The 57,151-nt window shown below is 69.1% G+C and carries 48 protein-coding genes and 1 pseudogene (2 of these 49 cut by a window edge); 28 read left to right on the forward strand and 21 right to left on the reverse strand.

The genetic code is table 11. From position 1 onward, the window contains the following. The 9 genes from ACNI65_RS25945 to ACNI65_RS25985 form a co-directional block, all read left to right on the forward strand. Nucleotides 1–1,138 carry the 3' portion of an alkaline phosphatase D family protein gene (locus ACNI65_RS25945; protein ID WP_416760450.1) on the forward strand. It extends 650 nt beyond the left edge of the window, so only the last 1,138 of its 1,788 coding nucleotides appear in the window; the start codon falls outside the window, past its left edge; its stop codon occupies nt 1,136–1,138. 51 nt (nt 1,139–1,189) lie between these two features. After that, nucleotides 1,190–2,470: an FAD-dependent monooxygenase gene (locus ACNI65_RS25950; RefSeq protein WP_416760451.1), complete on the forward strand. Its 1,281-nt coding sequence runs from the start codon at nt 1,190–1,192 to the stop codon at nt 2,468–2,470. Nucleotides 2,471–2,489: 19 nt separating this feature from the next. Then, the gene (locus tag ACNI65_RS25955) at nt 2,490–3,737 is read left to right on the forward strand and encodes an MFS transporter (protein ID WP_416760452.1); all 1,248 of its coding nucleotides are present in this window, start codon (nt 2,490–2,492) and stop codon (nt 3,735–3,737) included. Nucleotides 3,738–3,818: 81 nt separating this feature from the next. Continuing rightward, complete coding sequence (locus tag ACNI65_RS25960; RefSeq protein ID WP_416760453.1) at nt 3,819–4,841, forward strand: Fic family protein; 1,023 nt, start codon at nt 3,819–3,821, stop codon at nt 4,839–4,841. Nucleotides 4,842–5,065: 224 nt separating this feature from the next. Beyond that, entirely contained in the window at nt 5,066–6,298 is a 1,233-nt protein-coding gene (locus ACNI65_RS25965; RefSeq protein ID WP_416760454.1) for an ABC transporter substrate-binding protein, read from the forward strand. Nucleotides 6,299–6,415: 117 nt separating this feature from the next. Beyond that, the gene (locus ACNI65_RS25970) at nt 6,416–7,291 is read left to right on the forward strand and encodes a branched-chain amino acid ABC transporter permease (RefSeq protein ID WP_416760455.1); all 876 of its coding nucleotides are present in this window, start codon (nt 6,416–6,418) and stop codon (nt 7,289–7,291) included. Between the two features lie 6 nt (nt 7,292–7,297). Further along, a complete protein-coding gene (locus tag ACNI65_RS25975) occupies nt 7,298–9,238 on the forward strand; it encodes an ABC transporter permease subunit (RefSeq protein WP_416760456.1) in 1,941 nt (646 codons plus the stop codon). 18 nt (nt 9,239–9,256) lie between these two features. Continuing rightward, nucleotides 9,257–9,979 carry an ABC transporter ATP-binding protein gene (locus ACNI65_RS25980; protein ID WP_416760457.1) on the forward strand — a complete coding sequence of 241 codons (723 nt, stop codon included), beginning with the start codon at nt 9,257–9,259 and terminating at the stop codon, nt 9,977–9,979. Between the two features lie 148 nt (nt 9,980–10,127). Then, nucleotides 10,128–11,249, forward strand: coding sequence for a histidine kinase (locus ACNI65_RS25985; RefSeq protein ID WP_416760458.1), 1,122 nt, complete (start codon nt 10,128–10,130; stop codon nt 11,247–11,249). A 3-nt stretch (nt 11,250–11,252) separates the two neighbouring features. On the opposite strand, the gene ACNI65_RS25990 is transcribed toward ACNI65_RS25985, so the two are convergent. Next, nucleotides 11,253–12,029 carry an SDR family NAD(P)-dependent oxidoreductase gene (locus ACNI65_RS25990; protein ID WP_416760459.1) on the reverse strand — a complete coding sequence of 259 codons (777 nt, stop codon included), beginning with the start codon at nt 12,027–12,029 and terminating at the stop codon, nt 11,253–11,255. A 109-nt stretch (nt 12,030–12,138) separates the two neighbouring features. On the opposite strand from ACNI65_RS25990, the gene ACNI65_RS25995 reads away from it, so the two are divergent. From ACNI65_RS25995 to ACNI65_RS26010, 4 genes are all read left to right on the forward strand, one after another. After that, nucleotides 12,139–13,110: a LysR family transcriptional regulator gene (locus ACNI65_RS25995; protein WP_416760460.1), complete on the forward strand. Its 972-nt coding sequence runs from the start codon at nt 12,139–12,141 to the stop codon at nt 13,108–13,110. A 24-nt stretch (nt 13,111–13,134) separates the two neighbouring features. Next, a complete protein-coding gene (locus ACNI65_RS26000) occupies nt 13,135–14,748 on the forward strand; it encodes a GGDEF domain-containing protein (RefSeq protein ID WP_416760461.1) in 1,614 nt (537 codons plus the stop codon). 156 nt (nt 14,749–14,904) lie between these two features. Next, nucleotides 14,905–15,105, forward strand: coding sequence for a hypothetical protein (locus tag ACNI65_RS26005; RefSeq protein WP_416760462.1), 201 nt, complete (start codon nt 14,905–14,907; stop codon nt 15,103–15,105). Continuing rightward, complete coding sequence (locus tag ACNI65_RS26010) at nt 15,092–15,502, forward strand: type II toxin-antitoxin system VapC family toxin (protein ID WP_416760463.1); 411 nt, start codon at nt 15,092–15,094, stop codon at nt 15,500–15,502. The genes ACNI65_RS26005 and ACNI65_RS26010 overlap by 14 nt, the downstream gene beginning before the upstream one ends. A gap of 13 nt (nt 15,503–15,515) precedes the next feature. Here ACNI65_RS26010 and ACNI65_RS26015 read toward each other — a convergent pair whose 3' ends face one another. From ACNI65_RS26015 to ACNI65_RS26025, 3 genes are all read right to left on the reverse strand, one after another. Then, nucleotides 15,516–16,844, reverse strand: a complete 1,329-nt coding sequence (locus ACNI65_RS26015; protein WP_416760464.1) for an RNA polymerase sigma factor — start codon at nt 16,842–16,844, stop codon at nt 15,516–15,518. Nucleotides 16,845–16,937: 93 nt separating this feature from the next. Continuing rightward, nucleotides 16,938–17,348, reverse strand: a complete 411-nt coding sequence (locus tag ACNI65_RS26020; protein ID WP_416760465.1) for a VOC family protein — start codon at nt 17,346–17,348, stop codon at nt 16,938–16,940. Nucleotides 17,349–17,421: 73 nt separating this feature from the next. Then, entirely contained in the window at nt 17,422–17,787 is a 366-nt protein-coding gene (locus ACNI65_RS26025; protein WP_416760466.1) for a YciI family protein, read from the reverse strand. A gap of 179 nt (nt 17,788–17,966) precedes the next feature. Here ACNI65_RS26025 and ACNI65_RS26030 point away from each other — a divergent pair, with 179 nt between their 5' ends. The 3 genes from ACNI65_RS26030 to ACNI65_RS26040 all read left to right on the forward strand — a co-directional run bounded on the left by ACNI65_RS26030 (nt 17,967) and on the right by ACNI65_RS26040 (nt 21,148). Continuing rightward, complete coding sequence (locus ACNI65_RS26030; protein ID WP_416760467.1) at nt 17,967–19,106, forward strand: sensor histidine kinase; 1,140 nt, start codon at nt 17,967–17,969, stop codon at nt 19,104–19,106. Between the two features lie 62 nt (nt 19,107–19,168). Then, nucleotides 19,169–19,975, forward strand: a complete 807-nt coding sequence (locus ACNI65_RS26035; RefSeq protein ID WP_416760468.1) for a LytR/AlgR family response regulator transcription factor — start codon at nt 19,169–19,171, stop codon at nt 19,973–19,975. Between the two features lie 39 nt (nt 19,976–20,014). Further along, nucleotides 20,015–21,148, forward strand: coding sequence for a GGDEF domain-containing protein (locus tag ACNI65_RS26040; protein ID WP_416760469.1), 1,134 nt, complete (start codon nt 20,015–20,017; stop codon nt 21,146–21,148). A 22-nt stretch (nt 21,149–21,170) separates the two neighbouring features. Here the strand turns inward: ACNI65_RS26040 and ACNI65_RS26045 are convergent, their stop codons facing one another. Then, the gene (locus tag ACNI65_RS26045; protein WP_416760470.1) at nt 21,171–22,418 is read right to left on the reverse strand and encodes a nucleoside recognition domain-containing protein; all 1,248 of its coding nucleotides are present in this window, start codon (nt 22,416–22,418) and stop codon (nt 21,171–21,173) included. Nucleotides 22,419–22,686: 268 nt separating this feature from the next. Between ACNI65_RS26045 and ACNI65_RS26050 the strand changes: the two genes are divergently transcribed. Continuing rightward, on the forward strand, nt 22,687–24,303 hold the full coding sequence (locus tag ACNI65_RS26050; protein WP_416760471.1) for a hypothetical protein: 1,617 nt from the start codon (nt 22,687–22,689) through the stop codon (nt 24,301–24,303). Here ACNI65_RS26050 and ACNI65_RS26055 read toward each other — a convergent pair. From ACNI65_RS26055 to ACNI65_RS26085, 7 genes are all read right to left on the reverse strand, one after another. Further along, nucleotides 24,245–25,243: an HD domain-containing phosphohydrolase gene (locus ACNI65_RS26055; RefSeq protein ID WP_416760472.1), complete on the reverse strand. Its 999-nt coding sequence runs from the start codon at nt 25,241–25,243 to the stop codon at nt 24,245–24,247. The genes ACNI65_RS26050 and ACNI65_RS26055 overlap by 59 nt on opposite strands. 2 nt (nt 25,244–25,245) lie before the next feature. Next, a complete protein-coding gene (locus ACNI65_RS26060) occupies nt 25,246–28,320 on the reverse strand; it encodes an MHYT domain-containing protein (RefSeq protein WP_416760473.1) in 3,075 nt (1,024 codons plus the stop codon). Between the two features lie 268 nt (nt 28,321–28,588). Then, entirely contained in the window at nt 28,589–29,371 is a 783-nt protein-coding gene (locus ACNI65_RS26065; RefSeq protein WP_416760474.1) for a MetQ/NlpA family ABC transporter substrate-binding protein, read from the reverse strand. A gap of 116 nt (nt 29,372–29,487) precedes the next feature. Beyond that, complete coding sequence (locus ACNI65_RS26070; RefSeq protein ID WP_416760475.1) at nt 29,488–30,183, reverse strand: methionine ABC transporter permease; 696 nt, start codon at nt 30,181–30,183, stop codon at nt 29,488–29,490. Continuing rightward, nucleotides 30,180–31,187: a methionine ABC transporter ATP-binding protein gene (locus tag ACNI65_RS26075; protein ID WP_416760476.1), complete on the reverse strand. Its 1,008-nt coding sequence runs from the start codon at nt 31,185–31,187 to the stop codon at nt 30,180–30,182. The genes ACNI65_RS26070 and ACNI65_RS26075 overlap by 4 nt, the downstream gene beginning before the upstream one ends. 223 nt (nt 31,188–31,410) lie before the next feature. Beyond that, a complete protein-coding gene (locus ACNI65_RS26080) occupies nt 31,411–33,432 on the reverse strand; it encodes a M13 family metallopeptidase (RefSeq protein WP_416760477.1) in 2,022 nt (673 codons plus the stop codon). A 146-nt stretch (nt 33,433–33,578) separates the two neighbouring features. Continuing rightward, entirely contained in the window at nt 33,579–34,568 is a 990-nt protein-coding gene (locus ACNI65_RS26085) for a DMT family transporter (RefSeq protein WP_416760478.1), read from the reverse strand. A 150-nt stretch (nt 34,569–34,718) separates the two neighbouring features. Here ACNI65_RS26085 and ACNI65_RS26090 point away from each other — a divergent pair, with 150 nt between their 5' ends. The 3 genes from ACNI65_RS26090 (at nt 34,719) to ACNI65_RS26100 (ending at nt 38,130) form a co-directional block, all read left to right on the forward strand. Continuing rightward, on the forward strand, nt 34,719–35,609 hold the full coding sequence (locus ACNI65_RS26090; RefSeq protein ID WP_416760479.1) for a LysR family transcriptional regulator: 891 nt from the start codon (nt 34,719–34,721) through the stop codon (nt 35,607–35,609). Nucleotides 35,610–35,704: 95 nt separating this feature from the next. Continuing rightward, complete coding sequence (locus ACNI65_RS26095; RefSeq protein ID WP_416760480.1) at nt 35,705–36,511, forward strand: enoyl-CoA hydratase-related protein; 807 nt, start codon at nt 35,705–35,707, stop codon at nt 36,509–36,511. A gap of 59 nt (nt 36,512–36,570) precedes the next feature. Further along, entirely contained in the window at nt 36,571–38,130 is a 1,560-nt protein-coding gene (locus ACNI65_RS26100) for a 3-hydroxyacyl-CoA dehydrogenase (protein ID WP_416760481.1), read from the forward strand. A 124-nt stretch (nt 38,131–38,254) separates the two neighbouring features. Here the strand turns inward: ACNI65_RS26100 and ACNI65_RS26105 are convergent, their stop codons facing one another. Together ACNI65_RS26105 and pcaF are read right to left on the reverse strand one after the other, a co-directional pair. Continuing rightward, complete coding sequence (locus ACNI65_RS26105) at nt 38,255–39,061, reverse strand: IclR family transcriptional regulator domain-containing protein (RefSeq protein WP_416760482.1); 807 nt, start codon at nt 39,059–39,061, stop codon at nt 38,255–38,257. A gap of 551 nt (nt 39,062–39,612) precedes the next feature. Further along, nucleotides 39,613–40,812 carry a 3-oxoadipyl-CoA thiolase gene (gene pcaF, locus ACNI65_RS26110; RefSeq protein WP_416760483.1) on the reverse strand — a complete coding sequence of 400 codons (1,200 nt, stop codon included), beginning with the start codon at nt 40,810–40,812 and terminating at the stop codon, nt 39,613–39,615. 200 nt (nt 40,813–41,012) lie between these two features. Here pcaF and ACNI65_RS26115 point away from each other — a divergent pair, with 200 nt between their 5' ends. The 6 genes from ACNI65_RS26115 (at nt 41,013) to ACNI65_RS26140 (ending at nt 47,770) form a co-directional block, all read left to right on the forward strand. Continuing rightward, a complete protein-coding gene (locus ACNI65_RS26115) occupies nt 41,013–42,305 on the forward strand; it encodes an HD-GYP domain-containing protein (protein WP_416760484.1) in 1,293 nt (430 codons plus the stop codon). Next, complete coding sequence (locus tag ACNI65_RS26120; RefSeq protein ID WP_416760485.1) at nt 42,302–44,464, forward strand: putative bifunctional diguanylate cyclase/phosphodiesterase; 2,163 nt, start codon at nt 42,302–42,304, stop codon at nt 44,462–44,464. The genes ACNI65_RS26115 and ACNI65_RS26120 overlap by 4 nt, the downstream gene beginning before the upstream one ends. Nucleotides 44,465–44,539: 75 nt before the next feature. Then, the gene (locus ACNI65_RS26125) at nt 44,540–44,893 is read left to right on the forward strand and encodes a DUF1840 domain-containing protein (RefSeq protein WP_416760486.1); all 354 of its coding nucleotides are present in this window, start codon (nt 44,540–44,542) and stop codon (nt 44,891–44,893) included. Then, nucleotides 44,894–45,571 (forward strand): histidine phosphatase family protein, encoded by a 678-nt coding sequence (locus tag ACNI65_RS26130; RefSeq protein ID WP_416760487.1) that lies wholly within the window; start codon nt 44,894–44,896, stop codon nt 45,569–45,571. It abuts the gene before it with no gap. A 45-nt stretch (nt 45,572–45,616) separates the two neighbouring features. Then, nucleotides 45,617–46,693: a sterol desaturase family protein gene (locus ACNI65_RS26135; RefSeq protein WP_416760488.1), complete on the forward strand. Its 1,077-nt coding sequence runs from the start codon at nt 45,617–45,619 to the stop codon at nt 46,691–46,693. Between the two features lie 126 nt (nt 46,694–46,819). After that, a complete protein-coding gene (locus ACNI65_RS26140; protein WP_416760489.1) occupies nt 46,820–47,770 on the forward strand; it encodes a porin in 951 nt (316 codons plus the stop codon). 63 nt (nt 47,771–47,833) lie between these two features. Here ACNI65_RS26140 and ACNI65_RS26145 read toward each other — a convergent pair. The 5 genes from ACNI65_RS26145 to ACNI65_RS26165 all read right to left on the reverse strand — a co-directional run bounded on the left by ACNI65_RS26145 (nt 47,834) and on the right by ACNI65_RS26165 (nt 53,333). Next, nucleotides 47,834–49,059 (reverse strand): IS3 family transposase gene (locus tag ACNI65_RS26145; protein WP_416760490.1). Its coding sequence is split into 2 segments (ribosomal slippage): nt 47,834–48,717 and nt 48,717–49,059, totalling 1,227 coding nucleotides; the frame shifts between segments, so codons are not numbered across the junction. Between the two features lie 184 nt (nt 49,060–49,243). Next, nucleotides 49,244–50,308 (reverse strand): Holliday junction branch migration DNA helicase RuvB, encoded by a 1,065-nt coding sequence (ruvB, locus tag ACNI65_RS26150; RefSeq protein WP_416760491.1) that lies wholly within the window; start codon nt 50,306–50,308, stop codon nt 49,244–49,246. Nucleotides 50,309–50,348: 40 nt separating this feature from the next. Continuing rightward, nucleotides 50,349–50,918 (reverse strand): Holliday junction branch migration protein RuvA, encoded by a 570-nt coding sequence (gene ruvA / locus ACNI65_RS26155; protein WP_416760492.1) that lies wholly within the window; start codon nt 50,916–50,918, stop codon nt 50,349–50,351. Between the two features lie 99 nt (nt 50,919–51,017). After that, a complete protein-coding gene (locus tag ACNI65_RS26160) occupies nt 51,018–51,671 on the reverse strand; it encodes a response regulator (RefSeq protein WP_067069232.1) in 654 nt (217 codons plus the stop codon). A 174-nt stretch (nt 51,672–51,845) separates the two neighbouring features. Beyond that, nucleotides 51,846–53,333 (reverse strand): sensor histidine kinase, encoded by a 1,488-nt coding sequence (locus ACNI65_RS26165; protein WP_416760493.1) that lies wholly within the window; start codon nt 53,331–53,333, stop codon nt 51,846–51,848. 92 nt (nt 53,334–53,425) lie between these two features. On the opposite strand from ACNI65_RS26165, the pseudogene ACNI65_RS26170 reads away from it, so the two are divergent. Next, nucleotides 53,426–54,400: pseudogene (locus tag ACNI65_RS26170) on the forward strand (PhoH family protein); the annotation flags it as partial. A 296-nt stretch (nt 54,401–54,696) separates the two neighbouring features. Further along, nucleotides 54,697–55,143 (forward strand): rRNA maturation RNase YbeY, encoded by a 447-nt coding sequence (gene ybeY, locus ACNI65_RS26175; protein WP_416760494.1) that lies wholly within the window; start codon nt 54,697–54,699, stop codon nt 55,141–55,143. Between the two features lie 3 nt (nt 55,144–55,146). Here ybeY and ACNI65_RS26180 read toward each other — a convergent pair whose 3' ends face one another. Together ACNI65_RS26180 and hemB are read right to left on the reverse strand one after the other, a co-directional pair. Then, nucleotides 55,147–56,235, reverse strand: a complete 1,089-nt coding sequence (locus ACNI65_RS26180) for a magnesium transporter CorA family protein (protein ID WP_416763707.1) — start codon at nt 56,233–56,235, stop codon at nt 55,147–55,149. 55 nt (nt 56,236–56,290) lie between these two features. Then, nucleotides 56,291–57,151, reverse strand: partial view of a porphobilinogen synthase gene (hemB, locus tag ACNI65_RS26185; RefSeq protein WP_416760495.1) — the 3' portion only. Its footprint extends 147 nt past the window's final position; 861 of the gene's 1,008 nt are visible here — the last part of the coding sequence; its start codon lies off the right edge, out of view — the gene reads right to left on this strand; its stop codon occupies nt 56,291–56,293.

Genomic DNA, 57,151 nt, shown 5'->3' on the forward strand with positions numbered 1-57,151 from the left:
CACGAACGCGCAGGCCCTGGGCCGCGTGGTCGAGCCGCAGAAGGAGATCATCGCGCTGGCCGACTATCGCCGCCGCTACGCGCAGTACCGGTCCGATGCCGACCTGCAGCGGCTGCATGCCGCGCTGCCGATGATCGCCGTGTGGGACGACCACGAGGTCGCCAACGACGCGTGGAAGGACGGCGCACAGAACCACCAGCCCAGCACCGAAGGCGAATACGCCGCGCGCCGCGCCGCGGCCGTGCAGGCGTGGCACGAATGGCTGCCGGTGCGCGACGGCAGCGACCCGCTGACGATCTACCGCGGCTTCGACTTCGGATCGCTGCTGTCGCTGCACATGCTCGACACCCGCGTCATCGCGCGCGACAAGCAGCTGGACTACGCCGACTACCAGTCCGCATCCGGCCTGGATAGCGCGAAGTTCCAGGCGGACATGGCGCGCACCGATCGCACCTTGCTCGGCGCGACGCAGTCGCAGTGGCTGCAGTCGCGGATGCAGGCCTCGAGCGCGACCTGGCAGTTGCTGGGCCAGCAGGTACTGATGGGCCGCATGAACATTCCCGCGCCGATCCTGCTGGAGGTCAACGTGCCGGGCAGCGGCGTGACGGTGTCGCAGTACGCGGCGATCGTGGCGAAGGCGCAGAGCAATCCGGCGTCGCTGACCGCGCAGGAGCTGGCCATCCTCAACGCGCCCAGCATTCCCTACAACCTCGACGCGTGGGACGGCTACGCGGTGGCGCGCGAAACGCTGCTCGGCACTGCGCGGCAGCACGACAAGAACCTCGTCGTGCTGGCCGGCGACACGCACAACGCCTGGGCCAGCGACCTGCTGGACGCGTCCGGCCGGCAGATCGGTGTGGAGTTCGCGACCTCCTCGGTGAGCTCGCCCGGCTTCGAGGCGGTGCTGACGGATCAGGATCCGGCCCAGCTCGCCGCGAACCTGACGCAGTTGATCGGGCCGCTGGTCTACGCGGACACCTCGCGGCGCGGCTTCATGGTCGTGACCGCGACGGCGGCCGAGTGCCGCTGCGACTGGGTCTTCGTCAGCACCATCCTGGACAGGACGTACACGGCCGGCGTCGGACAGTCGCTGCGCACGCTGCCGGGCGCGGGGCAGCGCCGGGTGCTGGCGCTATAGTCCTTCGCCATCGGCCGCCTGACGCGGCCGCAGCAGTTTCGGGTCGACGCCATGTCCCAGCCAACAGACTCTTCCGCGCACGCGGCCTCCCCGACGGACGCCGACGCGTTCGATGCCTCCTTCGACGGTCATGCTCCGCCGCTGCGGCTGGCCGTGATCGGCGCGGGCCCGGCCGGCCTGGCGCTGGCACTGCTCGCCGCCCGATACCTGCCCCAGGCGCAGATCAGCCTCTTCGACGCCCGCCCGCTGGAGCGCGACGTCTCCGGCGATCCCCGCACGATCGCGTTGTCGCTGGGCAGCGTGCAACTGCTGCAGCGGTTGCGCGTGTGGCCCGCGTCGCAGGCGCAGGCGATCCGCGAGGTCCACGTGAGCCAGGCGCCGCCCACGCTCTCGAGTCCCTTCTTCGGGCCGGCGGGCGAGCCGGAGGTGCGCATCTCCGCCGCCGAGCAGTCGGTGCCGCAGCTCGGCGCGGTGTTGCCCTATGGACACCTGGTCGCGCCGCTGCAGGCCGCGTGGCAGCAGGCGAGCGCGCTGGAACCCCATCGCCTGATCAGCCGCTTCGGTCAGCCGGTCGATGCGATCAAGCAGGATCGCCCCGATGAGGTCGAGATCGACGCGGGCATCGCCGAGCGTTTCGACCTCGCGGTGGTCGCCGAGGGCGGCGTGTTCTCCGACCAGGCGCGCAAGTCGCTCACGCACGATTACCGGCAGAACGCCTGGGTGGGCACGGTGACGCTGTCGCCGGACAGCCCCGTGGGCGTGGCCTACGAGCGCTTCACGCGGCGCGGCCCGCTCGCCCTGCTGCCGCTGCCCGATCGTGACGGCCAGCGCCGCGCCGCGCTGGTGTGGTGCCAGGGCCAGGATGAGGACGAGGTCGCCGGCCTGACCGACGCGCAGCGGCTGACCGTGATCCAGCATCAACTGCCCGAGCGTGTCGGCCGCCTGCAGGCGATCAGTCCGCTGAAGTGTTTCCCGCTGGGCCTGAACGCCGAGCGCACGCTGGTCGAGGGGCGCCGCATCCGCATCGGCAACGCGGCGCAGACCTTGCATCCGGTGGCCGGCCAGGGCCTGAACCTGGGCCTGCGCGATGCGTTCGCGCTGGTCGAGGCCTTGCGTCGCGATCCGCAAGTGGACACCGCGTTGCGGCGCGTGGAATGGCAGCGCGCGCCCGATCGCTGGGCGACGATCCTGACGACGGATTTCCTCGCACGCACGTTTGCCTGGCGATGGCCGGGCCTGCCGGCGGCGCGGGGGCTGGGGCTCGCGGCGCTGCAGGCGCTGCCGCCGCTCAAGCGCGCGCTGGCCGGCCAGATGATGTTCGGCCGGCGCTGAGCGCGGGCTGTTCCGCTCGATGAGCAGTCCCTCCGAGCAGGCCGCGGACGCCGGCCCGTCGACCCTCCACGACCTCGACCACACGCACGCGCGGCCCGGCACGACGGCCTACCGCCGCATCGCGCTCGCGCTCTTCCTGGCGGGATTCACGACCTTCTCGCTGCTGTACAGCGTGCAGCCGCTGCTGCCGCTGTTCGCGGCGGAGTTCCATGTGGGTGCGGCGGCCAGCGCGTTGTCGCTGTCGCTGGCGACCGGGGCGCTGGCCTTCGCGATCCTGTGCGCCGGGGCGCTGTCCGAGAGCATGGACCGCAAGCGGCTGATGTTCGCGTCGATGGCGATGGCGGCGGTGCTCAACCTGATCGCGTCGGTGGTGCCGAGCTGGCACGCGATGCTGCTCGCGCGGGCGATCGAGGGGCTGGTGCTGGGCGGGGTGCCCGCGGTGGCGATGGCCTATCTGGCCGAGGAGATCCATCCGAACGGCCTGGGCCGCGCGATGGGGCAGTACGTGGGCGGCACGGCCTTCGGCGGAATGATGGGACGCGTGGGCGTCAGCGTGTTGAGCGACGCCTTCGGATGGCGGCCCGCGCTGTTCGTGGTCAGTGTGCTGGGGCTGCTGGCGGCGATCGGCTTCTGGTGGCTGCTGCCGCCGTCGCGGCACTTCGTGCGACGGCGCGGCGTGACGCTGTCGGAGCACGTGGCCGCGTGGCGCGGACACCTGACGCATCGGAGCTTGCCGCTGCTGTTCGCGATGGGCTTCCTGATGATGGGCATGTTCGTCGCGGTCTACAACTACGCCGGCTTTCGGCTGATGAAGCCGCCGTTCTCGCTGAGCCAGAGCGCGATCGGGCTGATCTTCTGCGCGTATCTGTTCGGCATCGCGGCGTCGGCGACGGCGGGCAGCCTGTCGGACCGTTTCGGCCGTGCGCCGGCGCTGTTGTCGGGGATCGCGCTGGCGACGGCGGGCGTGGTGTTGACGCTGGCGACGTGGCTGCCGGCGGTGATCGCGGGGATCGTGCTGCTGACGATCGGGTTCTTCGTCGCGCATTCGGTGAGCAGCGCGTGGGTGGGCGCGCTGGGCGGGCGCAGCAAGGGGCATGCGGCGTCGCTGTACCTGCTGGCGTACTACATCGGGTCGAGCACGCTGGGCGCGATGGGCGGCTGGTTCTGGGACCACAGCGGATGGACCGCGCTCTCGGGCTACGCGCTGGTGGTGCTGGCGGTGGCCGCGGGGGCGGCGTGGGGGCTGAGGGCGAGGCAGCAGGCTTGAGGCGAAGCACACTGCTTTAGGCCATTTCGCTGGGCGCGAGGATTCGAAGAATGCGTCCTCTCACGACCCGCGAGATGACCCATGCCCCTTCATCCGATCATTGGCGAGCCATCGCCATTCGCCGTCTTGCCACCGACCGAGGAGGATCGCTACTTCGCGCAGCCCGCGCAGGCGCGGCCAGCCGTCCCCTTCAACGACGACCTCCTCGATCCCGAGCCAGGGCTCGACCCGATGCGAGCCGCGCGTTGCGCCTGCATCCAGTCCGGCGCCTGTCCGCCCGATCGACGCTTTCTCTCCGACTTCCTGGTGGACTTCACCTGGGCGTCATCCCTCCTGGAGGGGAGCAGTTACTCCTCGCTGGATACCGCGGCCCTGCTCGCCTGCGGCGAGCGCAATCTCGCCAAGCCCCTGGATGACGCGGTGCTCGCGCTGAACCATCAACGGGCTGCGGAACATCTGTGGGAACACCGGGCCTTGTCGATGGAGAACGTCTGTCGGATGCATGCGCTCCTGACCGATGACCATGGGCTGGCGGAGGTCTGTGACTGCGATCATTTCCTCCCGATCGAGCAGCGAGGCAAACCCCGCGAGTTCGAGGACGTCCGCTTGCACCAGTCGGCCTACCTGCCGCCGTTTCGTCCGGGCACCGGCCATGCGACCTCGCTGCTGGAGCGGGTGATCGTCATCGCGAGGACCCTGCACCCGGTGCAGGCGGCGTTTTATCTGTTGACCCGGATGGCCTACATCCAGTCCTTCGCGAACGGCAACAAGCGCACGGCGCGCATCGCCGCCAATCTGCCCCTGCTGGGCAGCGGACTGCTGCCGCTGTCATACGTCGACGTCGACAAGGCGGAGTACCTCCGCGGCATGGTGGCCTTCTATGAACTCGGCAGCGTGCACCTGATCGAGCGCGTCTTCCTGCGGGCCTATGCCAAGTCCGTGGTGCGAGCCTGCCTGCTGCCGCAATCGGCGCCGGAGAAGGGCATCGACATCGGTGCCCAGATCGACGCCATCAGCGAGGAGTTGGTCGCCTACGTCCACACCGGAAACCGACCCGCCTCGCCTCGTGCCGACGCTTTCCTGTCGTGGCGGGCAGCCGCCTGATCACGCACCTCCCTGGCGCACCTGTGCGGGATGTCCATCACCCTGACACGAGGCTGAACGCGGCGCTCGGGGTTTGCGAGTACGTAATCGCATGCGTGCAATTCGACACGCTTCATGCACCATGCACCGAGAAGGCTGACGCCGTGCGTCCGGCTGTTTGTTGTACCGGCGCTCGAGGGTTGGCATTCCGACCCCTCATGGACCCAGATCATTCGGAGACAAACATGAAGTTCAGCGCGCGTTGGATCACCGCTACCGCCCTGGCCGCCGCCAGCTTCGCCGCCACCGCGGCCGACCCCATCAAGATCGGCGTCTCAGGCCCGTTCACCGGCGGTTCGTCGTCGATGGGCGTCAGCATGCGCGACGGTGTGCGATTGGCAGCCCAGGAAATCAACAAGAACGGCGGCGTCCTCGGCCGTCAGATCCTGCTCGTCGAACGCGACGACGAGGCCAAGAACGAACGCGGCGTCCAGATCGCCCAGGAACTCATCAACCGCGAGAAGGTCGTCGCCACCGTCGGCTTCATCAACACCGGCGTCGCCCTGGCCGCCCAGCGCTTCTACCAGGACGCCAAGATCCCGGTGATGAACAACGTGGCCACCGGCTCCGTCATCACCCAGCAGTTCAAGGACGCGCCGGAAAACTACGTCTTCCGCAACGCCGCCCACGACTCCATCCAGGCGCCGATGATCGTCGAGGAAGCCATTACCCGCCGCGGCTTCAAGAAGGTCGCCATCCTCGCGGACTCCACCAACTACGGCCAGCTCGGCCGCGCCGACCTCGAGAAGGCCCTCGAGCTCAAGGGCATCAAGCCCGTGGCCGTCGAGAAGTTCAACATCAAGGACGTCGACATGACGGCCCAGCTGCTCAAGGCCAAGGAAGCCGGCGCCGAGGCCGTGCTCACCTATGGCATCGGGCCCGAGCTCGCGCAGATCGCCAACGGCATGACCAAGCTCGGCTGGAAGGTGCCGATGGTGGGCAGCTGGACGCTGTCCATGGCCAACTACATCGACAACGCCGGCCCCGGCGGCGAGGGCGCGCGAATGCCGCAGACCTTCATCCAGGAACCGACCACGCCCAAGCGCCAATCCTTCATCGTCTCCTACCTCAAGACGTTCAACCCGAAGAACAGCCGCATCGACTCGCCGGTCTCCGCCGCGCAGGGTTATGACTCGATCTACCTGCTGGCCGCCGCGATCAAGCAGGCCAACAGCATCGAGGGGCCCAAGGTCAAGGCCGCGCTCGAGGACCTGAAAACCCCCGTCGAGGGCGTCGTCACGACCTACAACAAGCCCTTCACCAAGACCGACCACGAGGCCATCACCGCCAACATCCCGGTGTTCGGCGAGGTCAAGGGCCAGCGCGTGGTCTACGCCTACGAGGCCGACTTCAAGGCGGCCTCCGAGGTCAAGGTCAAGGACGTCAACGCCAAGGGCGCCCTCACCCAGAAGAAGTAAACCCGATGACGGCCGCCTCGCGCGGCCGTTCCTCTTTCGGCCGCAGTCCCGGGCCGAGCCTGCCGGAGCGCCGTCCCGCGACGACGCTCCGCTCCCTCCAGCAGTTCCGGACGCCGTATGCAGATCCTGACTCAACTGGTGTTCAGCGGCATCGCCCTGGGAATGATCTACGCGGTCATCGCCTTCGGCTACCAGCTCACCTTCTCGACCTCCGATACCCTCAACTTCGGCCAGGGCGACGCGCTGATGCTCGGCGCGCTGGTCGGCCTGACCCTCGTCGGGCACGGCGTGAACTACTGGGTCATGATTCCGATCGTGTGCCTGTTCGGCGCGCTGCAGGGCGCCTTCGTCGAACGCATCGGCGTGCGACCCGCCATCAAGATCAAGTCCGAGTTCGGCTGGATCATGTCCACCATCGCGCTGGGCATCATCTTCAAGAACGTGGCCGAGAACGTCTGGGGCCGTGACGACCTGAAGTTCCCCTCGCCGCTGCCCGAGGCGCCGATCAAGTTCCTCGGCGCCAACGTGCTGCCGATGGAGATCCTGGTCGTCGGTGGCGCGCTGGCGATGATGCTGACCGTCGAGCTCTTCAACCGGCGCTCCATCTACGGCCGCGCCGTCGTGGCGACCTTCAACGACCGCGATGCCGCCAAGCTCATGGGCATCAACACCGGGCTGGTGATCACCTTCTCGTATGCGCTGTCCTCGCTGACGGCGGCCTTCGCCGGCGTGCTGATCGCCCCGCTCACGCTGACGGGCGCGACGATGGGCGCGGTGCTCGGCCTGAAGGCCTTCGCCGTGGCCATCATCGGCGGGCTGACCTCGGGCATGGGCATCATCGTCGGCGGGATCATCCTGGGCATCGCCGAGACCACCACGGGCTTCTACCTGTCCACCGGCTACAAGGACGTGCCGGGCCTCGTGCTGCTGCTGATCGTCCTGGCGGTCAAGCCGGCCGGGCTGTTCGGCAAGACCGCGATCAAGAAGGTCTGATCCCCCATGACGACGAAGATCTCTCCGCAGAAATTCATCGCCGCCGTCATCGGGATCGTCGCGCTGTTCGCGTTCCCGCTGGTGTCCGGCAATCCGTATTACATCCACCTGGTCGAGACGATCCTGATCTACGCGATCGTGCTGTTCGGCCTGGACATCGTCGTGGGCTACACCGGCCAGGTGTCGCTGGGCCACGCGGGCCTGTTCGGCGTGGGCGCCTACACGGTCGGCGTGCTTGTGATGAAGCTGGGCCTGCCGGTCTACGTCACGCTGCCGGCCGCGGTGGCGGTCACTGCCGCGTTCGGCGCGCTGCTGGCGCTGCCCGCGCTGCGCGTGACCGGTCCGTACCTGGCGATGGTGACGCTGGCCTTCGGGACCATCATCCAGATCCTGATCAACGAGATGGATTTCCTGACGCACGGGCCCATGGGCATCACGCTCACCAAGCCCCAGCTGATGGGCCACACGATGACCGAGGACGAGTACTACTGGCTGGTCGCCGTGCTGCTGCTGGCGTCGCTGGTCTTCGTGCATCGCGTGCTGCGCTCGCACCTCGGGCGCGCGTTCGAGGCGCTGCGCGGCAGTCCGGTCGCGTCGGACTGCATGGGCGTGTCGGTCTACCGCTACAAGGTGTACGCCTTCGTGATCAGCGCCGGACTCGCGGGCCTGGCCGGCGGTCTGTACGCCTACTCCGAGCAGTACATCTCGCCCAACACCTACAACTTCGAGCTGACGGTCTTCTTCCTGCTGGCCATCATCATGGGCGGCCGCAAGACCCGCACCGGCGCGCTGCTGGGCGCGGCGATCGTGGTGGTGCTGCCCAAGCTGCTCGATGACCTGGAGCTGTTCCGCTACGTGTCGGTGATCTTCGCGATCGTCGTGACCGCGGTGACGATGGTGGCGTATCGCCGCGGCAAGGTCGACCTGAAACAGGCGGCCATCCCGGTCGTCGGCAGCGTCGCGCTGGCGGGCCTGTCCTTCGTGCTGCAGTCGATGACCGACTGGCGGCTGTCGATCTTCGGCCTGATCACGCTGTTCGTCGTCTACTACCTGCAGGACGGCATCGTCGGCTTCGTGCGCGGCGCGCTGCACATCAAGGCCAAGCCGGTGGGCGAGGGCGGTCCGGTGGCGGAGAAACCCGCCGACGCGATCGCCGCGGCCGGCTCGGCCGGCGGCGGCGAGGAGCTCCTGATCGACGCGCGCGGCGTGCTGATGCAGTTCGGCGGCCTGAAGGCGCTGAACAACGTCGACCTGCAGGTGCGCCGCGGCACGATCCACGGCCTGATCGGCCCGAACGGCTCGGGCAAGAGCACGATGATGAACGTGCTGACCGGCATCTACGTGCCGACGGCGGGCGAGCTGAAATTCGTCGATCGCTCGCTGGTGGGGCGGACCTCGGCGGACATCGCGTTGTCGGGCATCGCGCGGACCTTCCAGAACGTGCAGCTCTTCGGCGAGATGAGCGCGCTGCACAACGTGATGGTGGCGCTGCATCACAGCTTCGGCAGCAACCTGCTGCAGGTGGCGCTGCACTCGCCGCGCTACAACGACGAGGACGCGAAGGCGCGCGCGCGGGCGCTGAGCCTGCTGGAGTTCGTCGGCCTGGCGGACCTGGCCTTCGAGGAGGCGCGCAACCTGCCCTACGGCAAGCAGCGCCTGCTGGAGATCGCCCGGGCGCTGGCGCTGGATCCGCGGCTGCTGCTGCTGGACGAGCCCGCCGCGGGCCTGACCGCGCCCGACATCAAGGAGCTGATGCGCATCATCGGCAAGATCCGCGATCACGGCATCACGGTGATCCTGATCGAGCACCACATGGACGTCGTGATGGGCATCTGCGACGTGGTGTCGGTGCTGGACTTCGGCCAGAAGATCGCCGAGGGCCGACCGGCCCAGGTGCAGGCCGATCCGAAGGTGATCGAGGCCTATCTCGGCGGCCAGGCGGCCTGAGCGCGGAGCGGGACAGACATGCTCAAGATCGATCAACTGCATGCCGGTTACGGCAAGGTCGAAGTGCTGCACGGCATCTCGGTGGAAGTGCCCAAGGGCAAGGTGGTCACGCTGATCGGCTCCAACGGGGCCGGCAAGACGACGACGATGCGCGCGGTGTCCGGGATGATCGCGCCGAGCGCCGGCCAGATCACGCTCAACGGCAAGCGCATCGACGGCCTGGAGTCGTATCACATCGCCCGGCTGGGGCTGGCGCACTCGCCCGAGGGACGGCGCGTCTTCGCCACGATGAGCGTCACCGACAACCTGCGCCTGGGGGCGTTCCCGCGCTACACCGGCGCGCGGCCCAAGGGCGATGTCGAGGCTGACCTGGAGAAGGCGATGGAGCTGTTCCCTCGCCTGAAGGAGCGGCGCCAGCAATTGGCGGGCACGCTCTCGGGCGGCGAGCAGCAGATGCTGGCGATGGCGCGCGCGACCATGCTCAACCCGGAGGTCGTGCTGCTGGACGAGCCCTCGATGGGCCTGGCGCCGATCCTGGTGGATGAGGTGTTCCGCATCATCGAGCGGCTGAAGTCGCAGGGCGTGACGATGCTGCTGGTGGAGCAGTTCGCCGCGGCCGCGCTGGCGGTGGCGGACTACGGGTACGTGCTGGAGAACGGCCGCATCTCGCTGCACGGCGCGGCGGAGAAGCTCCGGACCGATCCCGCGGTGAAGGCGGCCTACCTGGGCGGCGGGCACTGAGCGCCTGACCGGAATCTGGGAGAACTTCACTCGAAGCAGTCGGCATTCGCGGCGCGTTGACCGCGAATGGGCCGGTGTGGCGGCACGACGCCTTCCCTAGAGTCAGCGTTCCGCTCCCTCCGAGGGGCATGCCGATCCAGGTGGAACGATGACGACTGACCACTCGACTGCCGCGCCGACCGACGCGCCACGAGCCCCTGACCGCCCGCCCGTCGAGGCGTGGCAGGCGCAGGGGCTCTATCCGTTCTCCGGGGATCCGGAGACCTCCGTCGAGGTGCTGGAGCGCCAGCTGTTCGACCAGGTGGCGTGGCATCTGTCGCGATTCCATCCGGTGTTCCAGACGCTGTCGCCCGAGGCCGTGGCCCTGCAGTTCCGGCTGCTCCGGCAAGCGGTCGAATGCGGCCCGGAAGAGCTTCAACTCCTGCTGACGGAGGTGCTGAACCTTCCGGCCGAGGAGCGGCAGATGATGGCCGAGCTGCTCAAGGATGTCTCCCTGGCCTCGGTGATCCGCGAGACGCATGTGGTGACGCAGCGGCTGCAGTTGCTGGATGGGCTGGAGACCTTGCTCTTCGACGATTCGATCCAGCCGCATGTCCGCGAACGCGGCGAGCTCCATCGCATCGTCTCGCGCAATCCCTGGCTGTTCGGGGACGAGTTCGCGCTGTCCGTGGACAACCGCTCCCTGACGGAGGTGCTGCGCAAGCACCGGGCGTTGCTGGGCAGCGAGGTGGAGATCGACGAGCCGATCGGCGGGGGAGAGGCGCGTGACGCGTCCGACGACAAGGTGGGTGGCAAGCGGGCCATCATCGATCTGATGTTCTCCCGCGCGACAAGGCGTCACCAGCCGGCGACGCTGGAACACCTGGTGGTCGAACTCAAGGCGCCCCGCGTGGCCATCGGGCGCAAGGAGATCAACCAGATCACCGGTTATGCGCTGGATGTCACCGGGGATGAGCGCTTCCGGTCGGTGAACGTCAGGTGGTCGTTCTGGCTGGTGGGCCGGGAGATCGAGGAGGGCTCACGCAGTCATGCGAGGCTTCAGGAGGAGCTGCATTCGCGCATGCCGTTCGACTACGCCGTGCACATCGTGACCTGGGCGCAGTTGATCGACGAGAACCGCGCCCGCCTCCAGTTCCTGCAGGAAACCCTGGACTACAAGGCCAGCCGGCAGGCGGGGTTGAAGCACCTGCAGCGCCGCTATCCCGACTGCCTGGGCGAGGTCGTCATGCGCGCGCGTGAGCCGCAAGCGGCCTACGCGCGCGGCCGTTGACGGTCAGACGAACATGCCGCCCGAGGCCTCCACGCGTTGCGCGGTGATCCAGCGGTTGTCGTCCGAGAGCAGCGAGGCCACGACCGGCCCGATGTCGTCGGGCAGACCCACGCGGCCCAACGCGGTGACCGACGCGACGAAGCGGTTGACCTCCGCGTTGTCGCGCACGGTGCCGCCGCCGAAGTCGGTCTCGATGGCGCCGGGTGCGAGCGTGTTCACGCGGATGCCCCGCGCGCCGAATTCCTTGGCCATGTAGCGGGTCATCACCTCGACGCCGCCCTTCATCGTCGCGTAGGCGCCGTAGCCGGGCAGCGCGAAGCGTGCCAGCCCGCTGGACACGTTCAGCACGCTGCCGCCGTCGTTGATCAGCGGCAGCAGCGTCTGCGTCAGGAAGAACGGACCCTTCAGGTGGACGCGCATCAGCTCGTCGAACTGCGCCTCGGTGGTGTCCGCCAGCGGCGCATGCACACCGATACCGGCGTTGTTGACCAGGTGGTCGATGCGCTCGCGCTGCCAGTGGGTCTGCAGCGTCTGGCGCAGCGCGGCGGCGAAGGCCGGGAAGCTGCCGCTGTCGCCGACGTCCAGCGCCAGCGCCGCGGCGCGGCCGCCCAGTGCCTGGATCTCGTCGACCACCGCCTGCGCCTCGGCCTGCTGGCTGCGGTAGGTGATCACGGTGTCGATGCCCTTGCGCGCCAGGTGCAGCGCCGCGTTGCGGCCCAGGCCGCGGCTGCCGCCGGTGATCAGCGCGAGAGGACCTTGGGTAGGGGAAGTCGTCGTCATGGAGAGCTCCTGTGGAACACGGGGTGGATCGGATGACTGAACTCTATTGATCGGCAGGATTTGCATAAACTGGCTGATAATGATTTGACCGTTCGTTCAGGATGAACAAATGAGCGCTTTGCCGGAGACCTTGCCCGCCTCACCGCCCCCGTCGATCGAGACGCTGCTGGTGTTCGTCCGCGTCGCGGAGCTGGCGAGCTTCACGCAGGCCGCGCAGAGCCTGGGCCTGCCCAAGGCGAGCGCCTCCACCGCGGTGCAGCGCCTGGAGGCCAGCCTGGGCACGCGGCTGTTCCACCGCACGACGCGGCGGGTCCAGCTGACGCAGGACGGGCAGTCCTGCTACGAGCGCTGCAAGGACCTGCTGGCCGACCTCGACGACATGCAGACGATGTTCCAGCCGGCCGCCAGCGGGCTGCGCGGCCGCTTGCGCGTGGACATGCCGATGCGCCTGGCGCAGGACCTGGTCGTGCCGCGCCTGCCGGAGTTCCTGGCGGCGCACCCGGGGCTGGAGGTCGAGCTCAGCAGCACCGACCGCCGCGTGGACCTGGTGCGCGAAGGTTTCGATTGCGTGCTGCGCGTGGGGCCGCTCAGCGACTCCACGCTGGTCGCGCGGCCGCTGGGGGCGCTGGCGATGGCCAACCTGGCCAGCGCGGCCTACCTCGAGCGCTTCGGCGTGCCGCGCACGCTGGAGGATCTTGCCGGGCATCGGCTGGTGCAGTACGTGACGACGCTGGGCCAGCGCTGCCCGGGATTCGAGTGGTGCGACGACACCGGTGCGACGCGTTTCCAGCCCATGGCCGGCGCGCTGACCGTCAGCGATTCCGGGTCGTACGCGGCGGCCTGCCTCGCGGGCCTGGGCATCACGCAGGTGCCGCGGCATGGCCACGAGGCGGAGGTGCTGGACGGCCGGCTCGTGGAGATCCTTCCCGACTTCCTGCCCGCGCCGATGCCGGTCCACCTGCTCTACGCGCACCGCCGGCAGCTGCCGCGGCGGGTGCAGGCCTTCATGCAGTGGCTGGCGGAACTGATGGCGCCCCGGCTGTTACCGCTATCCTCTGGGTCCTCGTCCCCGATCGCCTGAACCGCCTTGCGTTCCGAACCCGTCTTGGACCCGCTGACCTCGCTTCCCCCGCAAGCCCGCGCCGCGCTCGCTGCCGGCGATGCCGCCGCTGCGTTGCCGCTGGGCGAGGAATGGCTGCTGCTGGCGCTGGAGCAGGGCGACGTGCCGCTGCAGGCGCAGGCGCTGCTGCATCTGGCCCGTTGCGATCGCTCGCTGCACCGGCCGGGCGAGGCCCGCGGCCGCAGTGAGCTCGCGGCGCGGATGTTCCGTCAGCTCGGCGATGCGCCGGGCGAGGCGGGCGCGCTGTCGGTGCTCGCGCACAGCGCGTCGCTGGCGGGGCATCACGAGGAGGCGATCGAGGCGGCGCTGCTCGGGCTGCGACTGGCGCAGTTGCGCGGCGACGGCACGGCGCTGGTCGTCGCGCTGCAGGACCTGGGCGCCTGTCACGTGTGGGCGCGCAATTTCGACAAGGCGGCCGAGGTGTTGCGCCAGGCGGTGGATGCCGCGAACGCGTGCAAGCCTCGGCTGAGCCCGTTGACGGCCTGCCTGTGGCTCGCGATGGGCTCGTTGCTGGCCTACGCGGGAGAGCGGGAGCAGCGCGGGCAATTGCCGCCGCTAGGGCCGCTCGAGGGCCATCTGATCAACGCGCGGCATCTGCTGGCCGAAGGCGACGCGGAGTCGCAATGCTGGTGGACGCTGATGCAGACGATGGCGCAGATCTGGAAGGGCGCGACGGCCTTCGCGCAGCCGGAGCTGCAGCAGACGCTGATGCAGCTGCCCGCGCAGGAGCGGCATTGGCTCGCGTCGCTGGCGGGCTGGGTGCAGGCGGAGCTCGCGTGGTCGCGGCGCCTGTGGCCGCAGGCGCGGCGCGCGGCGGCGCAGCTGGTGACCGACGCGGACCTGGTCCAGCATGAGCCGCTGGCGCAGCTCGGGGAGCTGATCGCCAGCCAGATCGAGGAACAGCAGGGGCAGCCGCAGCGCGCGCTGCAGCGCATGCGCGCATTGCGGGAGCGCGAGGCGCGCGTGCGCATCGCCAGCCTGGCGAGTCGCGAGGCGACGGTGCAATGGCAACTGGACGCGCGGCGCAGCGAGCGCGACCGGGTGCAGCTCGCGCATGAGGCGCAGCGGCTGGAGAAGCTGTCGATGGAGGACCCGCTGACCGAGCTGGCCAACCGGCGCAGCTTCGAGGATCACGCGCGGGCGCAACTGGCGGCGGGCGGGGTGGTGAGTCTGGCGCTGATCGACGTGGACCACTTCAAGCAGGTCAACGACCGGCACTCGCATCTGGTGGGTGATCAGGTGCTGAGCCAGATCGCGCGGCTGATGCGGCAACACGTGCGGGAGCACGACGTGGCGGCGCGGCTGGCGGGCGACGAGTTCGTGCTGCTGCTGCGCGGCGCGACGGAGGAGGTCGCGCAGCAGGCCTGCCGTCGACTGGACGAGGCGGTGCGCCGGCACGACTGGAACGCGGTGTCTGAGGGGCTGCGGGTGAGCATCAGCATCGGCGCGGCGCAGCGCGAGGACGGCGACACGCTGGAGACGCTGATGGCACGCAGTGATGCGGCGATGTACGCGGCCAAGCGCGAGCGCCAGCACGCGTCGACCGCGGGGACCTGGCTCACCGACGAGAGCGAAGGCGAGGGCGATTCGCCTGACTGAATCGAGTCACTGTTTCATAGCGACGAATAGCCGAGATGCGCCTATTCATCGTGGTTGCAGCGGATAGGGACACGGCCTGAAACACAGATCGGTGTGAGTTCCGGTGGTCCATGGAGTGCCTAGACTTTTGCTCTTCATCGACTCTTGGAGCTTCCCGTGAATGAACAGCATCCTGTCAGTGCCACGGTCGTGGACGACGCCGAATGGATTGGTGACGGCATTCCAGCCCCCGATCTGGCCGAACTGATGGCCGCCTACGTGGCCAGCTATCCCGATATGCAGAGTCCTCTTCCCGACGATGCGAAAGGCGCCGCCGACTGGATCAACGAAGGGAGGGACAGCTATGGTTGTCGTTGATGCCTGCGTCGCCATGAGCTGGGTGGCGCCTCATTCAAGATCGGACGAGGATTACGGGGCGCGCGTGTCCGAACATGGGCGCAGTACACCGCACTCCCTCATCGCGCCTGCGGTGATGACGGCGGAGTGCAGTCATGCGCTGCTTCGACGCAGTCGCCGAGATCGGTGGAGTGACACCCGGCTGGTGTCTGCCACGGATCTGATCGTGCGGCATGCAGTCCGGCTTCGTCGCAACCGCCGCTCCGTGTCGGAGCAAGTGCGCTTTGCCCTCGACCATCATGTGCAGGGCTTCGACTCCCACTACCTCGCGCTCGCGATAGAGACCGGTGCAGCCATTGCGACGGTCGACAAGGGACTTCGCGCAGCGGCGCAGCGCGCCGGCGTGGAGGTGTTCTGAACCCGAGGGGGCCTCAGTGCCCCTGCTCCCGCGCCCTTCGGCGCAGCAACTCCCGCTCGCGGTCGTTGCCGGTCATCGCGGCGGCGCGCTCGAATTCTTCCTTCGCCTCGGCATTGCGGCCCAGCTTCGCCAGCAGGTCCGCGCGCACGCTCGGCAGCCAGTGGTACTGCTTCAGCGCCGGATCCTCCATCAGCCGATCAACGATCTCCAGACCGATCGCCGGACCGAAGGCCATCGACAGCGCCACCGCGCGATTCAGCTCCACCACCGGCGACGGCTGACGCACCGCCAGTGCCTCGTACAGCGCCGCGATGCGCGGCCAATCGGTGTCCTCGGCGCGTCGCGCCTGCGCATGACACGCCGCGATCGCCGCCTGCAGCGCATACGGCCCCAAGCCCACGCCAGATGCGCCGGTCGACCCGTCCGTTCCAGCCGCCGCTTCAGCAGCTTCCGCCGCCAGGCCATCCGCTGCCACCAACGCGGCCAGGCCACGTTCGATCGCCTGCGCATCCCACTGCGTCCGATCCTGCTCCAGCAACAGCACGGGCTGCCCCTGCGCGTCCACCCGGGCGGACGCGCGTGAGGCTTGCAGCTCCATCAACGCGAGCAGCCCCCAGACCTCGCCCTCGCGCGGCGCCAGCTGGACCAGCATCCGCGTCAGCCGCAAGGCCTCGTCGCACAGCTCCTGCCGGATCCAGCGATCCCCGCTGGTCGCCGCATACCCCTCGTTGAAGATCAGGTAGAGCACCTCCAGCACGGCCCCGAGCCGTTCGGTCAGGGACTCGCCGCGCGGCAGCTCGAAGGGCACCTGCGCATCGCCCAGCGTGCGCTTGGCGCGGACCAGCCGCTGCGCCACCGTCGGCTCGGATTGCAGGTAGGCCCGGGCGATCTCGCCGGTCGTCAGGCCCGCGACCATCTTCAACGTCAAGGCCACGCGCGCTTCCAGGCTCAGCACCGGGTGACACGCGCAGAACATCAGCCGCAGGACGTCGTCGCCGATCTCGCGCGCGGCGCGGTCGTCATCGAGGTGGTCGACGAAGTCCGGCACGATCATCGCCTCGCGCGCATCGAGCTCATGACCGAGCTGCTCGAGCTTGTCGCCGCTCAGCTTCACATGCCGCAGCCGGTCCAGCGCGCGGTGCTTGGCCGTGGTCATCAACCACGCGGCCGGTTTGTCCGGCAAGCCCTGGCGCGGCCAGGTTTCCAGCGCCGCCACCAGCGCGTCCTGCGCCAGCTCCTCGGCCAGCGGCACGTCGCGGGTGAGGCGCGACAGGGCGCCGATGATCTTGGCGGATTCCTGCCGCCAGACGGTCGTGATCGCGCGATGGGTCTCGTCGGTCATGCGCGCGATGGTACGGCCTGGCCGGCCGGGGTGCCGCTCGCCATGCTGGCAAGCCTGCGGCGCCTCTCGTCGCCGTGGCCGCCGAGCCCGTGCTCAGGCGCCCGGGAACTGCGTGATGTCCATGTACATCAGCTCCCAGATGTGGCCATCCGGATCCGCGTAGGCCTGGGAGTACATGAAGCCCATGTCCTGCGGCTCGCGCGGCACGGTGCCGCCGGCGGCCAGCGCCTTGGCGATCAGCTCGTCCACCTGCGCCTTGCTCTCGCAGGACAGGCAGGTCAGCACCTCGGTGGCCGAGTGCGCGTCGGAGATCTTGCGCGGCGTGAAGGTCTGGAAGAACTCCTCGACCAGCAGCATCGCGTAGATGTCGTCCGAGATGACCATCGACAGGGCCTGCTCGTTGGAGAACTGCGGGTTGAACTCGTAGCCCATGGCCGCGTAGAAGCGCTTGCTGCGCTCGACGTCCTTGACGGGCAGGTTGACGAAGATCTGCTTGTGTCGCATGTCGTGACTCCTGGATGGATGTGAGGTCGTGGTCCACATGGGCACGACGGCCCAGCCCCGGCGTTTTCGACAATCAGGCCTTGGATTCCTCGTAACAGGGCGCCATCGATCGCACCTCGACCGTGCACCACTCCGCGGCCGGGCACTCCCGGGCGATCGCGAGGGCTTCCTCGCGGGTGGCGACGTTCAACCAGAAGAAGCCGCCGACCATTTCCTTGGCCTCGGCGAAGGGCCCGTCGATCGCCGTCATCCGGCCGTCGCGCTTGGTCACGCGCGTGGCGCCGTTGACCGACTGCAGCGACTGCGCCGAATGCAGCCGGCCCTGCGCCAGCAGCTGATCCGCGAAGGCGGTCATGCGGGCGTAGGCGTCCTGGCCTTCCTCGGGCGTGCGGGCCTCGCGTTGGCCGACGGGTTCGTTGATCAGCAGGATGAAGCTCATGCGGGTCTCCGGTGGTTTGCGGGCCATTGGACACCACCCGCCCATGCCACTGCCAAAGGTCAGGGCTTGGCTCGAATGGGCTGGCCACCCGCCCGGGGCGCTGTCGATTCATCCGGCGCGCTGTCGATTGGTCGTTTCCCCGGGAGGGCCGGCCGGGACCGCTCCCTACACTGCGCCGCATGACTCCCGCTTCCCCCCGACCCCTGTGGCGCGACGCGCGCCGGCTGCGCGCCTCCTGGCATGCCTGGCTCAGCAACGAGGCCCAGAGCAGCGGACCGGGCTGGATGCAGTGGGTCTGGACGCTGCTGTTCTCGTGCGCGCTGGCGGTGGGCTTCACCATCCTGGGCTTCGTGATGAACAGCAGCACCGCGCGCTGGACCGATCCGCGCGCCTGGGGCTGGTGGTACAGCAAGAACGTGATCGTGTGCGTGACCATCGGGGTGATCATCCAGTCGCTGTTCGCCATCCTCACGCCGCTGGTGGGCGGCCGGGCGCGGATTCGCGCGTGGCCGGACTGGAAGCGCACGGTCTTCTTCTCCGGGCTGCCGGTGGTGGGCACGGTCATCGGCTGGATTCCCGGCATGTGGCTGGCCGGCATGTCCCGCTGGGTCAAGCTGGACTGGGCCGAGGGCGGCAAGATCATCGGCATCACCGCGGCGCTGTCGCTGCTGATCACCTTCGTGCTGCACCACTGGTTCGCTTCCAAGAACCGCCAGCTCAAGGCCGAACGCCGCGCCACCGAGGCGCAGCTGCGGCTGCTGCAGGGCCAGATCGAGCCGCACTTCCTCTTCAACACGCTGGCCAACGTGCACTCGCTGATCGATTACGACGCGGCCAAGGCCAAGGAGATGCTGGGCGCGTTCACCGCCTACCTGCGGGCCTCGCTCGGCGGACTGCGCCGGGAGACGGGGCCGCTGGAGGACGAGCTCGCCTTGGCCTCGGCCTACCTGACGGTGCTGCAGACCCGCATGGAGGACCGCTTGCGTTTTGAGATCCACGCCACGCCCGAGGCACGCGCCTTCCCGCTGCCGCCGATGCTGCTGCAGCCGCTGGTGGAGAACGCGGTGCATCACGGGCTGGAACCCAAGATCGAGGGCGGTTGCGTGCGCGTGGATGCCGCGCTGCGCGACGGCGCGCTGGTCGTCACGATCCGCGACGACGGCGTGGGCCCCGGCGCGTCGCGACGCGCGGGCAATGGCATCGCGCTGGCCAACCTGCGCGAGCGGCTGATGGCCCAGTACGGCGATCGCGCCTCGTTGACGCTGGAACCCGCCGAGCCGGGCTGCCGGGTCACGCTGCGCGTGCCCGTGGACGCCTGAGCCGTTTCCTCCCCGCTTCACCCCTTCACCGCTTCATCACTTCATCACTTCGCCACGACCCCATGACCGCTCCCACCGCGCTGATCGCTGACGACGAACCCCACCTGGCCCGCGCCCTGGCCGCGCAACTGGCCGCCGTGTGGCCGGAGCTGACCATCGTGCATGTCGCGCGCAACGGGCAGGAAGCCGCCGAGCAGATCGCTGAACTGCAGCCCGACCTCGCGTTCCTGGACATCCAGATGCCGGGTCTGACCGGGCTGGAAGTGGCCGAGGGCATCGAGGGCTCGACGCGGGTGGTCTTCGTCACCGCGTATGACCAGTACGCCTGCCAGGCTTTCGAGCAGGAGGCCATCGACTACGTGCTCAAGCCCGTGGAGGCGGACCGCCTGGGCCGCACGGTCGAGCGCGTGCGGCGCGCGCTGGCCAAGGCGACGCCAGCTGCCGGCGAGCCGGACGTCTCGACCGGAGCCGACGTCGACGCGAGGCTGCTCGCGGTGCTGCAGCGGCTGCACGCGCCGGCTGGCGGCGCCAGCCCGGGCGCGAGCCCGCTGCGCTGGGTGCGCGCGACGCAGGGCGACCTGATGCATCAGGTGCCGGTGGACGAGGTGCTGTTCTTCCGCGCCGACGACAAGTACACCTGTGTGCAGACCGCGTCGACAGAGTACCTGATCCGCACGCCCATCCACGAGCTCGCCGCGCAACTCGACGGTGATCGCTTCTGGCAGGTGCACCGCTCGACCATCGTCAACCTGGACCACGTCAGCGGCACGCGCCGCGACGAGCTCAGCCGCCTGTTCGTGCGCGTGCGCGGTCATGCGAGCGAGCTGCCGGTGAGCCGCGCCTACGTGCATCTGTTCAAGGCGATGTGAGGCGCTCCCGTCATGAGGCCGGCCTACACTGCCGGTCTCATGCAGCTTGACCCGCGATCGATCACCGTCATGACCGCGCTGATGGCCGCGGTCCTGGGGCTGGTGCTGCTCGGCGTGCGGCGCAACTATCCCGCGACGATCCGCGGCCTGCTGCCCTGGGCGCTTGCGCCGATGACCTGCGCCTTCGCGGCCGGCGTCTACGCGCTGCAGGGCGTCTGGCCCGAGTTCGCCGTCGCCCAGACCGGCAACGTGCTGCTGCTGCTCGGATGCGGGCTCTTCTATTTCGGTTCGCAGCGCTTCTTCGACCGGCGCGTGACCTGGCGCCTGTGGGGCGGCATCGCGCTGATCAGCCTCGCCGTGCTGACCTGGTTCCTGCTGTGGCCGGACTATCGCGTCCGCGTGGTCGTGTTCACCGGAACGATGACGGCCTGCGTGCTCGCGCACGCGCGGCTGATCCTGCGCGACGGCCACGGCTTCGCGGCGCGCCTGATCGCGGGCACCCTGCTGCTGCAGGCGCTGGTGCTGATCGGGCGGGGCTTGGCGACCTTCTGGGTCGACGGCGCGCAGTCCTCCCGCTTCGCGATGACCACGGTGCAGACGACCTACATCGCCAGCTATTGCTTCAGCGTGCTGCTGCTGAGCATGGGCGTGCTGCTGATGGCCAGCGAGCGCGTGCGCGAGGAGTTCGAGCTGCTCGCCACGCGCGATGCGTTGACCGGGGCGCTCACGCGCCGCGCGGTGCTGCAGGCCGGCGGCGAGGAGTTCGATCGCTGGCGCCGGTACGCGCAGCCCTTGTCGCTGCTGCTGCTGGACCTCGACCATTTCAAGCAGGTCAACGACCGCTTTGGTCACCAGGCCGGCGATCGCGTGCTGGCGGCCGCGGCGGCCGTCATGCGGCAGGCCTTGCGTGTGAACGACCGCCTGGGCCGATATGGCGGCGAGGAGTTCGTGATCCTGCTGCCGTCCACCGATGCCGAGGCGGCGCGGGCCCTGGCCGAGCGGGTGCGCGCGGCGCTGGCCGCGCACGTGCCCGAGCCCGGCATCCCGCCATGCACCGCCAGCCTGGGGGTCGCCTGGGCGCAGGCCGACGACGCGGGCCTGGACGCGCTGCTGGCGCGGGCCGACGAGGCGCTCTACCGAGCCAAGGCTGACGGTCGCAACCGGGTGGCTTGATCCGGCGACGCGACCCGCGCCCTCACTTGAAGAACCAGTACCCCACGACGATCGCGCCGATCAGGCCGACCACGTCGGCGAGCAAGCCGCAGGTCAGCGCGTAGCGGGTCTTCTTGATGTTGACGCTGCCGAAGTAGACGGCCAGCACGTAGAACGTCGTCTCGGTCGAGCCCTGGATGATCGCGGCGAGCTTGCCCTCGAAGCTGTCCACGCCGTAGGTCTTGAGCACGTCCACCATCAGCCCGCGCGCGCCGCTGCCCGAGAGCGTCTTCATCAGGCCCACGGGCAGCGCCGGCACGAAGTCGGTCGGCAGGCCCAGCGCGGCCACGCCGGCGGCGATGCCCCGCACGACGAACTCCATGCAGCCCGTCGTGCGGAACACCGAGATCGCCACCAGGATCGCGATCAGGTAGGGAATGATCTGGATCGCGACGCCGAAGCCCTCCTTGGCGCCCTCGACGAAGGCCTCGTAGACATTGACGCGGCGCCACGCGCCCACGGCGATGAACATCACGATGATGCTCAGGATCACGCCGCTGCCCAGCAGCCCGATGTACTGCGACATCACCTCGGGCGGGTAGCTGTGCAGCCACCCGAAGACCGCGGCCATGATCGCGATGAAGCCGCCGACGAACACCAGCACCGGCGCGCTGAACAGGTTGATGCGCTGTACCCAGGCCACCGCGATCAGCCCCGACATGAACGAGATGAAGGTGGCGATCAGCGTCGGCAGGAAGATGTCTGCCGCGTTGAAGCCCACCAGGCCCTGGTCCACCGCCATCGCCTGACGGATCGCGATCACCGAGGTCGGGATCAGCGTGATGCCCGCGGTGTTCAGCACCAGGAACATGATCATCGCGTTGGAGGCGGTGTCCTTCTGCGGGTTCAGGTCCTGCAGTTCCTTCATCGCCTTCAGGCCCAGCGGCGTGGCGGCGTTGTCCAGGCCGAGCATGTTGGCCGAGAAGTTCATGACCATCGAGCCGCCCGCCGGATGGCCGCGCGGGACCTCCGGGAAGATGCGCGCGAAGAACGGCCCCATCGCCCGCGCGAAGAGCTGGATGACGCCCGCCTTCTCGCCGACCTTCATGAGGCCGAGCCATAGGCTCATCACGCCGACCAGCCCCAGCGAGATGTCGAAGCCGGTCTTGGCCGTGTCAAAGATGCCGGTGAGCACCTGCGTGAAGATGGTCAGGTCGCCCTGGACCAGCCGCGCCAGCGCGACCGCGAAGCCGATCAGGAAGAACCCGATCCAGATGAAGTTCAGCACCATGGGCGCGCATTATTCCGGCGCCGCGCGTCCCGGTCTGGCGCGACTGGGGATTGCGAGCATCACCTTGTAGGGACCGGTCATAACCCTGGCACCCCCGGTGCGAATCGGCAGGACCGCCGCGCGCACGCCTCGACCTGAACCAGGGCGGACGTCCCGATGGCAGTGACGGAGCAAGCGGCGCCCTGCGGAAGCGGGTCATTGAGCCGCCGAGGATGCCCTCCAAGAATGGCGTGGCCCTTCTTCAACATCGGAAGGGTTGGAGCCTCACATGAACACATGCCCCGTCTCCGGTCCCGGACCGGCTGGTCGGTCCGATCGAAGCGCCGTCGGCCGCACAGGCCTTGCCGCATCGCGCTGGCGCAGCCGGCCGCGGCCTCGCGCCGCCGCAGTCGCCCTGGCCGGCGCGTTGGCGCTCGCGGCGGGCGGTGCGAAGGCCTCCGCACTACCTGCGTGGTTGCTGGGCAATGCCGACTGCTCAGCCACGCTCATCACGCCGCGAGTCGCGGTCTCCAGCTACTACTGCCTCGGCGGGACGCGCGAGCAGACCCATGCCGATGCGCTGGTCATGCGACAGCGCTCGACCGGTCGCCAGCTCAGCGGGCAGGCGTGGGCAGTCCTTGAACCGGGCCGCATGATCGATGGCGTGCAAACCGATCCGCCCGGGAAGTTCCTGGCCCTGATGGTGCTGGATGAGCCGGTGCCCGAGATGATGAAGGCCGGCGCGTCGCCGCTGCCCAGCTATCTGGAGGAGTCCCGCCTGCTGCGTGATCGTGAGGAGTCGCCCACGCGCTTGAGCGCCTGGGTGCCTGGGGAGCCGCGGAGCGCGGCCAACGCGCCCCAGCTCCCCGAGATCTCCCTGTTCAGCGGGTATGTCCACCGCCGCAACGAGTCAGGGCGGATCTATGCCGATCTGGTGGACAGGCCGCTGCTCTACCGGTCGGTGCGCGCCCTGCGGGCTGCGGAGCCGGCGAGGTTCGAGCTGGGGAATTTCCCGCTTCCGCCCGATGACGGTCCCGGTGTCGATGTGCTCGGAAGGACCCTGCGGCACGAGATGAACGGGGAGGACGTGCCGGATCGCGTCGTGGACGACCTCTTGCTGACCACGGCAGGCACCGCGGCCGACGGCATCACCCGGGTCTGGAGCAAGGAAGGGCTGCGGGCCCTTTCGCTGCGGAGCGGTGTCCATCTGGACGTGCCGTTCTCGAAGACCTCGAGCGGGTCGGGTCTGATGGCGTCGCGCGACCTGCGGCCTCCTCGGCTGGTCGGCCTGGTCCTGGGCAGCTACACCCATTTGCGGCTCAGCGCATTCTGGCCGGCCATCCATGAGGCGCTGCTGCGCCGTGGTTTGACGCAGGACGCGGGCTTCCTGGCGCGCCGGGTGCTCGGTCAGCCCGATGCCGGTCCCGAGGCCGGCGCTCCCCGTATCGGAGACGTGCGCCGCTACGACAACCCGCACAGCGGTCGCGCCGAGTTCTTCCGGCGTGTGGCTCTGCCGGCCAATGCAGACGCGATGGCGTTCCCGACGAACGGCGAGGACAACGAGCAGTGGGAGTACATCGGCACGGCGCTGCCCAGCCGCAAGGCCGTCGTGGGCACGATCAAGGCGTGGCAGCCGGACGAGCGCGGCGCCACCATCGGCCAGCGGTACGTGCGCTTCAACGGCATCACGCGGCAGGTGGAGTACTTCAAGTTGCAAGCGCTGGAGCCGGGAGGACGGGTGCCCGAGCTGCCCGACGACAGCCTCGGCGACCAGCTCTGGGAATACCTGGGCACCGATGTGCGGAGCGGCGTTCATCGCCTCGCCGCGTGGATGCCATCCGCGCCGCTCAGCCCTCTTCCAGGAACCGGTCCCGCACTTCCAGCACCCTCGGCAACACGCCGATGAAGAGCTCCACGAGCGCCGGATCGAAGTGCCGGCCGGCCTGCGCGCGCAGGTGCTCCACCGCCTTCTCCACCGGCCAGGCCGGCTTGTAGGGCCGGATGCTGGTCAACGCGTCGAAGACGTCGGCGATGGCCACGATGCGCGCTTCCTGCGGAATCGCCTCGCCGGCCAGCCCCTCGGGATAACCGCTGCCGTCCCACTTCTCGTGGTGGCCCAGCGCGATGCGACGGGCCAGCCCGAGCAGGCCCGTCGTCTGATCGCCCAGGATCTCCGCGCCGATGGCCGGGTGGCGCTTCATGACCTCCCATTCGGCCTCGGTCAGCGGACCGGGCTTCTGCAGGATCGCGTCGGGGATGCCCAGCTTGCCCACGTCGTGCATCGGCGCGGCATGCAGCAGGTCGTCGGCCTCCACGTCGGTCCAGCCGGCGGCCTGCGCCAGCAACTGCGCGTAATGGCTCATGCGCACCACGTGCCAGCCGGTCTCGTTGTCCTTGTACTCGGCCGCGCGACCCAGGCGCTGCACGATCTGCAGCCGCGTCTCGCGCAGCTCGTCCGCGCGCACCAGCGACAGGTGCGTGCGCACGCGCGCCCGCACCACCGGCGGGCTCACCGGCTTGGCGATGTAGTCGACCGCGCCCGCCTCGAAACCCTCGGTCTCGTCGCGCGTGTCGGCCAGCGCGGTGACGAAGATCACCGGCGTGCGCTTGGTCGCCGGCTGCGACTTCAGCACGCGGCAGACGTCCAGGCCGGACAAGCCCGGCATCATGATGTCCAGCAGGATCAGCTGCGGCGATTCGGTCTTCGCGAGTTCGAGCGCCTTCTGCCCGTCACGCGCGAACAGCAGCCGGTAGTCGTCCTGCAGCACATGGCGCAGCACCTGCAGGTTGGCCGGTTCGTCGTCGACGAGCAGCAGCTTGGGGCGGTGGTCCGCGGTCATGGCCATGGTCATGCGCCTGCCTCGCTCAACTGCGTGCGCAGCGACTGCAGCAGCGTCAGCGCCGCGTCGAAGTCGAAATCATCCAGCGCCTGTGCCAGCGGGGCGACCCGCTCGGCGCCAAGCGCCGCGCGCAGCGCGGCCAGCGACTCGTCGTCCAGCTCGCTGCGCTTGAGCGCCGCGGCCAGCCGGTCCACCAGCAGCTTCTTCTCGCGCAGGGTCTGGCCCGGCGTCGCATCGGGCGTCGCGCCCGCCGCGTCTGCGCCAGACAACGGCATCGACGCGCTCGGCGCGAAGCCCGACGGCGTGCCGTCCAGCTCGGCGATCGCGTCCACCGCCTGCTGCAGCGACAGCGCCAGCGCATCGACCAGCGCCATCAGGTCGTCCTGCCGGCCCAGGCGCAGCGCCGATTCCACCGGCTGCGCCGCGGCGAGCAGCTCCGGCATCGCCAGGCTGCCGGCCACGCCGCGCCAGCGGTGCACGAGGCCGCGCATCTCGATCCACTGCCGGCCCTGCGTCAGCTGATGCAGACGGGCCACGCCGTCGCGTTGTTCCTCGGCGAAACGGCGCAGGCCGCGTTGCCAGGCCGTCACGCTGCCCCACAGGCGCAGGCCCTGCTGCCAGTCCAGCGGTCCCGTCGACTGGCCCGCGTTCCGCGCATCGCGCGCATGTCGCGTGGACGGCGCCGGCCCGGCGGACGCGGCCGATCGACCCGGCGTCAGGCCCAGCACGCGGGCGATCTCGGCGAAGAGCCGCGCCGGCTCGACCGGCTTCACCGCGAAACCGTCCATGCCCGCGGCCAGCGCGGCCTGGCGGTCCTCCTCCAGCACGCTGGCGGTCAGCGCGACCACCGGCGTGTGGCCGCGGCCCTGCGCGTGCTCGAAGTTGCGGATGCGGCGCGTCGCGCCCAGGCCGTCCAGCCCGGGCATGTGGACGTCCATCAGCACCGCGTCGAAACGCTCGTCGGAGAAGGCCTTGAGCGCCTGCAGGCCGTCCGAGGCCAGCGTGACCTGGTGGCCCTCGCGGGTCAGGACGATCTGCAACAGCTCGCCGTTCTGCGCCACGTCATCGGCCACCAGCAGCCGCAGCGGCGGCAGCGTGACGGCGTCCTCGGTGGCGTCGAACTCGGCGCGCGCCGCGTCGCCCGCGGGCAGCGGCAGCCAGACGTGGAAGGTGCTGCCCTCGCCCAGCGTGCTTTCCACGGTGATGCGGCCGCCCATGCGCTCGACCAGTTGGCGCGAGATCGTCGTGCCCAGGCCCGTGCCGCCGAAGCGGCGCGTGGTCGAGGCGTCCGCCTGCGCGAAGGCGTCGAAGATGCGATCCAGCCGGTCGGCGGCGATGCCGATGCCGGTGTCGATCACGGCCAGGTGGATGTGGCCCGATTCCTGGCGCATGCGCAGGCTGACCTGGCCCTGCTCGGTGAACTTGATGGCGTTGCCCACGAGGTTCAGCAGCACCTGCTGCACGCGCAGCGGGTCGCCCTTGAAGAAGCGCGATTCGCTGTCGGGATAGTCCAGGTGCAGCGCGAGGTTCTTGCGCTGGGCCAGCAGGCGCAGCGAGTTCAACGCCTGCTCGCAGACGGTGCGCAGCGAGAAGTCGACGACCTCCAGCTCCATCGCGCCCTTGTCCAGCTTGGCGGTGTCCAGGATGTCGTTGAGCAGCGAGAGCAGCGAGCGCGCCGAGCCCCGCACCGTCGTCAGGTGACGGCGCTGGCCGTCGGTCAGCGTGGTGTCCAGCAGCAGCTCGGTGAAGCCCAGGATGGCGTTCATCGGGGTGCGGATCTCGTGGCTCATGTTGGCCAGGAAGGCGCTCTTGGCCGCGGCCGCCGATTCGGCGCGTTCCTTGGCTTCCTCCAGCTGGCGCTGCAGGCGCTTGGGTTCGGTGATGTCGAGGATGACGCCGTCGATCCACTGCGCGGTGCCCGAGGCATCGCGCACCGCGCGGCCGCGCTCGGAGACCCAGCGCTCGCCGGCGTCGCGGGTGTGGACACGGTACTCGATCGAATAGGGCGCGTCGGCCGCGACCGCGGCCTCGACCGCGGCGTTCACGCCGGCCTGGTCATGGCGGTGGATCAGCGCGGCGAAGTGCTGGCGGCCGTCCAGGAAGTCCTGCGCGGGCCAGCCGGTCAGCGCTTCGACGGCGTCGTTGATCAGCAGCATCGACCAGTTCTCGTCGAGCCGGCAGCGGAAGGTCACGCCGGGGCTGTTGGCGATGACGGTGCGGTACTTGGTCTCGCTGTCGCGCAGCGCCTGCTCCATCGCGAGCATGCGGCCGCGTTCCTCGACCAGCTCGGTGTTGAGCCGGCGCAGCGCCAGCAGGCCGTTGGCGCCGGCCGTCAGCGCGCTGATGGTCAGCGCCATGACGGTCACGGCCAGCGCCAGCCAGCCGGCGTTCTCGATGCTCCTGTTGCAGGGACCGTCGGCCGTGCCGACGAAACGCGCCGCGCCCATGGCCGTGTAATGCATGCCCGCGATCGCGCAGCCCATGACGGTGCCGCCCAGCGCGATGGCCGCGTAGCGGTTGATGCGCCGGGCCAGGCCGAAGCGGATCCACAGCGCCAGCATCGCCAGCAGCACGGCCACGACGATGGAGGCGCCGAACCACAGCGGGTCGTAACGCAGCGCCACGGACATCTCCATGGCGGCCATGCCCAGGTAATGCATCGCGCCGATGCCCGCGCCGACCAGCACACCGCCGACGATCAGGCGCCAGACCTCGAGCTGATGGCGGGCCAGCAGCGCCAGCGCGACCCAGGACGCGATCAGCGCCGGGATCATCGAGGCGGCGGTGATGTGGCCGTCGAAGGCGATCTGCGCGCAGAGCTGGAAGGCCAGCATGCCGATGAAGTGCATCGACCAGATCCCGCCGCCCAGCGCGAGCGCCCCGGTGGCCAGGATGGACTGGCGGCGCCAGCCCGTGGCCGGCTTGGCCATGCCCGCGACCTGCAGCGCCAGCGCCGAGGTCAGCGACGCCACCACCAGCGACAGTAGCACCAGCGGCCAGTCGTACTGGCCGGTGAGCAGCATCGTCGGGGCGCCGTCGCGGAAAAGGAAGAACTGCGGCAGGACCGCGGAGAGTTCGGACACGGAGGGGGTGGATCGCGCGCCCGCGCGGGCGCTCGACCCGGGCATGGGAGGAGGCCGCCATGGTGCCAAGAAGCGGACGTACGCGTCCGGCACAAATGCGCGGTAACTCCGGCCCAAGTGCAAGCGCCCCGCAGGTGCGGGGCGCTAATCGCAACAACACCGCAATCGACGGCGTTGCGAGCGGGTCGAGGTCGGGTCTGAGGCGCGCAGCCGTACTCCCGTACGGCGAGCACCGCAGGCCCGAGATCGGCCCGCGCAGTAGCCGTCCTTAGAACGCCGGGACGACCGCGCCCTTGTACTGGGTCTGGATGAAGCGCTTGACGGCGTCGGACTGCAGCGCGGCCGCCAGTTTCTTCACGGCCGGGGCGTTCTGGTTGTCGTCACGCGTGACCAGCCAGTTGGCGTACGGCGACTCGGCGCCCTCGATGGCCAGCGCGTCCTTGCCCGGGTTGAGCTTGGCTTCCAGCGCGTAGTTCGTGTTGATCAGCGCCAGGTCCACCTGCGGCAGGATGCGCGGCAGCGTGGCGGCCTCGATCTCGCGGAACTTCAGCTTCTTGGGGTTCTCGGCGATGTCCTTGGTCGTGGCCAGGATGTTGGACTTGTCCTTGAGCTTGATCACGCCGGCCTTGTCCAGCAGCAGCAGCGCGCGGCCGCCGTTGGTGGGGTCGTTGGGCAGGGCCACCGTGCCGCCCTCGGGCAGCGCGGCCAGCGTCTTGTGCTTGGTCGAGTACGCGCCGAAGGGCTCCACGTGCACGGCCACCACCGGCACCAGGTGGGTGCCCTTGCCCTTGTTGAACTCGTTCAGGTAGGGCTTGTGCTGGAAGAAGTTGGCATCCAGGCGCTTCTCGGCGACCTGCACGTTGGGCTGGACGTAGTCGGTGAAGACCTTGACCTCGAGCTCCACACCCCGCTTGGCCAGCTCGGGCTTGATCAGGTTCAGGATCTCGGCGTGCGGCACGGCGGTGGCAGCGACGCTCAGCTTCTCGGCGGCGGCGGTGCCGGCGGCGGCCAGGGACAGGGCCGCGACGGCGGCGGTGATCAGCTTCTTCATGCTCAGGAACTCCTCTGGAGGACGGTGCCGCTCGCCTGCATGGGGCGAACGGCGATGAAAGGGGGAGGCGGGGAATCGGGAATCGAGATTCGGGATTCGAGTGAACGGGCTACGGCTCAGCGATGCGTCACGCGCGTGACGAGCCAGTCGCCCAGCATCTGCAGCAGTTGCACCAGCACCAGCAGCAGCACGACGGTGACGACCATCACCTCGGTCTGGAAGCGCTGGTAGCCGAAGCGGATGGCGAGGTCGCCCAGGCCGCCGCCGCCGATGACGCCGGACATGGCCGTGTAGCCGACCAGCGTGATCGCGGTGACGGTGAGCGCGGAGACGATGCCCGGCAGCGCCTCGGGCAGCAGCGCCTGCCAGACGATCTGGCGCGTGCTGGCGCCCATGGCCAGGCCCGCCTCGACGATGCCGCGGTCCACGCCGCGCAGCGCGGTCTCCACGAGCCGCGCCAGGAAGGGCGTCGCGCCGACGACCAGCGGCGGGATCGCGCCGGCCACGCCCAGCGAGGTGCCGGTCACCAGCAGCGTGAACGGGATCAGCACGATCAGCAGGATCACGAACGGCAGCGAGCGCAGCACGTTCACGACGAAGGACAGCAGCCCGTAGACCTTGGGAGAGGCCACCAGCCGGCCGCGGTCGAACAGGTACAGCGCGATGCCCAGCGGCAGGCCCAGCAGCGCGGTGAACAACAGCGAGCCGCCCAGCATCAGCAGCGTGTCGCCGCCGGCGGTGGCGATCTCGGGCCAGTCGATGGCGCGCAGGGTCTCGATGAGGGATGGGAAGAAGGACGGGGTCGTGCTCATGCGCGCAGCTCCTCGACCTGCACGCCGCGCTCGGCCAGCAGCTGACGCGCGGTGGCGCGGTCGCCGCCGCTGATGGCGATGGTCAGCTGGCCATAGGGCTGCTTCTTGATGCGGTCGATGCGGCCGGACAGGATGCCGAAATCCAGGTTGGCCCGCCGGGCGACCTCGCCCAGCAGCGGTTCATAGGTGCGTTCGCCGAAGAAGGTCAGCCGCCACAGGCTGCCGCTGACGTGCGCGTGGTCGTCGCGCTGGTCGCCTTCATCGACGTGTTCCGAGGCCAGCACGAAACGCCGGGCCGTGTCCGAGCGCGGATGCAGGAAGACCTGCGCCACCGGGCCCAGCTCCACGATGCGGCCGGCCTCGAGCACCGCCACGCGGTCGCAGACGCGGCGCACCACGTCCATCTCATGCGTGATCAGCACGATGCTGAGCCGGAGCTCCTCGTTGAGCTCGGCCAGCAGGTCCAGGATCGAGCGCGTGGTCTCGGGATCGAGCGCGCTGGTGGCCTCGTCGCACAGCAGCACCTGCGGGTCCAGCGCCAGCGCGCGGGCGATTCCCACCCGCTGCTTCTGGCCGCCGGAGAGCTGCGCGGGGTACTTGTCCGCCTGATCGGTCAGTCCGACGCGGGCCAGCAGCTGCGCCACGCGCGGGGCGATGCGGGTGGCGTCCCAGCCGGCGATGCGCAGCGGCCAGGCGACGTTCTGCGCCACGGTGCGCGAGCTCAGCAGGTTGAAGTGCTGGAAGATCATCGCGATCTTCTGGCGGGCGGCGCGCAGCGCCTCCGCGCTCAGCGTCTGCAGGTCCTGGCCGTTCACGCGGACCTGGCCGCTGTCGGGGCGCTCCAGCAGGTTGATCACGCGCAGCAGCGTGCTCTTGCCGGCACCCGACGCGCCGATGATGCCGAACACCTCGCCCGGCTCCACGCGCAGGTCCACGCCCTGCAGCGCCGCCACGCGGCGGCCGTCGACGTCGTAGGACTTGTGGAGGGCTTGAAGTTCGATCACGGGATGGGGTCGAGAAAACCCGTGATGCTTAGGGATTACCCGGCGTTTGGCAAGCAATGATTGCTTATATGCATATGCCGGGGTGGGAATTCTGCCGAATTCGTATATGGGAAACGGCGCCTTCCGTGCGGACCGGAAGCCTGAAGCGGAAATGAAAACGGCCGGGAAGTCCCGGCCGTGCGCGCTGCCAAGCGGCCACGCCGCTTGGCGATCGTCACTGGAATTACCAGATGCGGATGCGGTCCTCGCTGGGCTTGAACATCTTGTCGCCCGGCTTGGTCTTGAAGGCGTCGTGGAAGCCGTCGTGGTTCACGGCGGCGCCGTTGGCGCGGAACTCCGGCGGCGAGTGCGGATCGATCGTCAGCAGCTGCAGCTTGCGTTCCTCGCGCGCCTTCTCGCGCCAGGCCTGCGACCAGCCCATGAAGAAGCGCTGCTCGCCCGTCAGGCCGTTGATCACCGGCGCGGGCTTGCCGCCCAGCGAGCGCAGGTAGGCCTTGTAGGCGATCTGCAGGCCGGACAGGTCGGCGATGTTCTCGCCCAGCGTCAGCTTGCCGTTCAGGTGCTTGCCGGGGATGGGCTCGTAGCCCTCGTACTGCGCCACGAGCTTGGCGCCGATCGCGTCGAAGGCCTTGCGGTCGTCGTCGGTCCACCAGTTGCGCAGCTTGCCGTCGCCGTCGAACTGGCTGCCCTGGTCATCGAAGCCGTGGCTGATCTCGTGACCGATCACCGCGCCGATGGCACCGTAGTTCACCGCGTCATCGGCCTTCGTGTTGTAGAAGGGCGGCTGCAGGATCGCGGCCGGGAACACGATCTCGTTGAGCGTCGGGTTGTAGTAGGCGTTGACGGTCTGCGGCGTCATCAGCCACTCGCGGCGGTCGACCGGCTTGCTGGCCTTGGCGGCCTGGCGCTTCCATTCGAAGGTCGCGGCGCGCAGGCCGTTGCCCATCGGGTCGCCGGCCTTGACGTCCAGCGCGCCGTAGTCGCGCCAGACATCGGGATAGCCGATCTTGACCATGTACTTGGACAGCTTGTCCTGCGCCTGCGCCTTGGTCGCGGGCGTCATCCAGCTCAGCTTGTCGATGGAGTCCTTGTAGGCGCCCAGCAGGTTGTCCACCAGCTGCACCATGCGCGCCTTGTCGGCGGCCGGGAAGTAGCGCTTCACGTAGACCTCGCCGACGGCCTCGCCCAGCGCGGCGTTGACGTTGTCCACGGCCTGCTGCCACCGCGGCTTCTCGGCCTTGGCGCCGGTCAGCGCCGTGCCGTGATACGCGAAGTGGGCGTCGCGGATGTTCTTGGGCAGCGTGTCCGACAGCGCATCCAGCGCGCGGATGTTCAGGTAGAGCTTGATGTCGTCCAGCGACGCCTCGCCCAGGATCTTGGCCGCGCCGGTCAGGTAGGTCGGCGTCGAGTTGGACAGCTTGTCCAGGCCCGGCAGCGAGGCCGCGGTGAAGAACGCGTTCCAGTCGAAGCCCGGCGCCTTCTGCGCGAGCTCGTCGGGGGTCATGATGTTGTAGGTCTTCTGCGGATCGCGCAGCGAGACCTTGTCCCACTGCACTTCCGCCAGGCGCTCCTCGAGCGCCATCACGCGCTTGGCGCTGCCCTCGGGGTCCGCGATGCCGGCGGCCTTGGCCAGCTTCACCAGGTAGTCCGCATAGGCACCACGGGCCTTGGCCAGGCGCTCGTCGTCCTTCTTCAGGTAGTAGTCGCGGTCGGGCAGGCCCAGGCCGCCCTGCCAGGTCTGCAGTCGGTTGATGGTCGGGTCGGCGTAGTCGGCCTCGATGCCCAGCGGCACGGGCAGGTCCAGCACGCCGGTGTGGGCGCCCAGCCAGACGGCGAGCTGGCGGCGGTCCTGGATCGCGGCGATGCTGTCCAGCACCGGCTTGATCGGCGCGAGGCCGGCCTTGTCGATCGCCGCGGTGTTCATGTAGGCGGCGTAGTAGTCGCCGATCTTCTGATCGACGCTGCCGGTCTTGCCCTTCTTCTTCGCGAGCTCTTCGATGATCCCGCGCGCGCGCTTGTCGGACAGGTCGCGCAGCTGGGTGAAGGCGCCGTAGGACGACTTGTCGGCGGGGATGTCCGTCGTGGTCAGCCAATGGCCGTTGACCGCGCGGAACAGGTCGTCCTGGACACGGACCGACTTGTCGAAGCTCTTGAGCTCCAGGCCCGACTGCGGCTGAGCCGCCATCGCGAGGCCGCCCAGCTGCATCAGCAGGGCCAGGGTGGTGAGGCGGAGTGCATTCTTCATCACGAACGGGGTCTTGAGCGCGGGCCGGGCCCGACGAAGCCGACAGCCTATGCCAGAAGACAGACCCGTGACAAAAGGCATGCGGCGGCTTGTGGTGGGGTGTGGCGGCCGCCGCACCGGGGCTTTCCAGCTTGTCGCCGGGCGTCTCAGGTGGCTGGGCAGCGCACCGCCGCCTCGCCCATCGTGGGCGTCTTCACGCTGTCTTGACGCGTCGTGGAGGCCGCCGCGACGGGCCTGGCCGGCGCCGGGGTCCGCGTGCTCAGCGTCAGCGCCGCGATGACCAGCGCCGCGCCGATCCACTCCTGCATCGCCGGATGCTGGCCCAGCGCGACGCTCATCAGCAGCGCCGACACCGGCACTCCGTTCAGGAAGAGCGTGCCATGCGACGCGCCGAGCTGGCGCACGCCGAAGTTGAACGCGACGACCGCGGCCACCGTCGGCACGGCCGCGATGTAGAGCAGGTGCGGCCCCACCGGCGCCAGGTCTTGCCAGGTCGGCGCGGCGATGCCGCCGATGACCGTCGCCCCCACCGCGAAGAGCAGCTGCCACGGCAGCGCGGCCAGCGCGGTGAGGCCGGTGTACTCGAGCGGGCTGAGCTCGGGCACCTTCGCCGCACCGCGGGTGTAGAGCACCCAGCCGACGGTGCCGAGCAGCGTCAGCGCGTCGCCCAGCAGCATGTGCGGCGGGCCGTCGGTGCGGCCCAGCACGCCCGACACCAGCACCACGCCGCTGAGCGCCAGCACCGCCGCGCCGGCCACGTTCCAGCCGGGCCGGTGACCGTCGAGCAGCCAGCGCAGCAGGATCGTCGTCATCGGCATCGTGGCCATCAGCACCGCGCCATGCGAGGGCAGCGAGAGCTTGAGGCCCTCCAGCACCAGCACGCCGAAGAAGCCGTAGCCGAGCACGCCGTAGCCGGTCAGCGTCGCCCAGTGCGCGCGCAGCTTGGCCCAGGGCCGCTGGCCGAAGAGCACCACCAGCAGCGTCATGCCGCCGGCGGCCAGCAGGTAACGCACGGCGGTGAACCAGATGGGGTCGAGCCGGCTCAGCACCGGCTTGCCGACCAGGAACAGGCTGCCCCACGAGACCGCGGCGAAGAGCATCGCGACGGTGGCGGCATAAGGATTCTTGGGAGTCATGGCGACGGGCCCTTTCGCGCGGGGCGCGGTGAAGACTTCGATGGGACGCAGTCTGGCCATCGCCCGGCGCGCGGTCCATGCGCATGTTTGGAACAGGCGTTTGGAGAAACCGAACGCCCTGCGCGGCGCGACTCGTCACAATCGCGGCCCATGGAGCTGTACCAGCTGAAGAGCTTTCTGGCCGTCGTGGCCGAACGGAACCTGACCCGCGCCGCGGAGAAGGTGTTCACCAGCGTCCCCGCCGTCAGCGCGCAGATCAAGGCGCTGGAGGAGGAACTGGGCGTGATCCTGTTCGAGCGCAGCTCGCGCGGCATGGCGCTGACCCCGGCCGGCGAGAAGCTGGCCGAGGAGGCGCGCCGCACGCTCGACGCCGCGCAGCGCCTGCGCCAGGCGGCCGCGCAGATCCGCGGCGAGGTCCAGGGCGTGCTGCGCATGGGCACCGTCACCGATCCGCTGGCGCTGCGCCTGGGCGAGGTGCTGGTGAAGCTCGCCGAGCGCCATCCCGGCATCGGCCTGCAACTGCTGCAGCGCTTGTCCCTGCACAGCGTGCAGGCGCTGCGCCGCGGCGAGGTCGATTGCGCCTACGTGCTCTACGACGGCGAGACCGCCGATGGACTCGTGGTCGAGCGCCTGCGCCGCATGGAACTGGCCGTGGCCGTGCCGCGGCGTTTCGCCGATCGCGAGTGGCCGGTCTCGCAGGACGCGCTGCTGTCGCTGCCCTGGATCGGCACGCCGCCCGACTGCGGCCTGCGGCCCGCGGCGGAGCGCCTGTTCCAGAGCGCCGGCCGGGAGCCCTCGCACAGCCTGATGGCCGAGACCGAGGCCGCCGTGCGCGGCATGGTCGCCAGCGGACTGGGCGCGGCGGTGCTGCGCAAGGACCAGGCGCAGGCCGCCGCCGAGGCCGGCGAGCTGCGCATCTGGCCGCACTGGCAGGACGAGACCTGGCTGTGCTGGCTGCAGCAGGAACACGCGCCCGGCCATGCGCCGGATCACGCGCTGTCGGTGCTGCGCGAGCTGATCCACGAGGTGTGGGCGGACTGATCCCACGCCCCGCCCGCCGCAGGGATTCTTTTTCGACCGACCGGTCGGGCTGCGATACTCCGCCGATCCCAAGGAGCCCAACGGAGACCCGCACCGTGACAACCCTGCACACCCTGCAAGTGGCGACCGATGCGCGCGGCGTGGCGCGCGTGACGATGAACCGGCCCGAGGTGTTCAACGCCTTCGACGAGGCCATGATCGCGGACCTCGACGCCGCCTTCGAACGCTTGGGCCAGGACCCGGCGGTGCGGGTGATCGTGCTCAACGGCGCCGGCAAGGCCTTCAGCGCCGGCGCGGATCTGCAGTGGATGAAGCGCGCGTCGGAGGCAACGCAGGACTGGAACGTCGCCGACGCGCGACGTTTCGCCGGCATGCTGGACCGCATCGCGCGCTGCCCCAAACCGACGATCGCGCAGGTGCATGGCGTCGCGCTGGGCGGCGGGGTCGGCCTGACGCTGGCCTGCGACATCGCCGTGGCCGCCGCCGGCGCGCAGTTCGCCGTCAGCGAGGCGCGTTTCGGCATCCTGCCCTCGGTGGTCGGCCCCTACGTCATCAACGCGGTCGGCCCGCGCGAGGCGCGCCGGCTCGCGCTCACCGCCAGCGGCATCCCGGCCGCCGAGGCGCTGCGCATCGGGCTGCTGCATGAAGTCGTGGAGAGCGACGCCGCCGGCGGCATCGACGCGGCCGTCGAGCGCTGGATCGCGGAGCTGCTGATGAACGGCCCCGAGGCGCAGGCCGAGATCAAGGCGCTGTTCGGGCAGCTCGAGGTCGGACCGATCGACGACGAGGTGCGCGAGCGCACCGCGCAGACCATCGCCCGCGTGCGCATGGGTGCCGAGGCCAAGGAGGGCTTCGCCGCCTTCCTCGGCAAGCGGGCCGCGGCCTGGGTGCCGACGTCCTGAGACCTCGGGCGCGAATCACCTGACGGACAAGACGGACAAGACAGACAACGGAGACAGCAATGACGAAATCGACGGGAAGCTGGCGGGTCGCGAGCGCGCCGGCCACGGACGCGCCGGTGGCGGTGATCGGCGCCGGCGTGATGGGCGCCGGCATCGCGCAGGTCGCGGCGCAGGCCGGGCATCGGGTCCAACTGATGGACCTGCGCGAGGGCGCGGCCGCCGCGGCGATCGGCCAGATCGGCAAGGCGCTGGAGGGACTCGTGGCCAAGGGCCGCATGGAAGCGGCCGAGCGTGAGGCCGTCCTCGAGCGCCTGAGCGCGGCCAGCACGACCGCCGAGCTCAGCGACGCCGCGCTCGTGATCGAGGTGATCGTCGAGAAGCTCGAGCCCAAGCGGGCGCTGCTGCGTGAGCTCGACGCGCTGCTGCCGGCGGACGCGCTGATCGCGTCCAACACCTCGTCGATCAGCCTCACCGCGCTGGCCAACGGCATGGCGAATCCGCGCCGGCTCGTCGGCATGCATTTCTTCAATCCGGTCCCGCTGATGAAGCTGGTCGAGGTGGTCTGGGGCGCGGAGACCGATCCCGCCGCGGCGCAGGCCATCGAGCAACTGGCACGGCGCTGGGGCAAGACGCCGGTGCATGCGAAGTCCACGCCGGGCTTCATCGTCAACCGGATCGCACGCCCGTATTACGCCGAGACGCTGGCGCTGCTGCAGGAGCAGGCCGCGTCGCCGGCGCAGCTCGACCGCGCGCTGCGCGGCGCGGGTTTCCGCATGGGTCCCTGCGAGTTGATGGACCTGATCGGCCATGACACGAACTCGCTGGTCACCCAGTCCGTGTTCGAGGCCAACTACGGCGACAAGCGCTATCAGCCCTCGCTGGTGCAGCAGGCGCTGGTGGACGGTGGGCGCCTGGGGCGCAAGGCCGGCAAGGGCTTCTATGACGGCGTGCCCGCCGCCACTCCGGCAGCCGCGCAGGTCGACGCGGCGACCGGCGACGACATGGACCTCGGCACCGTGACGCTGGTGGGGCAGGGCGCGATGGTCGAGCAGCTCGGGGTGTGGATGACAACGCGCGGCGTGGCCTTCGAGCGCGAGGCCGACACCGCGCGCGAGCCCGCCGCGGACTGGGCCGGGTTCGTCATCGACGGGATGCAGCTGCACCTCACGCGGGGCCGTTGTGCCGCGCAGCTCGCCCACGAGCGGCGTCAGCCGGGACTGGCGGTGATCGACTGGCCGCTGGCGCCGGATCGCATCGACGGCCTGGCCATCGCCTTCGCACCGCATGTCGACGAGGCGGCACGCGCTCGCGCCGAGGCGCTGCTGCGCCGGCTCGGCTGGGCGCCGCTGGTACTGCGCGACGTGCCTGGCCTGGCGGTCGCGCGCACGATCGCGATGCTGGTCAACGAGGGCGCCGACGCCGTCTGGCAGGGCGTGTGCGACGAGGCCGGCGCGGACACGGCGATGAAGCTCGGCGTCAACTATCCGGCCGGACCGTTCGAGTGGCTCGCGCAACTGGGCGCGGCCGCGGTCGTCGACCTGCTCGACGGCCTGTTCGATGCCTATCGCAGCGAGCGATACCGCATCAGCCCGCTGCTGCGTCAGCGCGCCTGGGCCTAAATCGCGCGACGAAACAGCGGCGACGAAAGAGCGGCCACGAAGAAGCGGCCATGAAAAAGCGACCCTCGGGTCGCTTTTTCGTGGGCACGCGGTGCCTGGACCACCGCGCGGAGGCCGATTCGCCTCAGAGCAGCATGCGCAGGTGCGCTTGCGCCTGCAGCAGCGGGGGCAGGCAGTGCTCGACCATCTGCTCCATGCTCATGCGCGTGGCGTGGACGCTGATGGCCATCGCGGCGACGGTGTCGCCCTTGTAGTTCTTCAGCGGCACGGCCACCGAGCGCAGGCCTTGCTCCAGCTCCTGGTCGATCAGCGCGTAACCCTGCGCGCGGGCGCGGGCGATCTCGATGCGCAGGCGCTCGGGATGCGTGATCGTGTGCGGGGTCAGGGCGCTCAGTTCCTGGCGGGCGATGAAGGCATCGACCTCGGCCTGCGGTTGCGCGGCCAGCAGCACGCGGCCGTTGCCGGTGCAGTAGGCCGGCACGCGGGTGCCCGGTTGCAGCGTCGGGGAGACCACGCGGCCTGCGCTCGTCGCCGAGATGCAGATCACGTCGTTGCCGTCCAGCACGCCGGCCGACGAGGCTTCCTTCATCGCGTACGCCAGCTTGTGCAGCTCGGGTTCGATGATGCGGGGCAGGCGGGCCGAGTGCATGTAGCTCTGACCCAGGCGCAGGACCTTGGGGGTCAGCGCGAACATCTTGCGATCCTGCGAGACGAAGCCCAGATGGGTCAGCGTCAGCAGGTAGCGGCGCGCGGCGGCGCGGGTCAGGCCGGTGCGGCCCGCGACCTCGCTGATGGTGAGGCGGGGACGTTCCTGATCGAAGGCTTCGATCACGGCCAGGCCTTTTTCCAGGCCGGCGACCAGATCGCGTTTCAGCGGACCGGTACGGACTTCAGCGTCAGGGGAGGGGGCGACCGCCTGGATGGCGGTCATTTCTTCATCGTGTGCTCGAGCAGCGGACATGGCGGGGAGGTGTCGTGCGTTTGACGCCCAAATCTGCTGGGCGTAAGCAGGTGATGTCCAAAACTATAGGGACAACCCTGTGAAGAATGTTTGCCAGGGCAATTGTTTTGTTCCGCCAATCGCACCCATGTGCATCAATTTGGTGCACTTGCTGCGCGCAACGCCCCACCGCCTCAAGAAAGCGGTGTTGTCCGGGCGTTCAGCAGGAAGTAGGTGCGCGAAACCGCGATCGGAGCGTCGCTAAGCAAGTCGTCAATAGTCAGACATCAATGCTGTGACGTCATACCCTACATATATGAGCGGTATGCGCCATCAAACCCGCAAAGTATCCCACGCGATGTGCGATTGGCGCCTACGTGGTCCTACGTGCGCCCATGACTATTTCTTTACCGCCCCCAACTTTTGGCTATGGGACAGCGCAAGGGACAGCCTCAGCCACCCCTCGCGCACCCGCACCAAAATGAGGTCATACAACCTGACGCCCGATCGGCGTCAGGAAATAAAGTCAGACGAATGCGGGATCAGACCCGTTCGACGATCACCGCGATGCCCTGACCGACGCCGATGCACATCGTGCACAGCGCATAACGGCCGTTCGTCCGGTGCAGCTGGTTGATCGCGGTCGTCACAAGCCGCGCGCCGCTGGCGCCCAGCGGGTGACCCAGCGCGATCGCGCCGCCGTTGGGATTCACGCGGACGTCGTCGTCCTTCAGCCCCAGGTCCCGCAACACGGCCAGGCCTTGCGCGGCGAAGGCCTCGTTGAGTTCGATCACGTCCATCTGATCCAGCGTCAGCCCGACCTGGGCCAGCACCTTGCGTGCGGCGGGGGCCGGGCCGATGCCCATGATGCGCGGCGCGACGCCGGCGGTGGCCATGCCTAGCACGCGCGCGCGCGGGGTCAGGCCGTGCCGGGCGATCGCGGATTCGCTGGCCAGCAGTAGCGCGCAGCTGCCGTCGTTGACCCCGGACGCGTTACCGGCGGTCACGCTACCGTCCGGTCGGACGACGCCCTTGAGCCGGGCCAGCGCCTCCAGGCTGGTCTCCCGCGGGTGCTCATCCTGACGGACCACCACCGCGTCGCCCTTCTTCTGGGGGATCGTGACCGGGCAGATCTCCGCGTCGAAGAAGCCGCTGCGTTGCGCGGCCAGCGCCTTGGTCTGGCTGGCCAGCGCCATGCGGTCCTGGGACTCGCGGTCGATGCCGAAGTCCACGGCGACGTTCTCGGCGGTCTCGGGCATCGCGTCGACGCCGTATTGGGCCTTCATCCGCGGATTGATGAAGCGCCAGCCGATGGTGGTGTCGTAGATGGCGTTGGCGCGGGAGAAGGCGCTCTCCGCCTTGGGCATCACGAACGGCGCGCGGCTCATGCTCTCGACGCCGCCGGCGATCAGCAGGTGGGCCTCACCGGCCCGGATCGCCCGCGCGGCGGAGCCGACCGCATCCATGCCCGACCCGCACAGGCGGTTCAGCGTCACGCCCGGCACGCCGATCGGCAAGCCGGCCAGCAGCGCCGACATGCGCGCGACGTTGCGGTTGTCCTCACCGGCCTGATTGGCGCAGCCGTAGAACACGTCGTCGACGGCTTCCCAGTCCAGCGATGCCTGCCGTGCCATCAGGGCCTGGATCGGGATCGCCCCCAGATCGTCCGCCCGGACGGAGGACAACGCGCCGCCATATCGCCCGAATGGGGTGCGTTGTGCATCGCAAATGAACGCGTGCATGCAAAGTCTCCTGAATATTTATGAGAATGCGAGGTCCGGGGGATCATAGGGGCCCCTAGGAAAAACCTGTGACAAGTTGCACGATCGCTCCTTGAACATGCGTGTCGCCGTCCGGATGACGCGCTTTTCATTTAAGTTGCGCCCCTCCGCAGCCGATGCTGCTGACGAGGGCGTCTGAACCGGGGCGCGGAACTACAAGAATGAAGGACAGATCGGCCGATCCGCTCATCGATGTGAACCAGCTGAAAGTCGGGATGTTCATCCATCTCGACCTCGGCTGGATGTCGCATCCCTTTCCGCTCAGCAGCTTCAAGCTGAGTTCGGAGGAGCAGCTGCTGATCCTGCGCCGGCTGGGCCTGAAGCAGGTCCGCTGGAGTCCGGGCAAGAGCGACCTGCCGCTCGAGGCCACCCCGATGCCGGCCGCCGTGGTCGCGCCGGTCGAGGCCGAGGCGGCCCGCGGCGCCGAGGACGAGGTCCGCGAGCGGCACCGCCGCCTGCTGGCCGAGCAGCGCGAGGCGCTGCTGCTGTGCGAGCGCCAGTACGCCGAGGCCGCCACCGCGCTGCGCGAGCTGATGGACCAGGTGCCCCGCGAACCGACCGATGCCCGCGATCGTTCCGCCGCGCTGTCCCGCGCGCTGCTGGACAAGATGCTGGTCGAGGGCGACATCAACATCCGGCTGCTCAACGAGGGCGCCGGGGACCGCGGCACCGCGCACGGACTGAACGTCGCGGTGATCGCGATGCTGCTGGGCCGTGCGTTCGGCCTGGGCCGCGACGAGATGCTGGATCTGGGCCAGGGCGCGCTGCTGCACGACATCGGGAAGATGGAGCTCACGCCCCGCTTCCGTCACCGCGACGACGCCTTCACCGCCGCCGAGGTCGCCGCCTATCAGCAGCACGTCGCCAAGGGCGTGGTGCTCGCCCAGAAGATGGGCGTGAGCGCGGGCCCGCTGCTGATCATCGCCCAGCACCACGAACACGCCGACGGCAGCGGTTTCCCGCAGCGTCTGAACGCCGACCGCATGAGCATCGGCGCGCGCATCGTCGCGCTCGTCAACCGTTTCGACGGCCTGTGCAATCCGCTGATCAGCTCCAAGGCGATGACGCCGCATGAGGCCTTGTCGCTGATGTTCGCGCAGGGCCGCAGCCGCTTCGACGCGACCATGCTCAACGCCTTCATCCGCATGATGGGCGTGTACCCGCCGGGCTCGGCCGTGCAGCTGACCGACGACCGCTACGCGCTGGTCGTGGCGGTCAACTCCTCGCGGCCGCTCAAGCCCAAGGTGATGGTCCACGACACCCGCGTGCCGCGCGACGAGGCGCTGGTCCTCAACCTGGAAGAGCTGCCCGACCTGGGCATCCGCCGCAGCGTGAAGCCGCAGCAGCTGCCGCGCGCGTCGCTGGACTACCTGAGCCCGCGCAGCCGCATCGCCTACTTCTTCGAATCCGCGGGCCCGACGTCCGCGCAGCCGTCCGGGGAGATGGCCGCGTGACCCTGTCCAGCCGAGCCGCCGCCGCGACCCCCGCGGCGTTCAACACCGCCTTCCTCCCGTTGATCGACGGGCTGCAGGAAGCGGTGTGGCTCGTGGACGCCCGCACGCATTGCGTGGTGGCGGTCAATGCCGCCTCGCAGCAGCTGCTGGGGCTGCTCTCCAAGGACCTGATCGGCGCGAGCATCGAATCGCTGGCCTCCACGCCCGAGGACGCGCTGTTCTGGATGGATGCCGCCATCGGCCGCCGCGAGCCGCTGCACACCGACACGATGATGCGCCACGCCGACGGCCGCATGTTGTGGGTGTCGCGTCGCATCAGCCACGTGGCGCAGCCGCAGGGCGACGGCCTCTGGCTCATCGCCATGCGCGACCAGACCCAGCAGCGCCACCATGACGAGGAGCGCGAGACGCTGCTCGCCGAGTTGCGCGCCACGCTCGAATCGACCGCCGACGGCATCCTGGTCACCGACCTGGCCGGCCGGATCCGCAGCTTCAACCAGCGGCTGGCGTCGCTGTGGGGCATCCCCGAGGATCTGCTCAACGATCGCAACGACGAGGCCGTGCAGGCCTGGATGCGGCGCAGCGTCGTCGATGGCGCGTCCTACGCGATGCGCCTGGGCGCGATCCAGGAATCACCGCTGCTGCACACCAGCGACAACCTGAAGCTGATCGACGGCCGCGTCCTCGAGCGCGTGTCGCTGCCGCAATGGAGCCGGGGCCGGCCCATCGGCCGCGTGTACTCGTTCCGCGACCTGAGCGAGAAGCTCGCCGCGCACCAGCGCATCGAGGAGCTGTCGCACAACGACATGCTCACCGGGCTGCCCAACCGGCGCGCGCTGATGGAACGCGTGGACTACGCGCAGGCCATGGCCCGCCGCGAGACGACGCCCTTCGCTCTGCTCAACGTCGACCTGGACCGCTTCAAGCAGATCAACGACACGCTGGGCCATTCCTACGGGGATCGCGTGCTCAAGGAGGTGGCGCTGCGTCTGAAGGAATCGCTGCGCGAGGTGGACACCGTGGCACGGCTGGACGGCGACGAGTTCGCGCTGCTGATCCATCAGGCCGACGCGCGCGGTGCGGAACACGCCGCCCGACGCGTCCAGGAAGCGATGTCCCGGCCGTTCTGCTTCGACACGCTGAGCTTCACCGTGACCTGCAGCACCGGCATCGCGCTGTTCCCCGGCGACGGTGCCAGCGCCGAGGAGCTGCTGGCCAGCGCCGAGCGCGCGATGCACTGGGTCAAGGAAAGCGGCCGCAGCGCGTTCCGCTTCCATCAGCCGCGCAAGGACGTGGACCTGCTGTCGCGCATGCGCCTGGACCACGCGATGCGCCAGGCACTGCAGGAACATGAATTCCGGCTGCACTTCCAACCGCAGGTGTCGCTGGAAACCGGTGAGCTGATCGGCGCCGAGGCGCTCATCCGCTGGCGCGATCCGCTGCGCGGCGACGTGCCGCCGTCCGAGTTCATCCCGGTGGCCGAGGAGAGCGGCTTCATCGTCGCCATCGGCCAGTGGGTGCTGCAGCAGGCGGTGGCGCAGGCCGCGGCGTGGTGGCAGAAGGGCCTGCGGGTACCGGTGGCGGTGAACGTGTCGGCGCTGCAGTTCCAGCAGACGCAGTTCGTCGAGCAGGTCGCGCAGGCGCTGCGCGCCCATGACCTGCCGCCGTCGCTGCTCGAGCTCGAGCTGACCGAGTCCGTGCTGCTGCGTGACGCCGACGAGGCACTGCATCGGATGCAGGCGCTGTCGGAACTCGGCGTGCTGATGGCCATCGACGACTTCGGCACCGGCTATTCGAGCCTCGGTTACCTGAAGCGTTTCCCCATCCAGCGTCTGAAGATCGACCGCAGTTTCATCAAGGGGCTGCCCGGCGACGCGAGCGACGCCGGCATCGTCAACGCCATCGTGCAGATGGGCCGCGCGCTCAACCTGAAGGTCATCGCTGAAGGTGTCGAGACGGACGCGCAACGCGAGTTCCTCGCCCGTTGCGGCTGCCACGAGTACCAGGGCTTCCTCTGCGCGCCCGCGCTGGAGACCCGCGCCTTCGAGGAGCGCCACGCGCAGATCGCGGCCCAGGCCGAGGCCGAGAAGGCCGTCCGGGCACAGGCCGCGCCGGCACCTCGTGCGGCGCGGGCCTCGGTGCACCTGCTGCGCGGCTGAGCGGCTGAGCGGAGCAGGGGTCGAGGTCGGGAGACCTCTCCACCCGGGCGCCGACGAGGGCGGCACAATGCGCCGATGGCCGACGTCGACGGCCGGGAGACACGCGTGCTGTACAAGTTCAAGTCGAAGGCCGGGGCGGACGTCATCATGCTGGCGGCCCATGGCGATCAGGCGCTGCAGGCGCTGGGACGCGAGCCCTCGTCGCAGGGCATCTTCCAGGCGGCCGACCTGGCCGCGCTGATCGCGCGCGGTGACGCGGCGATCGCCCAGGAGCAGCAGGCGCACGAGCGCGCCGTGGCCGAGGCGCAGGCCGAGGGCCGCAAGCCGCCGCCCGCGCCCGAGGTCGCGCTGCGGCAGCGCCTGTGGCCGCTGCTGGAGCTGCTGCGCGCGGCGCAGGCCGCCAACACCGATGTCGTCTGGGGCGTTTGAGTGGAATCGACCTTGATCCTGGCGATCCGCCACGGCGAGACCGCCTGGAACCGCGAAGGCCGGCTGCAAGGCCATCTGAACGAGCCGCTGAACGCGCTGGGCCTGCGCCAGGCCGAACGCGTCGGTGCGGCGCTCGCGGATCAGCCGATCGCCGCGGTCTACGCCAGCGACCTGGACCGCGCCGCGGTCACCGCGCGTCACATCGCCGGGCCGCATGGCCTGACGGTCCGCATCGACACGCGCTTGCGCGAGCGCGCGTTCGGCGTGCACGAGGGCAAGCTCTGGGCCGACATCGAGGCCGCGTTCCCCGAGGACGCGCTGCGCTGGCGGCGTCGCGATCCGGGCTACGCGCCCGAGGGCGGCGAGAGCCTGACCGCGCTGTCCGAGCGGGTCGTCGGCGCGGTGTCCGAACTGGCCGCCGCGCATCCGGGCCAGACCATCGCCGTGGTGGCGCATGGCGGCGTGCTGGACTGCCTGTACCGGGCGGCCACCCGGGTCGAGCTGCAGGCGCCGCGCAGCTGGGTGCTGGGCAACGCGGCGATCAACCGGCTGCTGCATTCGCCGGAGGGGTTCACGCTCGTGGGCTGGAACGACGACCACCACCTGCAGGGGCTGGTGCTGGATGACCCCGGCGTGCCGGGCTTCATGCCGGGGGCCTTGCAGACCGCCAAGGCCTGATCAGAACGACAGAGGCGCCGAGACGAGCGCCCGTTGAGGAGACAAATGACCGACGCACAGATCATCGTGCTCGCGACGCCGGTGTTCTTCGCCCTGATCGGGCTGGAGTACTGGATCGGCGTGCGCCGCGGCCGCAACACCTACCGGCTCAATGACGCCATCAGCAGCATCGCGCTGGGCATGCTCAGCCAGGTGGTGGGCGTGCTGACGAAGCTCTTCACGCTCGGGATCTACACCTGGGTCTTCCAGCACGCGGCGCTGCTGTCGCTGGACGCGAGCGCCTGGTGGGTGTGGCTGCTCGGCCTGCTGTTCTACGACTTCCTTTATTACTGGCACCACCGCCTCGGACACACGACAGCGCTGCTCTGGGCCGCCCACGCCGTCCACCATCAGAGCGAGGACTACAACCTCTCCACCGCCTTGCGCCAGACCGGCAGCGGCTGGCTGGTGGGCTGGATCTTCTACATGCCGATGGCGATCCTGGGCTTCCCGCCGCTGGTCTACGCGGTGGTCGCGCTCATCGATCTGCTCTACCAGTTCTGGGTCCACACGCAGCAGGTTGGCAAGCTCGGCTGGTTCGACCGCTGGTTCTGCTCGCCGTCCAATCACCGCGTGCATCACGCCGTCAACGACCCCTATCTCGATCGCAACTACGGCGGAATCCTCATCATCTGGGACCGGATGTTCGGCAGCTTCCAGGAGGAGCTGGACGCGGAACCCTGCGTCTATGGCACCCGGGACGCGCTCCAGAGCTGGAACCCGTGGACCGCCAACGTCCAGGTCTACGCCAAGCTGCTGAGCAAGACCCGGCACATGCCGCGCTGGCGCGACAAACTGCGGCTGTGGTGGGAGCCAGCGCATTGGGAACCCGGTGTCGGCGCGCGGATAGCGCCCGGATACGACCCCCATGCCCGCGCGCTATTCGACCCTAGGGTTTCCCCTGCGCACGGGGTGGCGGCGTCGGTGATGTTCGTGGCGCTGCTGATCGCGGTCGCGCTGTTCCTCTGGAACGCGCATCGATTGGGCACCTTGGGCCAGATCGCCGTGCTGGCGGGGCTCCTGGCGGGGCAGGTCTTGACGGCCCGGCTTCTTACACCTTCCAGAGGGGCGTCCCACCCCTAACGGGGAACTGTTGCAATTTCGCGTCGGGCGTTATGGGTGCGTGCAACGCACTTCTATACTCCGCACACCTTGCAGTAAAGCCATTGAGCCAGACCGGCTGAAACCTCCAACTGGATGAAGGTGGGTATGAAGAAGATTGCAATCGCAGCGGCCGTCGCGGCCCTTTCCGCTCCGGCATTCGCGCAAAGCTCCGTGACGCTCTGGGGCCGTATCAACACCTCGGTTGAAAGCATCAAGACCAACGGCGGCGACCGCGTCGCTTCGGTGATCAACAACAATTCCCGCCTGGGTTTCAAGGGCACGGAAGACCTGGGTGGCGGCCTGAAGGCCTCGTTCGCCCTGGAACACGGCCTGAACTCGGACGATGGTCGTCAGACCAGCTCGGCCTTCTGGAACCGTGAAGCCAGCGTGCAGCTGGCTGGCGACTTCGGCGCGATCCGCCTGGGCCGCTGGACCCCCGGTTCCTACTACGCCACCGCCGACTACGTGTCGATGCACAACCACGACACCGGCACGTCGGAAGACAAGCTGTACTCGGGCGCCGGCTTCACGCAGACCAACAAGGTCGGCTACTTCACCCCGAACATCGGCGGCTTCAACGGTGAGTTCACCGTGCATGCCGGTGAAGGCGCTCCGGGCGAAGCCCGTGGCTACGACGCCGCCCTGAACTACGACCAGGGCCCCCTGCACCTGGGCGCCGGTTACTCCAAGCAAGGCGACGCCAACCAGTGGGCCGTCCGCGGCCTGTATGAGCTGGGCGCCTGGACCTTCGGCGGCTACGCGCAGCGCGAAGACGTGTCGGGTCTGCCGGGCAAGGACACCCGCTGGATCGGCCGCGCCGCCGTGATGTACACGATGGGCCAGTCGGAATACCACTTCAACATCGGTGGCACGAAGGCCGGTGGCGCGTCGTTCAACAGCGGCCGCAACGGTGGCAAGCAGTGGACCGTCGCCTACAACTACAACCTGAGCAAGCGCACCAAGGTGTACGCGTTCTACACGGCCGTCGACGCGACGACCCCGAACAAGCAGGGTGACCTGAACTCGTTCGCCCTGGGCGTCCGCCACAACTTCTGATCCTCGGATCAGTGACCCGTCCTGAACTGCGTTGACAGTCTCGGACGGTTGTAAAGGTCGGCGTCAGCCGACCAGTAGCGCCCGATGCACAGCATCGGGCGTTTGCATTTTCAGCGACAAATGCAGTCGCTCCTCGTTGTAGATCTGGACCGACTCTTGCACCATCCGCCTGGCTTCCTTCAGGTCGTTGGGCCTGTCCAGCAGGAACTCCATTTTCAGGATCCCGTTGACCCGCTCGGCCAACGCGTTCTGGTAGCAGTCATACCCGTCTGTCATCGAGCAGGTCAGTCCATGCCGTCCGTGCAGCTCCTGGTAGAGCGTCGAGCAGTACTGGATCCCTCGATCCGAGTGATGCACCAGCCGCTGTCTGGTCTTCCTCCCTTTGAGCGCAACCTTCAGCGCTTGCGCCACTTCCTCCGTTTGAAGACTCGCGTGCACGTGCCAGCCCACGATCTTTCTTGAATACGCGTCCGTGACCAGGCTCAGGTAAACGAATCGCCCCGCCGTCGGCAGATACGTGATGTCAGCCACCCAGACCTGTTCCGGCCCGGTTGGCCTGATCTGCTCCGGCCCAGGCTTGAGCAGGTTCGGATGACGCCTGAAGCGGTGATGGCTATCGGTGGTCTTGTGATACGCCCTGCGCGGCGCCACCAGCAACCTCGCGTTGCGAAGCACATCAAACATCGCATCTCGCCCCACGCTGATGCCTTGGCGCTCCAGCGGCTCGCGCAGCATGCAATGCAACTTTCGCGTACCCACCCGCGGCTGCCTCAGTCGCCTCTCCCGCACCAGACTCACCACCGCCTGCGCCCTCTGCGCCAGCGCTGCCTGGCGGCAGCGGTCCTGGTAATAAGCCTGACGGCTTATGCCCATGTGTCGGCAAGCCCCGCTGACGCTCAACCCTTGGACAAGGTCTTGCTCGAGGACTTGCCTGAAGGCTTTTTTACGACGCGTACTCCGTAATCCTTCTTCAACACATCGATCACGGCTTCAAACAGCTGCGCCTTCTGCTGCGCTTCCTTGAGCTGTACTTGCAACGCCTTGATCTGCTGCTCCGGCGTCAGCGGCGTGGGGGTCTTGTCTATCGGCATGGCTGCCGATGATGCCCCAGCTCCCCAGCCCAGGCGACCATGTTTGCGCAGCCACTTCAACACCGTCGATCGGCCCTGGATGCCGTACTCGGCCTGTGCCTGCCGATAGGTCAGCTCCCCCCTCTCCACCTGCGCCACGACCGCCAACTTAAAGGCCATCGTGTAATCGCGCTGCGTTCTCTTGATCCCCTTATCCATCGATCCCGCCCTTTCAGCGAGCCCGAGGTGTCAACGTGGGGCAGGACGGGTCACAGGCACGACAAAGGCGCTCCTCGGAGCGCCTTTTTCATTGGTCGACCGGTCTTGGGATCGCTTGAGATCGATCGGTGGATCGCCTCGCGCAACGCGGTGCAACGCGGCGGATGACGCCGCCGCGCGGCGCTCACTCGTTGTCGAAAAGCTGCCCGGCCTGCTTCGGCGGGGCCACGCCCAGGTGCCGATAGGCGGCGAGGGTGGCGATGCGTCCCCGCGGCGTGCGCTGCAGGAAACCCTGCTGGATCAGGTAGGGCTCGATGACGTCCTCGATCGTGCCCGGCTCCTCGCCGATCGCCGCGGCGACGTTGTCCAGTCCGACCGGTCCGCCGTCGAACCGGTGCACCACCGCCTCGAGGAGCTTGCGGTCCATGAGGTCGAAGCCCAGCGGGTCGACGTCCAGCATCGCCAGCGCCTTCTCCGCGATCGCGCGGGTGATGTTGCCGTCGCCCTTGACCTCGGCGTAATCGCGCACGCGGCGCAGCAGCCGGTTGGCGATACGCGGCGTGCCCCGCGAGCGCCGCGCCACTTCCAGCGCCCCCGCCGATTCGATCGGCGCGCCCAGCAGCGAAGCCGACCGGGTCACGATGCGCTGCAACTCCTCGGCCGTGTAGAACTCGAGCCGCGCCACGATGCCGAAGCGGTCCCGCAGCGGATTGGTCAGCATGCCGGCACGCGTGGTGGCGCCCACCAGCGTGAACGGCTGCAGGTCCAGCTTGATCGACCGGGCCGCCGGACCCTCGCCGATCATGATGTCGATCTGGTAGTCCTCGAGCGCCGGATACAGGATCTCCTCGACGACCGGCGAGAGCCGATGGATCTCGTCGATGAACAGCACGTCATTGCGCTCGAGGTTGGTCAGGATGGCCGCCAGGTCCTTGGGTTTCTCCAGCACCGGCCCGCTGGTCTGACGCAGGTTGACGCCCAGTTCGGCCGCCACGATGTGGCTCAGGGTCGTCTTGCCCAGCCCCGGAGGACCGAACAGCAGCACGTGATCCAGCGCCTCGCGGCGCTTGCGGGCCGCGCCGATGAAGATCTCCAGCTGCTCGCGGGCCTTGGCCTGACCGACGTACTCGTCGAGCAGCTTGGGCCGCAGCGCGCGCTCGATCGCGTCCTCGTTGGGCGAGGTGGGATGCGCGCTGATCAGGCGGGCCTGTTGCGGCGCGGGGGTGAAGTCGTCGGTCTGGATGCTCATGGCATGCGCGTGCGCGTCGGGAGGCTCGGTCGGGATCCGATCATGACAGGTGCTTCATCGCCAGCTTGATGCCGTCGCTGACGCCCACGTCCGCCGGCAGCGTCTTGAGCGCGGCGCCGGCTTCCTTCTCGCTGTACCCCAGCGCGACCAGCGCCTGCAGGATGTCGGCCTGCGCGTCGTTGGCCACGGACACCGGCTGCGACAGGTCGGGGCTGAGCTTGCCCTTGAGCTCCAGCAGCAGGCGCTCGGCCGTCTTCTTGCCGATGCCCGGCACCTTCACCAGGCGGCCCGCTTCCTGCTGCGACACCGCCTGCGCGAGGTCGCCCACCGACATGCCCGACAGCAGCGACAGCGCCATCTTCGGTCCGACGCCGCTGATCTTGATCAGCAGGCGGAAGGTGGCGCGTTCCTCGGCGGTCAGGAAACCGAAGAGCACATGCGCGTCCTCGCGGATGCTGAGGTGGGTCAGCAGCGTGGCGCGTTCACCCAGGCCCGGCAGGTTGAAGAAGGTGCTCATCGGCACGTCGACTTCGTAGCCGACGCCTTGCACGTCGATGAGGACCTGCGGGGGCGATTTTTCCGCGATGACGCCGCTGAGCTTGCCGATCATGGGCGCGGATTATCCGCGTTCGGCACGGGCTGGCGTGCGATTTGCTGGATGTTTGTCCAGTATTTTCCCGAGGCCGCGCGCAAGCGGCGGGTCGCGGGATCAGTTGCGTCCGAACAGGCCCAGGCGCTGCGCCTCGAGCGCGGCCTCGGCGCGAGAGCTCACGTTGAGCTTGCGGTAGATCTGCTTGACGTAGTCGGCGATCGTGTGACGCGACAGGCCCAGCTGCACGCCGATCTCGGGCAGCGTGAAGCCCTTGGCCACGCGCAGCAGCACCTCGGTCTCGCGGTCGGTGAGCGAGACCTCGTGCAGCACCTGCGCCGCCTGCGGACGGCGCTGCGAGGTGAAGTAGGCGATGACCTTGCGGGCGATCGACGGCGACAGCGGCGGCTCGCCCTGGCTGATGCGCTGCAGCTGCTCGACGAGCAGCTCACGCGACTGCTCCTTGAGCAGGTAGCCGAAGGCGCCGGCCTGCAGCGCGGGGAAGAGGTGCTCGTCGTCGTCGTGGATGGTGACGATGACCGACTGGACCTCGGGCTGCTTCTCGCGCAGCGCGGAGATCACGTCCACGCCGGAGCCATCGGGCAGCCCCAGGTCCAGCAGCGCGAGCGTGAATCGCTGCGAGTTGACCTGCTGGAGCGCGTCCTGCACCCGGGAGCATTCGGTGACGACCGCGTTGGCGAAGACCTGCTTGACCAGGACCTTGAGCCAGGCGCGGATTTCGGGAATGTCTTCGAGGAGCAGGATGTGGTTCATGGCGCGGGATTCTTGCTCAGGAATGCAAGCCTGGCGGGAAGCCTGGCGGGTCGATGCAACGGTACGGCTTTCTCGACGGGCTGACCATCCTGATCTACGCCGGAGTGTGGCGCTCTCGGCAATGGATCACGCCGGGGGCGCTTATTCAGCGCCCATGCGGCGCGCGTTCATCGATCACAGCGGGATCGTGAGCCGGATGACGGTGCCCCAGCCGGGACCGGATTCGACCAGGCACTGGCCATGCATCTGCTTGGCGCGCGCCTTCATGCTGGCCATGCCGTGTCCCTTGTCCAGGCGACCTTCGAGCTCCAGCGGGATGCCTTGTCCGTTGTCCTGGATCACCACCGAGAAGTACCCATCCTGCGCCGAGCAGCTGATCACGCAATGCGTGGCGCCGCTGTGCTTGATGATGTTGCTGACCGACTCGCGCAGGATGCGCGTGGTCTGGACATAGGCCCGCGCGGGGAAGGTGTGCTCGATGTCCTCGGCCGGGGATTTCCACTCGGCCAGGATGTTGGCCTGGGCGAGCCGGGAGACCACCTCGGCCCGCCAGTCGCCCAGCGCGTCGAGCAACTGCACCGGCTTGCCGGTCAGGCCGCGCACCGACAGGCGCATTTCCTCGAGCGCCTCGCGCGCGAGCGTGGAGATCCGGTCCGATTCGCTGGTGTGCACGATCGTGAGCAGCTTGGCGCCGAGGTCGTCGTGCAGGTCCGCCGCGATGCGCTTGCGCTCGCGCTCCGTGACCTGCTCGAGCTTGGCCTCGGCGACCTGGTCGAAATGGCGCTCCAGCTCGGCGATGCGCTCTTGCAGGCGGAGTTCGCCTTGCAGCACGGCGGTCTCCGACTGCGACAAGGCACGGGCGAACTCGCGCACGCGGTGCAGCCCCAGTCCCAGCAGCGACAGCGGTCCGAGGATGCCCGCCAGACCGCTGCCGGGCAGGAACCACGCGGCCAGCACCGCGAGCACGCCGAAGCCGATCAGCACGCAGCACAGGACGAAATCGGGGCGCGGATAACGTTCCTCGAGCGTCGGCAGGAACATGTCCTGCCACAGCTGCCAGAGGTGCCAGGCCATCGCCACGAGCAACTGCGCGCCCAGCCACCACAGCGCGAAGGCCGCGATGCGCGCGGACGGCACCGGCAGCAGCAGCGCGGCCGGGAAGAGGAAGGCCTGGGCCAGCAGCGCGCGATGCAGGCGTCGATCGCGCCGGCGCATGCGGCGCATCAGGTAGTGCACCGCGCACCAGAGCAGCCACGGCGCGAGGATCACCGCGATCGCGGTCTGCCAGGACGACAGCGGCGACAGTCCGACCATCACCACCCAGCCCGGCATCAGCGCCAGCAGCCAGGCGATGTGGCGCTGCGCGCGGCGCTGCCAGATCAGCAGGCCCAGCGCGAAGGCCATCAGCACGAGCGCGGACTGCAGACCGTAGGCCAGTTGCGGCGCCAGCCGCGCCCACAAGGTGGTGAAGGACCAGGCCGAGGCGCCGTCCGCGCCGGCGACCGCGGCGCCAGCGACCTGCGCGAGGCAGACCGGCACCGCCAGCGACAACGCGATCGCGGCGCCCGCGGCGGTGCGTCTGGAGGCTCCCTGCGTCGCGGGCGACGACGCCATGTCGCTGCGGCCGGCGGCCATGCCTTCTTGTTCTGTGGTCCGGTGCATGGGGGGCGATTGTGCAGGCGCGGCACGCGCGCGGCGCGTCGGCGCGCGACAATACCGCCCTCAACCCCCCTGAATACGGAGCCAGTGCCGCCTTGAACCTGCGCCACGCCTTCACCCCCGCCGACAACCGGCGTCTGTCGCACCTGTGCGGCCCCCTGGACGAGCACCTGCGCCAGATCGAGGCTGGCCTCGGCGTGCGCATCACCCACCGTGCTGAGCACTTCAATGTTGAGGGCGAGCGCGCTCCGGCGCAGCGTGCGGTGACGCTGCTCGAAACCCTGTATGCACGCGCCGACCGGGCCATCCCCGGCGAGTCGCTGCGGCTGGCGATCGTCGAGGCCGCCAATGACGTCAGCGCGCCGGCGCGCGCCGCCGCCGGGGACGCGGGCGAGGGCGGTGACAGCCTCGTGCTGCGCACGCGGCGCGCCGACCTGGCCGGCCGCACGCCCAACCAGCATCACTACCTGCGACGCATCCTCGCGCACGACATCAGCTTCGGCATTGGTCCGGCCGGCACGGGCAAGACCTTCCTCGCGGTGGCCTGCGCGGTGGACGCGCTCGAGCGCTCGACGGTGCAACGCATCATCCTGACCCGGCCGGCCGTGGAAGCCGGCGAGCGCCTCGGCTTCCTGCCCGGTGACCTGACGCAGAAGGTCGATCCCTATCTGCGGCCGCTGTACGACGCGCTGTATGACCTGATGGGTTTCGACCGCGTGACCAAGGCCTTCGAGAAGGGGCAGCTGGAGATCGCGCCGCTGGCCTTCATGCGGGGCCGGACGCTGAATCACGCGTTCGTGATCCTGGACGAGGCGCAGAACACGACGCCCGAGCAGATGAAGATGTTCCTCACCCGCATCGGCTTCGGCAGCAAGTGCGTGGTGACCGGCGACACGAGCCAGATCGACCTGCCGCGCGGCATGCACAGCGGACTGGTCGATGCGGAGCAGGTGCTCGACGGCGTCGATGGGATCGCCATCACGCGCTTCAACCGGACCGACGTCGTGCGTCACCCGCTGGTGGCGAGCATCGTGCAGGCCTACGAGGAGCGGGCGGAGGAGCAGGCGCGTGAGGAGGCCCGCGAGCAGCAGGCCCGCGAGGCCCAGTTCGCCGAGGAGCGCGAGGAGCGCCGCCAGCGAGCGCTGCGCTTGAGCCAGGCCGCGCCGCGTTTCGACGACGAGCGCCCGGCACCGGTCGCCGCGACGAAGAAGGTCCCGGTGAAGAAGGCGCCGGCTGCGAAGAAGACCGCGACGAAAGCGAAGGCGGTCGTCTCCAAGAAGGTCGCGGTGAAGAAGCCCGCCGTGAAGAAACCTGCCGCCAAACCCGCGGTGAAACGGGCCGCCACGAAGCGCCCGGGAGCCGCCCGATGAGCCGACCCGAACTGAGCCTGTCGCTGCAATTCGCCGACCCGCGCCACAAGGCGCTGCTGCCGCGGCACAAGGTGATCCGCTGGATGCGCGCCGCGCTGGAGCTGCCCGGCGAGATCACGGTGCGCATCGTCGATGCCGAAGAGGGCCAGTCGCTCAACCGCGAGTACCGGTCCAAGGACTACGCGACCAACGTGCTGACCTTCGACTACACGCATGAACCGGTCGTCGCCGCCGATCTGGTGATCTGCGCGGAGGTCGTCGAGCGCGAGGCCAAGGAGATGGGCCTGGACCTGGCCGCGCATTACGCGCACATGCTGGTCCACGGCACCCTGCACGCGCAGGGTTACGACCACGAGGAAGACGACGAGGCCGAATGCATGGAGGCGCGCGAGACCGAGGTGATGCTCGGCCTGGGCTTCGCGGATCCCTACGACAAGCGCTGAGCGCTACTGCTGCGTTCCGAGGTAGCGCTTGCGCCAGAAGAAGGCGCCCAGGCCGATGGCGGTGACGACCATCACGCCCACCGCGATCCAGAAGCCGGTGGCGGCGTGGATCAGCGGGATCGTGTCGAAGTTCATGCCGAACACGCCGGTGATCAGGTTCAGCGGCAGGAAGATGGCCGTGAGCACGGTCAGCGTCCGCATGATGTTGTTGGTGCGCTCGCCGGTGAGCGAGAAGTGCATCTGCACCGAGGTCTCCGCCGAGGTCTCCAGCCGCCGCACATGGGTCAGCACGCGCTCGACGTGCTCGAGCACGTCGCGCGACCGCACGCGAAGCAGCTCGCGCTCGCGCTCGGCGCGGGCGTCGCCGACTGGCCATTCGCCCAGCGCGTCGATCCATTCCTGGACGGCGCTGCGCTGGTCCTCGCAGAGGTCCTCCAGGCGAGACAGCGTGTCGCGCGCGTGCAGCACGACCGGCCAGTCGCGGAAATGGCCGCGCAGCAGCAGGCCCTGCAGCGTCGTGAGCTGACGGGTCAGCAGCCGGCGCAGGTCCAGGTAGCTGTCCACCATGTGGTTGACCATGCGCAGCATCAGCTCCGCGGGGCTGGTCGGCAGCCGCGAGCTGCCGCGCAGGTCGCGGCCTTCCTGCTGCGCGCCGAGCTTGCCGGCGAAGTAGTCGCGCAACGAGCACTCGCCCGGATGCACGGTGATCAGCACGCGGTCGAAGACGGCGAACCCCACCGGGCTGGTGTCGATCGCCTTCAGCGCCTCGTTGACCGCGGCGGCGTTGCGGGGCTCGTCCTCGCCCAGGTACTGCTGACTCCCAGGCATCGTCGCGAGGCGGCGGAAGACCATCAGGTCATACCAGCTCGTGTAGTCGAAGTGCGAGGGCAGTTGCGGATTCATCAGATCCGACACATGCAGGTCGAGCAGCTGCGCGCCGGTCCAGCGCATCAGCCGCTGCTGCAGCCCGCCGAGCTGGAGCTCGAACTCGCGCCGCGGCAGGCCGATCCACAGGAAGCCCTCCGCGGGCGGCTCGTCGGGCAGGGCGGCGAGCTCCTCGTAGGTGGCCTCACCGAGATGGAAGATGCGCATCGGGGCGATCGGGCAGGTGGCGTTCCCTGGCGTCGTCATGCGACGTCGGGCGGCGTCAGGCGCCGTCGCGCAGCAGGCGGGCCGCGTCCATCGCGAAGTAGGTGAGGATGCCGTCGGCGCCGGCGCGCTTGAACGCGAGCAGCGCCTCGAGCATCACCGCGTCATGGTCCAGCCAGCCGTTCGCGGCGGCCGCCTTGATCATGGCGTACTCGCCGCTGACCTGATACGCGAAGGTCGGGACCTTGAACTCGTCCTTCACGCGCCGGACGATGTCCAGGTAGGGCAGGCCGGGCTTGACCATCACCATGTCCGCGCCCTCGGCCAGGTCCAGGCCGACCTCGCGCAGCGCCTCGTCGGTGTTGCCCGGGTCCATCTGATAGGTCTTCTTGTCGGCCTTGCCGAGGTTGGTCCGCGAGCCCACCGCGTCGCGGAACGGGCCGTAGAAGGCGCTGGCGTACTTGGCGCTGTAGGCCATGATCCGCGTGTGGATGTGGCTGTCGGCCTCGAGCGCCGCGCGGATCGCGCCGATGCGGCCGTCCATCATGTCGCTGGGCGCGACGATGTCCACGCCCGCCCGGGCCTGGACCAGCGCCTGCGCCTTGAGCAGCTCCACGGTGCGGTCGTTCAGGATGTAGCCCTGCTCGTCGAGCACGCCGTCCTGGCCGTGGCTGGTGTACGGATCCAGCGCCACGTCGGTCAGCACGCCCAGCCCGGGCACGCGCTCCTTGAGCGCGCGCACGACGCGGGGGATGAGGCCGTCCGGGTTGGTCGCCTCGATGCCGTCGGGCGTCTTCAGGCCGGGCTCGATCGCCGGGAACAGCGCCATCACCGGGATGCCCAGCGCGACACATTCCTCGGCCACCGGGATCAGCCGGTCCAGGCTCAGCCGGGACACGCCGGGCATGGGGGTGATCGG

Source organism: Roseateles sp. So40a, assembly GCF_048081605.1.
GTDB lineage: Bacteria > Pseudomonadota > Gammaproteobacteria > Burkholderiales > Burkholderiaceae_C > Roseateles.

Excerpts from the sequence above, each read along its gene's own strand:
- ACNI65_RS25950 (WP_416760451.1), top strand. The coding sequence starts at position 1,190 with ATGTCCCAGCCAACAGACTCTTCCGCGCACGCGGCCTCCCCGACGGAC.
- ACNI65_RS25955 (WP_416760452.1), top strand. The coding sequence starts at position 2,490 with ATGAGCAGTCCCTCCGAGCAGGCCGCGGACGCCGGCCCGTCGACCCTC.
- ACNI65_RS25960 (WP_416760453.1), top strand. The coding sequence starts at position 3,819 with ATGCCCCTTCATCCGATCATTGGCGAGCCATCGCCATTCGCCGTCTTG.
- ACNI65_RS25965 (WP_416760454.1), top strand. The coding sequence starts at position 5,066 with ATGAAGTTCAGCGCGCGTTGGATCACCGCTACCGCCCTGGCCGCCGCC.
- ACNI65_RS25970 (WP_416760455.1), top strand. The coding sequence starts at position 6,416 with ATGCAGATCCTGACTCAACTGGTGTTCAGCGGCATCGCCCTGGGAATG.
- ACNI65_RS25975 (WP_416760456.1), top strand. The coding sequence starts at position 7,298 with ATGACGACGAAGATCTCTCCGCAGAAATTCATCGCCGCCGTCATCGGG.
- ACNI65_RS25980 (WP_416760457.1), top strand. The coding sequence starts at position 9,257 with ATGCTCAAGATCGATCAACTGCATGCCGGTTACGGCAAGGTCGAAGTG.
- ACNI65_RS25985 (WP_416760458.1), top strand. The coding sequence starts at position 10,128 with ATGACGACTGACCACTCGACTGCCGCGCCGACCGACGCGCCACGAGCC.
- ACNI65_RS25990 (WP_416760459.1), bottom strand. The coding sequence starts at position 12,029 with ATGACGACGACTTCCCCTACCCAAGGTCCTCTCGCGCTGATCACCGGC.
- ACNI65_RS25995 (WP_416760460.1), top strand. The coding sequence starts at position 12,139 with ATGAGCGCTTTGCCGGAGACCTTGCCCGCCTCACCGCCCCCGTCGATC.
- ACNI65_RS26010 (WP_416760463.1), top strand. The coding sequence starts at position 15,092 with ATGGTTGTCGTTGATGCCTGCGTCGCCATGAGCTGGGTGGCGCCTCAT.
- ACNI65_RS26015 (WP_416760464.1), bottom strand. The coding sequence starts at position 16,844 with ATGACCGACGAGACCCATCGCGCGATCACGACCGTCTGGCGGCAGGAA.
- ACNI65_RS26020 (WP_416760465.1), bottom strand. The coding sequence starts at position 17,348 with ATGCGACACAAGCAGATCTTCGTCAACCTGCCCGTCAAGGACGTCGAG.
- ACNI65_RS26025 (WP_416760466.1), bottom strand. The coding sequence starts at position 17,787 with ATGAGCTTCATCCTGCTGATCAACGAACCCGTCGGCCAACGCGAGGCC.
- ACNI65_RS26030 (WP_416760467.1), top strand. The coding sequence starts at position 17,967 with ATGACTCCCGCTTCCCCCCGACCCCTGTGGCGCGACGCGCGCCGGCTG.
- ACNI65_RS26035 (WP_416760468.1), top strand. The coding sequence starts at position 19,169 with ATGACCGCTCCCACCGCGCTGATCGCTGACGACGAACCCCACCTGGCC.
- ACNI65_RS26040 (WP_416760469.1), top strand. The coding sequence starts at position 20,015 with ATGCAGCTTGACCCGCGATCGATCACCGTCATGACCGCGCTGATGGCC.
- ACNI65_RS26045 (WP_416760470.1), bottom strand. The coding sequence starts at position 22,418 with ATGGTGCTGAACTTCATCTGGATCGGGTTCTTCCTGATCGGCTTCGCG.
- ACNI65_RS26050 (WP_416760471.1), top strand. The coding sequence starts at position 22,687 with ATGAACACATGCCCCGTCTCCGGTCCCGGACCGGCTGGTCGGTCCGAT.
- ACNI65_RS26055 (WP_416760472.1), bottom strand. The coding sequence starts at position 25,243 with ATGGCCATGACCGCGGACCACCGCCCCAAGCTGCTGCTCGTCGACGAC.
- ACNI65_RS26065 (WP_416760474.1), bottom strand. The coding sequence starts at position 29,371 with ATGAAGAAGCTGATCACCGCCGCCGTCGCGGCCCTGTCCCTGGCCGCC.
- ACNI65_RS26070 (WP_416760475.1), bottom strand. The coding sequence starts at position 30,183 with ATGAGCACGACCCCGTCCTTCTTCCCATCCCTCATCGAGACCCTGCGC.
- ACNI65_RS26080 (WP_416760477.1), bottom strand. The coding sequence starts at position 33,432 with ATGAAGAATGCACTCCGCCTCACCACCCTGGCCCTGCTGATGCAGCTG.
- ACNI65_RS26085 (WP_416760478.1), bottom strand. The coding sequence starts at position 34,568 with ATGACTCCCAAGAATCCTTATGCCGCCACCGTCGCGATGCTCTTCGCC.
- ACNI65_RS26090 (WP_416760479.1), top strand. The coding sequence starts at position 34,719 with ATGGAGCTGTACCAGCTGAAGAGCTTTCTGGCCGTCGTGGCCGAACGG.
- ACNI65_RS26100 (WP_416760481.1), top strand. The coding sequence starts at position 36,571 with ATGACGAAATCGACGGGAAGCTGGCGGGTCGCGAGCGCGCCGGCCACG.
- ACNI65_RS26105 (WP_416760482.1), bottom strand. The coding sequence starts at position 39,061 with ATGACCGCCATCCAGGCGGTCGCCCCCTCCCCTGACGCTGAAGTCCGT.
- pcaF (WP_416760483.1), bottom strand. The coding sequence starts at position 40,812 with ATGCACGCGTTCATTTGCGATGCACAACGCACCCCATTCGGGCGATAT.
- ACNI65_RS26115 (WP_416760484.1), top strand. The coding sequence starts at position 41,013 with ATGAAGGACAGATCGGCCGATCCGCTCATCGATGTGAACCAGCTGAAA.
- ACNI65_RS26125 (WP_416760486.1), top strand. The coding sequence starts at position 44,540 with ATGGCCGACGTCGACGGCCGGGAGACACGCGTGCTGTACAAGTTCAAG.
- ACNI65_RS26135 (WP_416760488.1), top strand. The coding sequence starts at position 45,617 with ATGACCGACGCACAGATCATCGTGCTCGCGACGCCGGTGTTCTTCGCC.
- ACNI65_RS26140 (WP_416760489.1), top strand. The coding sequence starts at position 46,820 with ATGAAGAAGATTGCAATCGCAGCGGCCGTCGCGGCCCTTTCCGCTCCG.
- ruvB (WP_416760491.1), bottom strand. The coding sequence starts at position 50,308 with ATGAGCATCCAGACCGACGACTTCACCCCCGCGCCGCAACAGGCCCGC.
- ruvA (WP_416760492.1), bottom strand. The coding sequence starts at position 50,918 with ATGATCGGCAAGCTCAGCGGCGTCATCGCGGAAAAATCGCCCCCGCAG.
- ACNI65_RS26160 (WP_067069232.1), bottom strand. The coding sequence starts at position 51,671 with ATGAACCACATCCTGCTCCTCGAAGACATTCCCGAAATCCGCGCCTGG.
- ACNI65_RS26165 (WP_416760493.1), bottom strand. The coding sequence starts at position 53,333 with ATGCACCGGACCACAGAACAAGAAGGCATGGCCGCCGGCCGCAGCGAC.
- ybeY (WP_416760494.1), top strand. The coding sequence starts at position 54,697 with ATGAGCCGACCCGAACTGAGCCTGTCGCTGCAATTCGCCGACCCGCGC.
- ACNI65_RS26180 (WP_416763707.1), bottom strand. The coding sequence starts at position 56,235 with ATGCGCATCTTCCATCTCGGTGAGGCCACCTACGAGGAGCTCGCCGCC.